Consider the following 57,671-nt stretch of genomic DNA (forward strand, 5'->3'; position numbering starts at 1 on the left):
CGGGCTTTTTGCGTTTGCGGGAGACTACGTCGGTGAGGAAAGAAAGGTATTTCTTTCGGTGAGGACGTTGTCGCTGAAGACTCCGTCGTAAAAGAAAAAATTCAATTAATTCTGTTTTTTACTCAATGTAGCCAATCATTGTTTACTGAGAACACCTTTAACCGTCATATCCTGCAACGACAGGATATCTCAGTAAAGCCAATAGCGAACCATATGTTTCGACGCAGTCCTCGCCGACATGGTCGTCACAGAAAATTGCTCCTGCATTTTCTGCATACCGACCATCCATGGTCATAACCGACAACGTCCTCAGCGACGCAGTCCTCACCCTTTATCCAGTTATGACACCCGCAACCGCTCATTGCTTATCTGCAGACTCGGCAGTTTAATGCCGTGCAGTTCAAACTGTTCTTTAACTCTCAGGGTTATATCGGTTTGCAGGTTTTTTTCGTAACGAGTGTCGAGTACATAGAGTTTCAGGGTTAACTGATAAGCAATAAAGTTTTCCATGATCACTTGCGAGATATTAACGACGATGGGTTTGTTTAAATAAATGAACTTACTCAACGCGGCATTTTCGCGAATGATCTTTTCTGCTTTAACCAAGTCTTGATGAGGATCGACAAAGAACTCGATCTGAATCTGCATATCCAGTTCGCCATAATTACCGGATGCTGTAATGTCGCTGAGAAATACATTATTGGGGATGGTGACTACGTCATCATTAAGTGTCTGTAGTTTTACCGAACGTAATCCGATATTGATAACATCGCCGTACTCGCCGCCAAATCTAACCCTGTCACCAACCTGGAATGGTCTGTCGAACATAATTGTGATACCGGCAACAATCGAAGCGGCCAGGTCTTTCATTGCAAAGCCAATGGCAACAGCAAGTGTACCGCCCATGATTGCCAGTAGTTCTTTACTAATATCAAAACTGAGTAATATTGCTGTTGCGAATGTTGCGAAGTAGATAATGAACTGAACAAACAATAGAATTTTTTGAAACAGTAGTCTTCGTTCAGCAAAAACGTCAGTAAGTTCGGTTACGATTTTTTTTATAACATTCAGAAAAATCCAGACGACGATGATTAAAATAAATGAAAAGAATAAACCTGCCGGCCTTATTACATCCGCAAGGGTGGTAATAACCTGTAGTTCCTGAGACGATTCCTGAGCATACCCTGGTGCAGCCATAAGTAGAGTTAAAAACACGATAAGAGATATCAGGGGGCGCATCATAGCTTCACCGAATCAGTAAGTTTTGACGGGAAAGATAACGGGATACAGAGCGATACCAGAGCCAGCTAATCGAGTAATGGTCGTTAACAAAATCAACCATGCCTTGGGCCTGGCACCTGGCCAAAGCACTTTTTACCGCAAAATTTCGATAGCAGAGGTTTCCTTTAATATCGCTTAAGGATATGTCGTCAAACTGACATATCACCCGTAATAATAACAGCGTCGTTATTTCATAACGCTCCATCATGGTGGTATCCGGGTAATCAGGTAATTTCACCACAACTTTGTCACCATCGAGGGCGAGGGAATCGGCAAGTAAGCGACAGCTAATCGCCGGATTACCATCAGCATAACCCCAGATAATTCTGTACACACCAGATTTAATACGCTGTTCCGGTGTTTCGTCGTCTTTATCGAGAAGTTGACGAGGAATAACAAGTCGGGAAAAATCCGGGGCGAGCTGGTGACGGGCGCAGCGATGCTCTAGCAGCGCCTCGATTTGCGATTGCGTCCAGGCACCGAGCTTTATCGAGGTGGTATTATGCTCTGGGGCCAGGCCCAGTGCTTTCACCAGTGGCCAGGAGCTACTGTTAAATGTCATTACGCACAGGCACTTGCCGGATAACTCATTTACCCAGGAACATAGTCGCCGTAACTGTTTTTGACCATTAGCCTGTGGTGATAGCAGCAAATGACAATTATCAATCAAAATGAGCTGTATATTTCTTTCAATGATGGCATTTCCAATGTGCGACATCATTGAATGGTTAATTTTAATGTTAAGTTGCTGAGCCAAATCAAAGAGAAGGTTTTTGAAGCTGGGTTTGCAATCAAGTCGCAAGTGATTGGTTGTCAGCTCGGATAATGAATCGAGCAGAAACGTTTTGCCGATACCTCGCTCGCCAACAATGGAAACATGACTTAAATCACTACGTTCCAGCATCTGCTTAATGCGTTGAATGTGATCGGCATGGACACTGTCAACGCCTTGTTGATCACCGGCTATAATCTGTTCCTTCAATTGCTGGTCAATCTCCGGTAACCGGTTATATTCCTCAATGACTTCTTTGTTGTCGGCGATGAATTTTTTTCGGTATATCTCAGTGGTAAAACGTCGTCCAGTTTCTGCCTTTGAAATCAATTGCAGAAACATATGTACAATGCCCATGTATATGGAATAGAGGACACAGACATTGGCACTGATAAAGCCTTTAATCCCGGATTGTTGTTTATGGATTCGCTGAATCCACTCAGGAGCATCTCGTTCCTGAGCAACAAATTGAAACGCATCTTCGCGCCACTTTCTGATCAGGTAATAATATACGGGGATAAAAAGCACGAAAAAAAGTCGCGAGAGCCAGGCAAATATAGTGACTTCGCCGATATACAGGCTCAATAGCGAGTCTATCATCATGAATAGACCAAACCACCAGATCAATAGTTTAATCGAACGCGATTGAGCTGGACTAATTCCTTTAAGCAGACCCTGCTGGCCACGTTCGATCATTTTCTCTAACAGCCTGAAAGTAAAAATCGTAATACACACCCAGAATGCCACGGTAGAAATCGTGGCTTTGGTAATCGGGATTTGCAGGATATCCAGAGAAGCGAGAAGAATATTGATAAAAATCAGCCACTCCAGTGGAGTACGGGTTTTATCGATATACCAGATGAAGCGCGCGTATTTACTGCGTCCACTGGTGACTGGCTTGGCACTGAGAATTCTGCGGCGCCATGCAGGAAACCCTTCCTTTGCCCAGGAGCGCCAAAGATAAAAAACAAGGATAAGCAACAACAGCTTTATCATTGTGATAATAAGATCCAGGGGCGCCAGTTCAAATCGCCTTGGTATTTCAACAAATCTGTCGTATGTTGCTTTAGCAATAATAAGTAACTCGAGTTGGATATAACTGAGTTCTAATCTTGCTTCTTTGATGCCATCAAGCCTAGTGCCGGTATGTAAGGCAACGAATTCAGGAGGTGCTTCGTTAAATACTTTTTCACGCAGGTAAAACAGGTTTTTCACTTCAATAGCCTGTTTAAATAAATGCTGAAAATACTCATCATTGTTAATCTGGGCAAACAGGCTCAGATCGGTTTTATCCGAGAGTAAATCACGTTTAAAGCGAGCCACTTTGGATTCGATTACAGGCCTTAAGCGAAAATAAAACTCTTTGTAATCATTAGGGCTTCTGGTAAGGCTGTCGACTCTTATTTTAAGTTCAGCAAACTCCTGTTCAAATTTTTCTAACTCACCCTTAGGATTGCTTTCAACGTCTGCAACACTATCAAGTTCAGGAAGGATGCTATCGGGTTTTTCAACTTGCTCTTCGTTCTCCTCGACCGGCGTTTCTTCAGGGGGCTCTTGTTGCTGTTGTAATAGTTTTGAGAACCTAGTTAATGGTTCAGAATTGGCACTGCTACATGGGGAGGCAACGACGGATAAAAATAACGCCAGGCTACAGGCTATGAATATCTTTTTTCTGTTTATTTGGCCTTGCACGTCAAACACCTTAACCAGTTGACATTATTTGAGTTAAATAGTCTGTTATAGCAATGGGTTGAGAAACTATTAGTATGGTTCAGGCTGGAGTTTTTGCGAGTAGGAATAGCATTTAGCAGACGAAAAAAAACCGGCAAAAGCCGGTTTTGAAAAGGGAAAATTCGCTGCTAATTGCCAGAGTAATAGCTCAGGCACTGCTCGACTTCATCACTGGAACCAAGGATCACTTCAACCCGTTGATGAATGTCTTCAGGTTCGATGTCCATAATCCGTCCCTGACTGGTTACGCTCAGGCCACCGGCCTGTTCAATCAGGAAGCTCATAGGATTTGCTTCATACATTAATCGTAATTTGGCGGGTTTAGCCGGATCTTTATTATCAACCGGGTAACTGAAAAAACCACCTCGGGTCAGAATTCGGTGTACATCGCCAACCATAGCGCCGTTCCAACGCATATTAAAATTACGGCCACGTGGCCCTTCCTTGCCGCGCAACAAATCATCAATGTAGGCAGCCATCGGCGCCTGCCAAAAGCGGTGGTTTGACATGTTAATGGCAAACTCACTGGTTTCTTTGGGAACCTGGATATTACGCTCAGTTAGCATGTAACTGCCATGAGTTTTATCCAACGTGTAAAAATGCGTGCCTTGTCCTGTGGTCATTGCCAGGGTGGTACTTGGACCGTATAACACATAGCCGGCACAAACCTGCTTATGGCCAGGTTGTTTAAATAAATCCGGATCACTGGCATCCATCCCTTCCGGGGCTTCCATGATCGAAAATATCGTGCCAATCAATGAATTGATTTCGATGTTGGAACTACCATCGAGAGGATCAAACGAAACGATATATTTACCGTTAATGTTACCAGCGACAGAAGTATCTTCTTCTTCAGAGGAAATGGCTTTAACAAAACCGGACTCTAACAGGATGTCTTTGAGTAACTGGTTGGCGACTACGTCCAGTTGTTTCTGAACTTCCCCCTGAATGTTCTCATCCAGTGTGGAGCCCATGACTTCACTCAAATGACCCTGACCGACACGAAAAGAAATTTCCTTGGTGGCCGCTAATATCGTTTTGATTAGTGAAATTAAGTCTAGAGGGACGTTGTCTTGGCGAAGTGCCGGAGCGAGACGTTGCATAACTTTTGCCTGATTGTTTTTAGTTTTGAGTTTCTAAGAATATTAATTGTACAAAAGTTCGCTGCTAATCACTATGCGAAATTACCGCAATCCCAAAGAAGGCATGAAATTATTAAGTTCACTGTGAGTCAGTAATTAGGTTATATTGGTGGCCAGATAATAACGATAAAGGGCCATCATGCGCATTTATAAAATCCTTATATTTCTGTTGGTTGCATTAACTCCGCAGGTCAACGCTGTGACATTGGCAGAATTTGCCAAAGACAAACAACGTGTTGACGGTTTCATCCCTTTCTATCTTGATGAAAACTCCGGCAAGGTTTATTTACAAATTGACCAATTTGAGCAACCGTTTTTGTTTCAAACCAGCCTGCCACATGGTGTTGGTTCTAATGATATTGGTCTTGATCGTGGCCAGTTGGGCGAGACACGACTGGTACAGTTTGAAAAACACGGTAATAAAGTTTTTCTCAGGCAATTAAATACCGATTATCGTGCTGATAGCAGCAATGCGATGGAGCGCCAGGCGGTATCTGAAGCGTTTGCAACCTCAATCCTGCAGGGATTCTCAATCGCCAGTTCCGATAACCAAACCGTCGTCATCGACTACACCGATTTTTTACTCTCCGATGTTCACAACCTCGGCGACACGCTTAAACAACGTAAACAAGGCAGCTTTAGTGTCGATAAAAGCCGCAGTGCGGTTTTTAAAAAACGTAGCAAAGCCTTTGTTGATAATACTGAGCTTGAGGCCATTGTAACCTTTACCGGTCAGGGTACCGGCGACTACTTGCAATCCGTTAGTCCAAATGCCGATGTGGTGTCGGTAAACCTGCACCACTCGTTGATTCGACTGCCCGATAATGATTATCAAACACGAACGTTCCATCCATTTTCAGGAATGTGGTCAGTCGAATATTCCGATTACGCCAGCGCTATTGAGAACAATATTGTTAAACGCCTGATCCCACGTCACCGCCTGGTGAAGAAAAATCCCCAGGCTGAGCGCAGTGAACCGGTGGAGCCTATTGTCTATTATCTCGATCCAGGCGTGCCTGAACCGGTTAAAAGCGCCTTGATAGAAGGCGCGATGTGGTGGGACCAGGCGTTTGAAGAACTTGGTTTTATCAATGCGTTCCAGGTAAAAATCTTACCTGAGGATGCGGATCCCATGGACGTTCGCTACAACGTTATTCAATGGGTGCATCGTGCCACCCGTGGCTGGTCTTATGGGGCATCGGTGATCGACCCTCGTACCGGTGAAATTTTAAAAGGCCATGTTACTCTCGGCTCGCTTCGGGTTCGTCAGGATTATCTGATAGCGCTTGGCCTTACTTCACCATTCAATGGTGAGCAAGATAGCGATACCTCAGCGATGAAGGAAATGGCATTGGCACGAATTCGCCAGCTGTCTGCCCATGAAGTGGGGCACACGCTAGGCATCGCGCATAATTTTTCTGCCAGTGTTAACAATCGTGCCTCAGTGATGGACTATCCGCATCCCTATGTGACCATCGATGACAATGGCAATATCGATTTGTCCCAAGCGTATGGTGTGGGTCTTGGTGAATGGGATAAACATGTCATTGCTTATGCCTATGGTATTTACGCGAACGAGTCGGAGTCGCTGGCAAACGTTATCCAAAGCGCAAAAGACAAGGGACTGAAATATATGTCCGATCCGGATGCAAGGCCTCGCTCTGGTGCAGATGCTCATGGGCATTTATGGGATAACGGTAGTGATCCGGTGAAAGAGCTGGCTCGTGTCACTAAGGTTCGGCGAAAAGCCTTGGAAAGCTTTGGTATTAACAGTATTCCTGCCGGGACGCCATTCTCAGAACTGGAAAATACCTTAGTGCCAATTTATAACTTCCATCGCTATCAGGTGGAAGCGGCGGTGAAGCTTATCGCCGGTCTTGATTATCAGTATGCGGTTAAAGGTGAAGATAGATCGCCGGTAAAATTAATTGCTGCCAATAAGCAACAACAGGCGATCAATGCCCTGTTGCTGACTTTAGAACCTAAGTTCCTGACCTTGCCGGAATCGGTTCTGACGTTAATCCCGCCGAAGGCCTATGGCTATTATCGCACCCGCGAAAGTTTTCCTGCCAAAGCGGGGCTGGCCTTTGATCCGGTATCTGCTGCGCAGGCGAGTGCTAATCATACCATCAGCTTATTATTAGATTCGCAACGCCTGGCGCGGTTACAACAGCATCACGCACGCGATAACACGATTCCGTCGGTAGCTCAGTTACTGAGTCAGGTAACGACGAAAACGATCAAAGCCGGTGCGGCATCAGGAATGCAATTCCTGATACAACAGCGAGTTAGCCAGCAAACCCTGGATAATATGTTAAGCCTGTATCATCAGGCTGAGTTGGTCGCAGAAGTACGGGCCGATTTGCACCAGCATCTGGTGGCGTTGCAGGAATGGCTGACGATTAATGCCAACCGAGCCGCCAACGACCGACTTGCTGGCCAGTATCACTTGCTTGCTGGTCAGATCGCGTATAGTCTGCAGCAAGGAAAGGTGATCACCCCGGAAGCGAAGGTGAAATTACCGCCGGGATCACCGATCGGAAGTTACTAACTCTAATTAGATGTCGCGTTAATGAGCAAACATATTCATATTTTAGGCGTGTGCGGTACCTTTATGGGAGGTATCGCCGCCATCGCTAAAGAGCTGGGGTTTAGGGTATCGGGCTCTGATGCCAATGTGTACCCGCCAATGAGCACCCAGTTACAGGAACTGGGAATTGAACTGAAATCCGGGTATCTGCCTGAGCATTTATCGGATGAGCCAGATTTGGTCATTGTTGGCAATGCCATGTCCCGGGGTAACCCCATGGTTGAATATGTTCTCGAGCGTAATATTCCCTACACCTCAGGTCCACAATGGTTGTTGGATAATGTGCTGAATCAGCGCTGGGTATTGGCGGTATCCGGAACCCATGGCAAAACCACAACCAGTAGTATGTTGGCCTGGATACTGGAATACGCCAAACTGACCCCAGGCTTTCTGATTGGCGGTGTGCCGCAAAATTTTCAGACTTCGGCACGATTAGGCAATGCACCGTTTTTTGTCATTGAGGCGGATGAATATGACACCGCATTTTTTGATAAGCGCTCCAAGTTTGTCCACTATCGGCCGCACACCTTATTGATCAATAATCTGGAATTCGACCATGCGGATATCTTTGATTCGATCAAGGATATTCAGCGCCAGTTCCATCACTTAATTCGCATGGTACCCGGCAACGGCCTGATTCTGGCACCGGATAATGAAACCTATATTACCGAGACGCTTAATCAGGGGCTTTGGACCAGGACCGAATTCAGTCGTAGCCCTCAAGGTTGGCAGGCCAATAAAATTAATGTTGATGGCAGTGCCTTCGAAGTCATTTTTGATGGTGAAAAACAAGGCGAAGTGCACTGGTCATTAATGGGCGATTTCAATATTGATAATGCCTTGATGGCGATTGGCGCGGCGCGTCATGCGGGGGTTCCGGTAGCCGTATCCTGTGAAGCACTGGCAAGTTTTGTCAATACCAAACGGCGCCAGGAATTACTGGGTACGCCAAATGACATCCACGTATATGATGACTTCGCTCATCATCCGACGGCAATCAGCAATACCTTAACTGCGCTGCGCAGTCATATTGGTAATAAACGCCTTATTGCCGTACTTGAACCGCGATCTAATACCATGAAAGCCGGTATTCACAAAGATACGCTGGCACAGGCATTCACTGAAGCAGACCGGGTGTTTATTTTTAAAGACTCATCGTTTGCATGGTCTGTTGATGATGTTTGTGAACAGATAACAAAACCTGCCAGTGCCCATTCTGATATTGACGAATTACTGCGAGCGGTTAGTGATTACGCTGAAAGTGGCGATCATATCGTGGTGATGAGCAATGGCGGCTTTTCCGGCTTTCATACTAAGCTTTTAAAAACCCTGGAACAATTAACCTAAAAGGAATCTCGCTTGGCTGAATTTAAAGGCAAGATCACGTTAGCTATAACCGGTGCGTCCGGCAGTGCTTATGCCATGCGGTTATTAGAGTGCTTATTGTATGCCGAATATCAGGTATACGTTCTGGTGTCTTCCGCTGCCCGGGTAGTATTTGATACCGAAATCGGTGTTAAGCTGCCAGCAAATCCGGAAAAAGCCAGTGACTACCTGGTAAACCACTTTGCCTGCGCTGACGGGCAAATTCAGGTATTTGGAAAAGACCAGTGGTTTTCCCCGGTCGCCTCCGGCTCCGCTGCTCCCAAACAAATGATTGTATGTCCCTGCAGCACAGGCACGCTTGCGGCAATTAGCCAGGGGATGAGTGATAACCTAATCGAGCGTGCAGCTGATGTGGTTATCAAAGAGCGGGGGCAGTTAATCCTGGTGCCGCGGGAAACGCCATTTTCGACCATTCATCTTGCTAACATGCATACCTTGTCGCAAATGGGGGTAACCATTATGCCGGCGGCTCCCGGTTTTTACCATAACCCGAAATCCATCGAAGATTTGATCGATTTTATGGTTGGCAGAATGCTTGATCATTTAGGGATTGAGCAAACCATCATGCCGCGTTGGGGCTACAATTCTTAGCCTCGTTTGCTGTTTTCATTGAAATTGTCACTGGTTCAACCATTTTACCTGCCGTTTGTGTTAGTCTGGCGTAAATTTCATCAATGATGTCTGCCTAGTACTTGCCGTATGGGAGCGTTTTTTCATAAATTTACGATGATGCTGAGCTGTATCACCATATTCTATGGTGGACTCGGCTCCGTCGTCTCTGCAGAATCGTCGGTCACCCCCCTTATTATCAAGGCTGAGCAACAACATCACATTACCGCTACCTCCCTGACCGTACAAAATGGCTTATCGTCAAATTCCGTTCAGGACCTTGAGTTTGATCGGTTTCATCGCCTCTGGGTTGCAACCCAGGATGGCGTCAACCTGGTCGATGCCAATAACGTTGTGGTCTTTACTGCCGGGCAGGCCGAAAAAACACTCAAAAGTGGTTATATCAATGAATTGGCAGCGGATTACCATGACGGATTGTGGGTGGTGACTAATAAAAGTCTCGAGCGCATTAATATCGTCGATATGACGGTGACCGATATCACGCCACAGTTAGGCGAATGGACGTCGTTAAAAAACCTGCTTCGCTGGGACCGGGAGCATATGGCGTTCTTGCTAGATGGCAAAATTTTCCTGTTACATACGCAAACGTTGCATATCCGCCAATACCCAAAACGTATCGGTGCGGTGAAAAATATCATTCGCAGTGGCGATCGGATACTTGCATATCTGGATCACGGTTTTTCCTGGATTGACCCGAAAACCTTTGTTCAAACCCCTCACTTTGCCGCGCCTCCTGAGTCAGAAACGGTAATTAACTTTACTGTCGATAGCCAGCAATCCCTGTGGTTGGTGACCTTGTCCTCGCGGGTATATCAGTGTAATAACAAAGGTTGCCAGGTGATCAGCTTTATCGATGACAACCAGCGATCGGTGACGATTGGCAAAGTGATAAGTAACGAAACTGAACTCTATGCATTGAGCACCAATGGCTTGTTTGTTATCGATCAAAGCCGGGCCACCGTAAGGTTAATCAAATCCGATAACCGTAGTGACTTATTTCAGAAACGTCCCTTTCATCACCAGTTGTTGTTTAGTGAAAATAATGACCTCCTGGTGGGGACCATGGGCGGGGTGTTCTACCTGTCGGCAAACTATAACAGCATATCGAGTTACCCGGATCTTGACGCCCTGTTTGAACAAGAAATGCTTGGGGTCGCCAAGGTAAAAAGCGGTGGCCAGGAAGTATTGGTAATTGCAGGCGCTGAGCAGCTTCTCTATTTTTCTGAACACAATGGCCAGTTGCAGCTGCTAAAACGCCTTGCCTATCCAGAAAATTTCGAACCGGTATATTTTATCAGCACAAAAAATGGTGTTTTCCTCAATTCATACCGTTCAGGCACATTACAGGTTACCTACAACGGCTGGCAAAAACTAACCGATAGCATTCCCGGGTTAGCAGGAAACCCGCAGATGTTAATGGATATCCGGGACCTGGCAAATGGTCATCGATTGTTATTGTTCCCAGAGGAGCTGTTGTTACTCAAGCCAATCGATGACCAATACAAGCTCGTCTGGCAAGAAGCGTTGCCAACCGATCTGGCTTTTAATGTGTTGGTACACCAACAGCAACTGTTTATCGCGACCTTCGATGATGGCTTGCTGATAACCCCTTTTTCTGCAACCAAGCCACCGCAAACCTGGCAAACGATGGCTGAAGATATCATGTTATCGGGCCTGAAGGAGGTTGACGGCCGCCTCATGCTGTTAACCATCGGCAATGGCCTGTGGCAGCTGCAACGAACTCAAGGACAGTGGCAGCATGAACCGATTTCTGGCAATGCCCGGTTATTAAACCGAGTCGCAATGTGCCTGGCCCCATACGTTGATGAGCAATGGCTGCTATCAACCCAACGAGGGGTAAGCATTTTAGGTTCGCAGTTTAACTTTCAACAAAACCTGACCATATTCGATGGCCTGAGTCATCGTGAAAGTATCCATTTTGGTTGTACTCAGATAAATAAGCACACCGTCAACCTCGGCTTTCGCGGAGTCACGATTTTTCACCAGCCTATAGCGAGTAAGCAATCACCACAACTGCAATGGGTGGCCACCTATCAGGACGGAAATTCGTTTGCTATGGACGCCAGTGAAAATGAGTTTGTGCTACCCAGGCAACTCAGTTTTCATACCGCCATTAGTTTTTTACCGGTCCCAGCGCGTGCGACGATCGAATACCGGTTGGCTGAGAATGAGGGCAGCTGGATAGCTCAGGATGACACCACAGTCCGTTTGTCGTCGCTATCACCAGGCAACTATCAACTCCAGGTCAGAGCCAGGTTGTTTGATGGTACCCTAACCGATACCTTAACCTATCCGTTTATTATCAGCCCTCCTGTCTGGCAACAACCAATGGCGTTATTTGTGTATGCATTACTGTTAATTGTTCTCGTGTTATGGATTTTCAGGCAAATTGTCAGTTCTAAACTGGAGCGTTTAGCATTATTGGAACAGCAACGCACCTTACAGGAAAATTACACTAAGGAACTACAATCAGAGATAACACAACGGACCCGGGAACTGGAACAAAAACAGCAGGATAGCATTCAGGAACAGCAGGAAAAAGCCCGCTTTATTACCGGCGCCAGCCACGATCTTCGTAACCTGGTCAGTCTGTTGAAGTTAAAAGTTACAGGCGCTAAACCATCGGCAGACTCTGTGCAGCCGGCTGAGACTAAATTGGCCGATATTGTTGAAAATCTTGATCACCTGACTGATGATATCGTCCAGCTGTCAAAGCTCGATGTTGGAGTTATCAAGCCGGTGTTTAAAACCTGTGATGTGAATCAGCTGATCGACGCATCACTAGAACTGTTCGTTGCGGCCAGCGCCAGAAAAAACATCGAACTGGAAAAAGCAAATGCAGATATTGAGCATGTGCTAACGGATATTCATTTGTTGTCGAGAATGTTGAATAACCTAATCGATAATGCCATAAAAAATACTCCCACAGGTGGTAAAGTAAGCATTGCAGTGACACGTTGCGATGGTAACTGCATGATTAGTATTCGTGATACCGGGCCAGGGCTGCCAGAACCGGTTCGCCAACAATGGCCCCGGGCATTTTTACGCGGCACCGATGCCTATACTGGCAGCGGGTTAGGATTGTCGATCGTCGCCAAAATCGCCGAACTGCTCAATATTAGCGTCAGCTATCACCAGGCAAGAGGGCAGGGCGCTACATTTACCATGACTGTTCCTCGTGCTGTTGATTTGCGCCGTGAAAGCCTGTCATTGAAATCGCATCATGTGACTGTTGCCATCATCGAAGATGACCCGCAACAACTGCAATGGCTTAGTGAGACCCTTGCCGCTAAGGGCTATCATCCAGAGCCATTTAGTTCGGCACAAGCATTTTTCGACGGTGGCAGGCAAGACTACCAGGTAATCATTTCCGATGTCGATCTCGGTGACGGTAAAGATGGCATTGATTATCTGGCCGATTATCAGCGTCAATTAGTAAGTAAGGGGTCGATAATTTATATTTCCGGCGATCTAAAGTCACGGAATCGAACCCTGGATTTGGACAAGGTTTATTTTCTGGCCAAACCGATAAAATTAAAAAAACTGGAAAGACTGTTGCTCAGAGGTATCGAAAAATGACCAGTGCACATATTGTAATTGCCGATGACCATCCGTTGTTTATTTTCGCCATGCAGGAAAAAATAAAACGAATCTGGCCAGAGGTAATTTTTGCAAGTGCCAGTAATTATCAACAACTGTTTCGTATTCTTGAACAACAGGAAGCGTCTCTGGATCTTCTAATCCTCGATCTGGCTATGCCGGGTTGTGAAGGCATGCAGGGGGTAGATTACATTACCGAGCACTATGCATCGCTGCCGGTCATTGTGGTTAGCGGCCACGATGATTTTGCCAGCAGGCAACATTGCCTGGCGCAGGGAGTTGTGGATTTTATCTCAAAAACCGAAGCGGATTCGGTGCTACTCAAGCTGATATCCCAGTCCGTTTTTGCAGATATGAAAAATATTAACAGCATCAATCAGGACGCCCCTGAAACCGACCTGTTTCCCTCTTTAACAGCCAGTCAGCAAAAGGTTCTGGTGTTGATGGCAGATGGCCTGAGTAATAAAGCGATCGCCAGGAAACTGGATGTATCGGAGAAAACGGTCCGGGTCCATGCATCAGCAATCTTTAAGCAACTGGGTGTCGAAAATCGCACTCAGGCGGCCATTAAGTATAAGCAGTTCGGAACATTACACGCCGATTCCTAAAGCCTCCGTTATACCAATGACACTAAGTTTGTACACAACTCAAAGTTAGGTCAGAGGTTCAGTTACAACATAGATTTCATTGATATAGTCATTCTATATTAATGAAATGGTTTTATTATCCATTCACTCTCTAGCGTTCTCTATTTCCGACACTGATTCCTTCAAGCTTTACCTGTCTTGCTTCTCACCACTTATTGCGTCTGGTTGTGGCAACGCGACAACGGCAATCTTTACAAGTCGTATTATTTTGTTTACGCCGCAGATTTACAGGTTTTTATCTACGTCATATGACCTATAAAATTCGTTCGTTTTCTAGGTCATGTGCCCTATTTTCTGTGCATCTTTAAAGCACTAGACTGAGTTTACTCAACTAAGAAAGCGACCTTGATTTAATCAGGTTAGCGTTCGTAAGAGTGAGTTAAATTGTTATCAGTTTATCTCGAAGAGTTTCTGTCGAATCGTTGTTTTTTACTCAATTCTAACGTCGCAAATCTCAATACGAACACTGGAATAAGCAATGTCGCTGTATTTGGTAGAAGGACATCGTTCCTGCGTAGCTGATTTAGCTCGGGAAAGATATTTGTATACAACAATAACGATATAGGGGGACGTAATGGTCCAGAAAAATATTAAGCTGTGCACACTAGCACTGATTATTGGGACATTGTCTACTGGCTGTACTTTAGTCGGTGAAGGTAAATTCACTGGTGGTGGAACAATGAACTCTGCCGGTGGTGCAGAAAAAGCGGTATTAACCTTTAAAGCAGAAAAATGTGACGAAGAAGTTTCCGGTCAAATGAACTTTCACGACAGATCAGCGATCGACTTTGAAGACGTCGGAGGCGTGAAATTAACAGCCGACATCACTAACGTGGGTTTCTGTGAATTAACCATGGATCCTGACGGACTTGGTGGCCCAGACGCATGTACTTGTGAAAACCAATACGAAGCGCATTTCACGTATTCTTCAACTAACCCTGCAGCTCCAGGTGAAGGTACAGGTAAAGCTTGCTTCTTTGATACAGGCGAAGGTAAAGGTAACTTTCATGGCGTTGTTACGTTATTAGCAATGGACTCTGGTCCTTATCAAACGTACTTAAATGCAGGCACAGTGAGCGGTAATGTTCAAGAGCACTCTTGCCCAAGCACTAAAAACGACGCAGAAGAATAAGGAGAAGTCAAATGTTGAAGAAATCATTTATCTCACTAATGATCACGGGCGCATTTGCTGCTCAAGCTAACGCTCAAGATGTCCGTTTAGTATTTGAATATAGCCAAGGCAACAAAGCCAAGTTAATGCAAGCGGTTAAAGCGGCTGGCGGTGACATCAAGGTTGAATTAGACCAAGACAACGCATTTTCTGCGATGGTTAGCTACGACGCTTTTAATGAAATCAAAAATAGCAATGCGGTAAAATCCATTGAAGTCGATGCGCAACGTAAGGTCATTCCAGTTTCAGAATATTATTCTAATGTTGACGGCTTTGACGATATTGCACCTTATGGCATTCCTATGGTTCAAGCCAACCAAATTCCAAATATGGGCGGTAAAAAAGTCTGTATCATGGATACAGGTTACTACCAAGCTCACCCTGATTTACCAAGTATGGATGTTGATGGAACTTCTGAGGGTGCAGGCCCTTGGTATCAAGACGGCCATGGCCACGGCACACACGTAGCCGGTACTATCGCCGCGGTTGATGGTAACGGTGGTATCACGGGTGTATTAGGTTCAGATGAAGCATCACTTCACATTGTTCGCGTATTTAACGACGCTGGTGGTTGGGTGTATGCATCAGATATCGCAGGTGCTGCTTATGACTGTGCCGACGCGGGTGCTGATGTTATCAACATGAGTTTAGGTAGTGCTTTTGAAACGAAAGTAGAACAGCGCGCATTCGATCGTATCGAGCGTATGGGTATTTTATCTGTGGCAGCTGCCGGTAACGATCAAGCGGCAACTCACAATTACCCTGCATCATACGATTCAGTAATGTCTGTTGCGGCGGTTGACCTTAACGAAGAATGGGCAGATTTTTCACAACGCACGGCAAAAGTTGAAATTGCAGCACCGGGTGTTGATGTAGTATCTACTTATCCTAAAGTCGGCGTTTATGATGAAAATGGCAATGTCATCGGTGAAGAAGCTGGTCCTGGTTACGTTTATATGTCAGGTACGTCAATGGCATCGCCTCACGTAGCGGGTGTTGCGGCACTGGTATGGAGTCATTTCCCACAATGTAACAACTACGAGATTCGTAATGCACTTACTGCATCTGCGAAAGACTTAGGTGATGAAGGCCGTGACTACAAAACTGGTCATGGACTGGTGCAGGCAAAAGCTGCTTACGATTACCTGACGACTAACGGTTGTGACGGTAGAGGCGTTAAGTAAGTCGTAACATGGGAGCTGGCCTGTGTCGGTTAGCTCTTATTTTACATTTGGGGTAACTCCCAGTGTTTCCCAATATAGTTGTTTTTAAAGTATAACCCGGCAAGGATTGCCTGGGGCACGTCAAGGCATGTCATTCTTTGTGATGGCATGCCTTATTTTTTTGTCGGTCGTACGACCCTGAGATCAATATGTTGGTCGCAAATCCGCCGATAAAGCTATCGCCAGGAAACTGGACACATTGGAGCAAACGGTCCGGGTGCATGCATCAGCATTCTTTAAGCACCAGGGTGTCGAAAATCGCTCTCAGGCGGCCATTAAGTATAAGCAGTTCGCGACATTACACGCTGATTAATAAAGTCTCCGCCATTATCCACTCACTCTTTACATATTTACTTCCTGACACATATTTCTTCCGCTAGTGGCGTCATGGCATCGAAACAGCTGAAGTTCTGGCAAGACGTAAGTTTTTATTTACGTATCAAATTTACAGGTTTGTAACTACGTCAAATGATCTATTTTTTTCGTGCGATACCTAGGTCATTTACCCTATTTTATGCACACCGTTAAAGCACTAGACTGAGTTTGCTCACTAAGAAGGTGACCTTGATTTAATCGGGTAAGCGTTTGTAAGTGAAAGATAAATTGTTATCAGTTTATCTCGAAGAGTTTCTGTCGAATCGTTGTTTGTACTCAAATTTCCAACCTCGCAAACCTCAATACGAACACTGCAAAAATTAATGTCACTGTCATTGGTAGAGGAACTTCTTTCCTGGTTTGCTAGTTAAGCTCGGGAAAGACATTTGTTAACAATAATAACGATACAGGGGGACGTAATGGTCCAGAAAAATCTAAAGCTAGTTGCATTAGCTGTTTTAATGGGAACGGTTTCCACAGGGTGTAGCCTTGTCGGTGAACATAAAATGACCGGGGGTGGCACAATCGATTCTGCCGGCGGTGACAAAAAAGCAGTATTCACTTTCAACGCTGAACGATGCGATGGTGAAAATGCAAAAGGCAATGTAATTTACAGAGATGAATCAGCCATTGATTTTGAAGATATGGGCGGTGTAGCTCTAAAAGCAAAACTCGATGATTTTGGCTACTGTACAATTCCAGGCTTAGAAGAGCAGGCTGAAAACGGTATTGCATGTCATTGTGAAGACCAATATGAAGCTCAGTTCACGTACACGTCGAATAATCCTGAAGCACCTGGCGAAGGGGTTGGCTTTGCTTGTTTCTTCGATACCGGTGAAGGTAATGGCAGATTCAACGGTGTTGTTACTGCAATGAACCTGGTTGATGGTCCTTACGCTGGCTATATCAACCACGGTACCATGAATGGCAATATCCAGTCTCATAGCTGTCCTGCAAAAACCGAAGATTCAGAATAAGGAGAATACAGATGCATAAGAAAAGTATAATCGCTGTATTAGTCGCGACTGCGTTTTCAGCAAATGCTGAGTTGCTAGATAACGTCGATGCCAATAAAGATCGCAATGTTCGAGTTGTCTTTGAATATAACAAAGGCAATAAAGATGCGTTAATTGCAGCTGTTCAGGCTGCCGGTGGTCAAATCAAACTTGAATTAGATAATGATGATTCGTTTGCTGCGCTTATTAACGCCGATATGTTCGAACAGGTGAAAAATAACAAGGCGATGAAATCGGCTGAGTTTGACGCAAAGCGTTATGTAATACCGACCATGGATACGACGGCAGCTAACTTTGAAGACTATGTCCCATACGGCCTGCCTATGGTTCAAGCAGACCAACTTAGCTATATGGGTGGTATTAAGGTATGTGTGGTTGACACTGGTTATGATTTACAACATCCCGAGCTACCGAGCATAGATGTAGATGGTGACAGTGAAGGTGCAGGCCCTTGGTACGAAGACGGGAATGGTCACGGTACACACGTTGCAGGCACCATTGCCGCGCTTGATCACAATGGTGGTCTGACTGGTGTTCTAGGTTCAGGTTCAACTGAGCCAGAGTTGCACATCGCGCGCGTATTTAATGATGCGGGCAACTTTGTATATGCATCGGATCTGGCTGGAGCAGTAAACGATTGTGCCGATGCGGGCTCAAAAGTTATCAACATGAGTCTTGGTGGAGCGTTTTCAACCAAAGTTGAAGAGCGTGCATTCCGTCGCCTTGAGCGCGCAGGTATTGTTGCTGTAGCTGCCGCCGGTAATGATGGTAATGCTACTCATAGCTTCCCGGCATCGTACGACTCTGTAGTATCGGTAGCGGCAATTGATGAAAACACAATGCACGCGGACTTCTCACAACGTACTTCACAAGTTGAAGTCGCGGCACCAGGTGTTGGCGTCGTTTCAACTTACCCTGGAGGTTATTACGCTACCGCCGATGGTACGTCAATGGCGTCACCGCACGTTGCAGGTGTTGCAGCATTAGTATGGAGCCACTTCCCACAGTGTAATAACTTTGAGATACGTAATGCCCTTAGCGCGTCAGCCAAGGACTTGGGTGATGAAGGTTATGACTACAAATATGGTCATGGTCTGGTGCAGGCAAAAGCGGCTCACGATTACCTGATGACTAACGGTTGTGACGGTAGAGGCGTTAAGTAAGTCAAAACGGAAGAGCTAACTATTGAGTTAGCTCTCTTTTTCTATGCTGGTTGACCCCTGAATTATCCATCATAGTTGTTTTTAAAGTATAACCCGGCAAGGATTGCCTGGGGCACGTCAAGGCATGTCATTCTTTGTGATGGCATGCCTTATTTTTTTGTCGGTCGTACGACCCTGAGATCAATATGTTGGTCGCAAATCCGCCGCTAAAGCGAACACCTTTCTTTACTCGCGATCCGCTTTATGGTTTATTGCCATAACAAAACTTATTCAACAACATGTTAAGAACATAACAAGGTAGGCAATATGTCATATCGAGGATGGAAACCGTCATTACTTGCGGCGAGTCTTTCTTTACTTTTTGCATCGCAAAGCCATGCTTTCACCACCGAGAAAGCGGCCTCTGAATCCACCGAAAAAGCCACCACTGAGTGGTCGGTGAATGAACCCATGGGCGAATTTAAATCGGTTGCCATTGATGTAACCGAAGGCACCTGGATGAATGTTGATATCAGCCCGGATGGTAAAACCCTGGTGTTTGACCTGCTTGGCGATATTTATACGATGCCAGTAAGTGGCGGTGAAGCAAAAGCATTAATGACCGATATTGCCTGGCAAATGCAGCCACGCTTTTCTCCGGATGGCAAATATATCGCTTTTACCTCAGATCAGGGCGGCGGTGATAACCTCTGGGTGATGGAAGCGGACGGCTCTAATCCCGTTGCGGTAACGAAAGAAACCTTCCGCCTGGTCAATTCTCCTGCCTGGAGTCCGGATGGCAATTACCTGGTAGGACGTAAGCACTTTACCGGCTCTCGTTCATTAGGTGCCGGCGAAGTGTGGATGTACCACAAAACCGGTGGTAGTGGCATGATGCTGACGGAACGACCTAACCAGCAAAAAGATCTGGGTGAGCCAGCATTCTCTCCAGACGGTCGTTATGTCTATTTTTCCCAGGATGCGACTCCGGGAAAGACCTTCCACTATTCAAAAGACAGTGAGAAAGGCATTTATACCATTAAGCGCCTGGATCGCGAGACGGGTGAGATTGAAGTCATTTTATCCGGTCGCGGCGGTGCTATTCGTCCGACGCCATCGCCTGATGGCAAGAAGCTGGCCTATATCAGCCGGGTAGATTTTCAGAGCACGCTGTTTATTTATGATTTAGAAACTGGCGAGAAAACTGCCGTTTATGACAAGCTGGATCGTGATATGCAGGAAACCTGGGCGATTCATGGCGTGTACCCGACCATGGCCTGGACACCAGATAACGATGAGATCATTTTCTGGGCGGGTGGCAAAATCAATAAGCTGGACCTTGCCAGTAAAAAAACCAGTGTCATCGATTTCCATGTAAAAACTGAAAAGCAGATGCAGGAAACCGTCCGCTTCGAACAAGACATTGATGTTGAGAATATCGATGTGAAAATGCTGCGCGATGTAGAAATTTCACCAGATGGTAGCAAGGTTGTGTTCGAAGCCCTTGGCCATGTGTATGTTCGTTCGCTGCCAGATGGCAAGCCGAAACGATTAACTAAACAAACCAGTCATTTTGAATTAAACCCAAGTTTTTCCCGCGATGGTAAACAAATTGTATTTGCCACCTGGAACGATCAAAAGCAGGGTAACATCCGTGTGGTCTCGGCACGCAGTGGTCGTGGTAAAGACCTGCTCGATGAGCCGGGTAAATACATTGAGCCAGTATTTTCTCCAGATGGTAAGACGGTGGTCTATCGTAAGGCCAAAGGCGGCTATATCACCCCGCCAGCGCATAGCTTAGAGCCTGGGGTTTATCGTGTTTCGACTAAAGGTGGTGAACCGAAGATGGTCACCGACAATGGTATTCAGCCGCAGTTTGCCGACCGAAATGATCGTATTTACCTGCAACGCCACGGTGAAATGCCGGAATTGGCGCGCATTGATTTGGACGGCAACAATGAAAAAACCTTGTATGCCGGTAAATACGCAACCGAGTTTCGGGTATCACCGGATGGCCAGTACCTGGCGTTTGCCGAGCGCTTTAAAGTATTCGTGACTCCGCTGGTTGAGCGTGGCGATGTGATTAACATCGGTCCATCGGCAACCAATATCCCGGTTCACAAACTTTCTGCTCGTGCTGGTGAGAATATTAGCTTTAATAGCGACAGCAATGAAATCTACTGGAGCCTGGGGCCAAACTTATATCAGGCCTCGTTAGCGGGTATGTTTGATATTAAAGCCGAAGGCGCGGATAAAGAAGATTCGGTTGAAGCAAGAATCACCGCCATTGGTTTTGAGAAAAAAGCCGATGCTCCTGAAGGGATGATTGCCTTTGTTGGGGGCACTGTGGTCACCATGGAAGGCGATGAAGTGATCAGTAATGGTGTGGTCCTGGTTGAAGGCAATCATATCAAAGCAGTTGGTTCTAAAGAGCAGGTTAGCATCCCTGAATCCGCAGAGGTCATCGATACCACAGGCAAAACCGTTATGCCGGGATTAATTGATGCGCACGCGCACGGCCCGCAAGGCAGTAATGAGATCATTCCTCAGCAAAACTGGAAAAACTATGCCACCCTGGCATTGGGTGTGACTACGATTCACGATCCGTCAAACGATACCACCGAAATTTTTGCTGCCAGTGAGTTGCAGAAAACCGGACAAATTGTGGCACCGCGGATTTTTTCAACCGGTAGTATTCTTTACGGTGCCTCTGCGCCTGGTTACACGTCTCATGTCGACAGTCTTGACGATGCCCGGTTCCAGGTTGAACGCCTGAAATCCGTTGGCGCATTTAGTGTGAAGTCCTATAACCAACCACGTCGTAATCAGCGTCAGCAGATTATTCAGGCGGGTCGTGAATTGGGCGTCATGGTGGTACCGGAAGGTGGTTCATTATTACAGCATAACCTGACCATGGTAGCCGACGGCCACACATCACTGGAACATTCCATTTCGACCGCGAAAATCTATGATGATATTCGCCAGTTCTGGAAAGCCTCCGATACGGCCTATGTACCGACGCTAGTGGTCGCCTATGGTGGTATCTCTGGTGAGCACTACTGGTATGATAAAACCGAAGTCTGGAAGCATCCACTATTGAGCAAATATGTGCCTATGGATGTATTGGCACCGCGCTCAATGCGTCGCACCACTGCGCCGGAGCATCACTATAATCACATTAGCGTAGCGCAGGTGGCAAAGGAAATGCAGGATATGGGCGTGCTGGTAGGTATTGGCGCTCACGGTCAGCGTGAAGGCCTGGGTGCTCACTGGGAAATGTGGATGATGGCGCAGGGGGGTATGAGCCCGTTGCAGGCAATCCGCACCGCAACCATAGACCCGGCGAAGCATCTAGGACTGGATAAACAGTTAGGCTCGTTAACCGCAGGCAAACTTGCCGACATCATTGTCGTCGATGGCGATGTCAGTAAAGATATTCGCCAATCGGATAAGGTTGAACAGGTGATGATTAATGGTCGTTTATACGATGCCAATAGCATGAATGAGATTGGCAATCATAAAAATGAACGCCAGCCATTTTTCTTTGAGCAATAATTTCAGAGAATATCTGAGCCATTAAATTAAAGCCACGCACTAGCGTGGCTTTTTTAACTGACTGAAAATATTCGATAGTTTTGTGGTGATGATAAGGCGGTTTTTTATCGCTCAGATCAGGCTCGAAGGTATTTCATTAATTCCATTTGCCAGCAGATAACATTGCTTATTTAAAGGCGAAGAATTTTGCTTTAGAATCTCAGTAACGAGTGATAAACTGATTTTCTTCTTTGTGATTTATGCGCACGAAGAACACAGCGAACGTAGCTCGTACACACTCCTTAACGGCGAGTTATTATCATAAGTTTATAGAGTACAGGATTTTTCTCATGGCCAGTCGTGGTGTAAATAAAGTAATTATTGTGGGTAATTTGGGGCAAGACCCTGAAGTTCGTTTTTTTCCAAGTGGTGGCGCGGTTTGTAATGTAACTATCGCAACCTCTGAAAGCTGGAAAGATAAACAAACCGGTGAACAGAAAGAGATCACCGAGTGGCATCGCGTCGTTTTTAATAACCGACTGGCGGAAATTGCCGGCGAATACCTGAAGAAGGGTTCGAAAGTCTACGTTGAAGGTCGCTTGCAGACTCGTAAGTGGCAGAACCAGCAGGGCCAGGATCAATACACGACGGAAATTCGTGCGAACGAAATGCAGATGCTTGATGCTCGTGGCGCAGGCCAGGGTGCAGGTCAAGGCGGTGGGTTTAGCCAGAGCCAGGGCGGATTCAACCAGCAGCCAGCGCAACAACCGGCCATGCAACAAGGCGGTTATCAACAGAATCAAGGCGGTTATAGCCAGCAACAATCCGGTCAGCAAGGTGGCTACCAGCAAAACCAGGGTAGTTTCCAGCAGAACAATCAGCAACAGGCTCCGAAGGTAAACCCACAAGAGCCGGTTATGGATTTTGATGACGACATTCCGTTTTAGGAACCATTACTGTTAAACGAAACTAACCAGGAGCGTTTAACAATCAGTTGACTAAAAAGCCCAGCACATTGCTGGGCTTTTTACATTGTGATGATAGAGTGCTGTTCGATGTTAAATAATGGAGATTATTGTCTCTTTCGCCAATCGGGATTTAGGTAATGTCGCATTGTAGTCCTCCGTCGGGTGGTGATAGCCCATAGCGAGTGCGACTTCACAGACGAAACCATCAAGCTCCTTGGCAAACACCTGACCAATTAAATCACTATCAACGCCTTCCATCGTGGTTGAGTCGATTTTTAAGCGGGCCAGGGTATGTAAACAATTTCCCAGGGCGATATAAGTCTGTGCCTTTGTCCAGGCTGATGTGTCACCATTTTCGTCCATATTCAATTCAACAAAAGCAAATGCTGCAAATGCCGCATCCCGATCTTCTCTCTTAGTACGGCCATCAGCAATACCTTTGTCAATCACCCGGGCATAATCATCGCGAGAATATGCCGGGTTGTGGGCAAATAAAATGATATGCGACGCCGCCATAACATGCACTTGATTGAACTGGAACATATTAGCAAAGGTGGTATCGAGTCGCTGCCTGGCTGCATCACTTTCGATAACAATGAATTTCCAAGGTTGTGAGTTAATCGATGATGCGCTAAGCCGCAAGGCTTCATAGATAACCTCTAAATCCTGCGCAGAGATACGCTTACTACTGTCATAGCGTTTGGCGGTGTAGCGTCGTTCGAGATCTTGAATAATGGCATGGGTCATAGCTATCCCCTTATCGGCAATTGGCTGAGTGTTGACAATATAGTTGCATTTGTCTGGTTGTGCGCACTATCCACCGGTAATCCTGGTAACGCCAATAACAAGCACAACACGGAGAAATTTTTCAAATAAAATTTGAAAATGAGAATGGTTCGCATTAATATTACGCCCATTCTTATTGATTGCGGGAATCCTGGTGTTTAAACCTCGAACAATGGTATTCCCCCAACAGATATTGACCTAACCAGGTACAACAACAAACAAAGGCTAATAAAGTGAAATTTAAACTGACAAGTATCGCAGCTGCCCTGATTGTGAGCAATTCTGCTATCGCGAATGATCACCACGATATCGAGAAAATCGTTGTTGAAGGGCGATATCTGTCCATTAATGAATCCAACTCGGTTAAAACACCGACGCCGATTATTGACGTCCCGCAAAGTATCTCGATCATAACGGCGGAGCAGATCACTGAACGTGGTATCACCAGCATTGGTGATATTATCGACTACACACCTGGGGTGAATACGTCACAGGGCGAAGGGCATCGAGATTCTGTAGTATTCCGTGGGGTGCGCTCAACTGCCGATTTTTACATGGACGGCAATCGCGATGATGTCCAATACTACCGTGGTTTGTACAATATCGAACAGGTCGAAATCTTACGAGGCCCGAATGCATTACTGTTTGGACGTGGCGGTACTGGCGGTATCTTAAATCGTGTTTCCAAGAAAGCACAGCTTGATGACCGGTTCGTTGGTTATAAAGCGCAGCTGAATAGCTTTGGTGGATACAACGCAGAAATCGATACTAACTTTGCTACCAGCCGGGATTCTGCGGTTCGTATCAATGCCATGTATGAGCAATTGGAAAACCACCGCGATTTCTTTGATGGCGAGCGCATCGGCTTTAATCCAACCGCTCGAATTGAACTAACGGACGACTCCATTGTTGATCTGTCTTATGAGTATATTGATCATCAGCGCTTCGTCGATCGCGGTATTGTAACGGGTAATAACGGTCGTCCGGTTGAAGCATTAAAAGATGTGGTATTTGGTGATCGAGAAAATAATTACCAGACCCTGGAAGCGCATGTATTCAGAGCCGCGCTTCAGCATAACTTCAGCGACAACTTAAAAGGTAACTTTAGTGCCTTTTATGGTGATTACGATAAGGTATATTCAAACTTTTATGCCAGTAATTACGATGAAAACAGCAATATCGTTGAACTGGATGGTTACATTGATAGCACGGTTCGTGACAACCTGATTTTGTCGGCAAACCTGGTTGGTGAATACCAGACAGGCGGTATTGGTCATACGATTATCTTCGGTGCTGAACACATCAATACCAATTCTGATCAAAATCGCTTCAACTCGGTATTTGATTCAACACTGGATGATAATGAATGGTTCAATGTTGAGCGACCGCTTAACTTAGCTGGATTATCTGGTGTTAATGCTAACGGTGTTGCGGTAACGGTTGATTTCAGTGATTTGAATGATGATACCCGCGTCGATCTGGATGTATCGTCTGTTTATATTCAGGACGAAATTGAAATCAGCAAACACTTAGATGTGGTCATCGGTGCCCGATTTGATAGTTTTGATATTGAAGTGTTCAATGCCGATCCTGCAATCCTTGAAACCCGTTCTCGTACTGACGAAGAAGTATCGCCTCGTGCTGGTATTATTTACAAGCCACAGGAAAACATTTCGATTTATGCCAGTTACAGTGAGTCGTTCCTGCCACGAAGTGGTGAACAATATACCGATATTAATGGTAATGACGACAAGCTAGACCCTGATACCTATAAAAATCAGGAAATTGGCATTAAATGGGACTTTGCCCAGGGACTAAGTTTCACCGCAGCCGTCTTTGAAAATGAGCAGAATTCACCTCAGGTTTCGGATAATGACTCGTCAACGCTTGATGTAATTAAGTCAGAGATTTCCGGATTTGAATTACAACTTGCCGGTCATTTGACCGAGGACTGGTCTCTTTCTGCGAATTACAGCAACCTGGATGGCGAAAATGGTAGTGATGGCACAACCCCTCGAGAGTTACCTGAAAATACCTTTTCAATCTGGAGTTCTTATCAGCTAACAGCGGCATTTGGCGTTGGTTTGGGGGCGATTTACCAGGATGAAAGCTTTATTGATAACGGCAACAGCAGGGTTTTGCCAAGTTACACTCGTGTTGATGCATCAGCGTATTATGATGTCAGCGATATGATGCGCATCCAGCTAAATATTGAAAACCTGACCGATGAGCTGTATTTCCCGAATGCTCACGCTAATCATCAGGTATCGGTTGGCGCTCCGCTGAATGCGATGTTGACTGTAGTTGGTAAGTTTTAACTAGGTTAAACACGGAAAATTAATCCTTATTTTATCTAAAAAAGCCGATGCCAAGCATCGGCTTTTTTATTTGCGTCTATGTCCCTTGCACCTGTACCAGGTGTGACTAGCAAGCCCGGATTTGCGTCATTCCCAGATGAACGTCTAGACTAACTCATACCAATTCCATTAAGTTTTTGCACAACTCAGAGTTAGGGCAGAGGTTTATTTGCGACATAGATTTCAGTGGTATAGTCATTCTATATAAATGAAATTGGTATCATCACAATGTTTGGAAATTTATCATGAACAACAATAATGACGCAGTCATGTTGCCGTTATGGAAACGGTTTTTGATCACCCTCGTGGTAATGTTAGTCGTGAGTTTTATTATCGGCTTGCTGGTTCGCAATGCCCTGGGCTTTAACTTACCCGACTATGTTTCGGGCGTTATTGGTGGTCTTTCGTCAATCGTCACCTGGGAAGTATTAAAACGCGTCCGGCCTAAAACCTGATGCTGATTGCGGGTATTTTCGCTCTTTTTTATCTGCTTGGCGTAGCTTCAGCGTTCCATGCAGTGATTTATGTGCGAACCTCCCAGGGCGCGATTGCTTGGGCATTGTCTTTGCTGTCATTTCCGTTTATTGCTGTGCCTGCCTATTGGGTTTTTGGCCGGCGAAAATTTGAAGGATACGTGCTGGCGCGAAAACGGGTACTGGAAGATGATGACCAGGTACCAGCTAACCTGGAGAACAGCATTAAGCCCTACCTGTTGCCTGCTGAGCAACGCCGTTCTAAAGTCCATGCAGCGGAATTAATGGCTCAGGTGCCGTTGGTGATAGGCAATAAATGCGAGTTGTTGATAGACGGCAACCCCACATTTGACTCAATTTTTGCAGGTATTCAGGATGCCAGGCATTATGTGCTGGTGCAATTTTACGTGGTTCGTGACGATGAGCTTGGTACCCAGCTGCAAGACATCTTAATCGACACTGCCCGCCGCGGGGTTAAGGTATTCTTTCTTTATGATGAACTGGGATCGGTTGCTTTGAGCAACGCTTACGTGGAGCAACTGCGCGATGCCGGTGTTATCGTGCATCCATTTAATACCCGCAAAGGCCTGCATAACTGGTTTCAGGTCAACTTTCGCAATCACCGTAAGGTAGTGGTTGTCGACGGGCAAACGGCATGGATCGGTGGCCATAATGTTGGTGATGAATATCTGGGAAAAGATGAGCGTTTCGGGCACTGGCGCGATACCCATGTGAAAATTTCGGGACCCGCGGCGCTGGCCGCCCAGGTTTCATTCATGGAAGATTTTCGTTGGGCGACAGATTCTTTCCCTGATGTTAGTTGGGAGGTAAAGCAACGTTACGATGAAGAACAACCGGTGTTAATCGTCCCCACTGGCCCGGCCGATGATCTCGATACCGCGCTGTTGATGTTTACCCATATTATCAACAGCGCAGAGAACAGGATATGGATATCGACGCCCTATTTTGTTCCGGATGCTACGGTGATACTCGCCCTGCAACTGGCGCGATTACGAAATGTGGATATTCGTATCATCATTCCTCAGGTGCCGGATAGTTTACTGACCTATTTTGCTGCCTATAGTTTTTTCGAAGAACTCGCTTCCAGCGGGGTACAGTTCTATCGTTATCAGTCTGGCTTTATCCATGAAAAGGTGCTCTTGGTAGATGACTCCCTGGCAGCCATTGGTACCGCTAACTTTGATAACCGTTCGTTTCGGTTGAATTTTGAAATTACCGCATTAATCGGCGGGCAAGATTTTGCTGACGATGTCGAGGCGATGTTTGAACAGGATTTTAGTCATTGTACCTTGATGCAGGGCGATGAATATGAGAGCAAATCCATCTGGTTTAAGTTTGCCGTGAACGCCAGTCGGCTAATGTCTCCGGTATTGTAAGCGGTTTATTCTGTGGTGGAAAAGAACACGCCAGAGCCTTGAACGATGACTCTGGCGTGAGAGGGAGAAACTTTAGAGTAAGGGTTACTCGTTAATAATAATAATCGTCGTGATTATGAATTTGCGGATCATCAACGATTTCTTCCAGACCTACTTCAAAACTTCGGTTATCATTTAAGTCAGTCAGGTAAATGGTTTGGGTAGCACCATCAACCCAGGTCACTGTACCACTTCCTTTTTGACTACCGCAGATCATTCCTATACGAATCTTGTCAAAATCCATACTTCCTCCTGTATAAGTGAAAGCCATAGATCAGCCATTGGTATAATTACCAATACCCCATATGACAAGTGCCATAGGTAAAAGTTCCGCGGTTATTAAAGTTTATTCAGGGTTGGTATTCAACGCCCAGGGTACAGGCGGTCGTTGCGCCTGTTACACTAGGTAAACTGGAAGGTAAACCCAGGTCATACTGGCGGGCAAGCCAGGCAAACACCAGGGCTTCGAGACTTTCATTATCCACCCCGATAGCGATTGAATTGATGACATCAAAGTCCGCAAGGCGTTGCGTCAGTTGTTGCATCAGTCGCGAGTTATTGGCGCCGCCACCGCAGACAATTACCCTTGCGTGCGGCGTCAGTTTTTCAATGGCATCGGCGATGGTATCCACCGTTAATGCTAACAGCGTTGCCTGCACCCGTTCGGGAGTTAAATCGCCATGGATAGTCGTATATTGCTGCAGTCGCTGCTGTAACCAGTCGAGGTGAAAGTATTCTCGACCGGTGCTTTTTGGAAATGCCAGGGTAAAATAAGGGTCAGTTTTAAGCAAAGATAATAAATTCGCTTCGACAGCCCCGGACGCCGCCCAACGACCATCAAGGTCGATGCCTTGTTCACATCTCGGGTGGTGCAGTCGATACCAATCATCCAGTAGGGCATTACCCGGGCCGGTATCAAATCCGCAGACCGCTGTATGCTTATTCGCGGGTAGGAAAGAGATATTACTGATACCACCAATATTTACCACACAAACATCGACATCGTCATTGGCGAAAATGGCCAGGTGGTAAGCCGGCACCAAAGGCGCCCCTTGACCGCCAAGCGCCATATCTTTCTCCCGAAACTGACCAACCACCCGAATTCCGGTGATGCACGCCAGCGTCTGGCAACAGCCAATTTGCCGGGTAAAGGGATAGTCACCTTGCGGACGATGACGTATTGTCTGACCGTGGTTGCCTATCGCCTGAATTTGCTCAGCAGAAAGGTTTTGTTGCTCGAGAAAAGCGTTAATGGAATCTGCAAAATAGCTGGCCAGTTGTTTATCCAGCGCTCCGAAGCGATCGATTTCATTGTCGCCGGGTACGTAAAGGCTGGTAATGGTTTCGCGAATAGCTTGCGGGTAGGGGCGAAAATAACTGGCTATCAGTTGGCCAGCATCGTCATTAAAGTCGACCAGTGCCAGGTCGACGCCATCAGCACTGGTTCCAGACATCAAGCCAATATATAGGCTTGATTTATTCTGCGACTTGATCTTGGCTGACATCCGTAGCGGCCAACAAAGTACGTTTAGAGCCTAGCAGCTCAGTCAGCAACTGACTGGCTGAAGCGGTAAATTCTTCCTTGTATTTTTTATCAATCGGCAACGCATCAGGCAGTTTTACTGTACGTGGATTACGATGAACACCATTTAATAAAAACTCATAATGCAGATGAGGCGCCTGAGATAATCCAGTAGAACCGACATAACCGATGACCTGGCCTTGTTTTACCCGCTGGCCTTTTTTGACCGCACGTTTGGAGAAATGCAGATATTTCGTCACGATATTATTGGCATGCTGGATAAACACATAGTTACCATTGTATTTATTGTAGGTCGATGCGATAACCCGGCCATTACCCGCCGCTTTTACCGGGGTGCCTGTCGGAGCACGATAGTCAACACCGTTGTGAGCTTTATAGCGTTTTAAAATGGGATGATAGCGTTTCGGCTTGAAGTTTGAACTGATGTAGTTAAAGCTCACCGGCGCGCGCAGGAAGGATTTGCGCATGCTTTTACCACTTGGAGTGTAATATTCCCCATCTTTGAAACGGACGGCCTGGAATAGTTCCCCCTGATTCTCAAATTCAGCGGCTAAAATTGCGCCGTGACCGACAAATTCGCCATCGATGTATTCATTTTCATACATTACACTGAAATTGTCGCCAGCCCGGATGTCCAGGGCAAAATCAATATCCCAGCCAAAGATATTGGCGAGGTTCATGATCTGGGCGTTGGTCATGCCAGCACCGAGTGCTGCATTCCAGAAATTAGATTTAATCGTTGCCTGCGCATAAGAAATGCGACGTTCAATTTGTTTTTCATCAACAGAAACGGCATACCCTGAATCAACCTGATTAAGTAATAAGGTTTTAATTGGTGACATGGTATAGGACAGGCTGACCAGGTTGCTGTCTCCATCACTGGCAATTTGTATTTCATCGCCGACTTTCAGGCGTTTAAGAACGTCCGCACCTTCGGTGGTGGCGATTTGATGGGTGGTTTTTGCACTGAAGCCCAGCGTTGACAGAATTTTTCCAAGAGAGTCACCACTTTTCACCGTGACCGTTTGCCAGTTCACTGCTCCATCACTGACAACTACATCAGTGTTCTCAATGGGTTGTTCTGGGAAAGATAATTCCAGTGGGTAAACCTTGCCCACTTCTGCAGATGGTAAACCCGCGACTTTATGCTCTTCGCTGGCATTCGATGGCAAAACCAGCAGAAATAGCATAAAAATGCTGCAACAAATGATTAACATTTGATGCTTACGAGGAAGTTGTGAATAAAGATAGATGATATTATTCAATGTATTAACGCTATTTCTTGGAATTTTCATGGGTGTATCAAAATAAACTATAACAAAAAATGCAAAAAGCTCATAATTTTTACACTTAAATTGCCTGAAAATATACAGTAGAATTGTAACCAATAGTGATTAATTAGATTTCAAATGAGACATTTTCATGACCGATATTGAAAAGGCGTTTGCTGAACTTAAGCGTGGCGCCGAAGAAATTTTGCTGGAAGACGAGTTACTGGAAAAATTGAAAACCGGTAAGCCGTTAAAAATTAAAGCCGGCTTTGACCCGACAGCGCCAGATTTGCACTTAGGTCATACGGTACTCATCAATAAGTTGCGTCAATTTCAACAGCTTGGTCACGAGGTGATTTTTCTGATTGGTGACTTCACAGGTATGATTGGCGACCCAACGGGTAAAAATGTTACCCGCAAACCATTAACGCACGAAGACGTGCTGGCGAATGCGCAAACCTATAAAGAGCAGGTATTCAAAATCCTTGATCCGGAAAAAACACGAATCGAGTTTAACTCCACCTGGATGGAGAAACTTGGTGCGGCAGGTATGTTGAAGCTGGCAGCACGACAAACCGTAGCCCGGATGATGGAGCGTGATGACTTTAAAAAGCGTTTCAAAGAAGGCCAGTCAATCGCCATTCATGAATTTATGTATCCACTTGTACAGGGCTGGGATTCCGTGGCATTAGAAGCCGATGTTGAACTTGGCGGTACCGATCAGAAGTTTAATCTGCTGATGGGACGTGAATTGCAAAAAGCCGAGGGCCAGCGTCCACAAACCGTGTTAATGATGCCATTGCTGGAAGGTCTGGACGGCGTTCAGAAAATGTCAAAATCTCTGGGTAACTATATTGGCATTACCGATTCGCCAACGGAAATGTTTGGCAAGGTTATGTCGATTTCCGATGAGCTGATGTGGCGTTATTATGATCTGCTGTCGTTTAAAGATCTTGGTGTGATCGCAGAGTATAAAGAGCAAGTCGCTCAGGGTGCTAATCCTCGTGACATTAAAATTGAATTAGCGAAAGAGTTGATTGCACGTTTCCATGACCAGCAAGCGGCAGAAGCTGCGCATCAGGAATTTATCAATCGCTTCCAGAAAGGAGCGATGCCTGATGATATTCCGGAACTTGAACTGACCACGGAAAACGGCGAGATTGCCATTAGTAATCTGTTAAAAGAAGCGGGCCTGGTTGCTTCTACATCGGAAGCAATGCGTATGGTAAAACAGGGCGCTGTAAAGATTGATGGTGAGAAAGTTAGCGACAATAAGCTGCTATGTCAAAGTGGCACTGCAGCCGTTTATCAGGTGGGTAAGCGCAAGTTTGCTAAAGTGACCTTGAAATAACTGGGCAACTTAACTAACCGATAAAGTTTCCTACTGATCGAGCCAGCATTGATTTTTGATTAATGCTGGCTTTTTTGTGCCTGGTTACAGTAAAGTTATAGTTAACGATAATAACTAAGAATCGCATTGAGATACCGTAACATTATCCGCTACTTACCCTTAATTATGCTGCTGTTGATGAGTTTGAAAGGTTGCGCCAGCCAGCCTCGTGCTCACATTAACCCTGACTACGCCTTTACTGATATAAGCTTCTATTCTCTGTTTCCCCGACATCATCAAATCAATGACATTCAGCGTTTGGGAGATTTTCAGCGAAATCGTATTGAACTGGCAATAGAGCAAACCATGGATGATCTGCGCTTTTCCTATGCCAGTGAAGAGCAGGCGGATGTGATCGTCAGTTATTTCCTGGTCCAGTCCAGCCTTAAAGAGCTTAATGAATACCATCGTCAGGTTAAAGCCTGTCTGGTGTGTACACAAAATGAGTTGCGGACCCTAAACCGGAAAATTGGCCCTGATATGCTGATTATTGATTTGCTATCGACCAATAACATGCGCAGTATTTATCGTCAGGTCAGTTCGTTAAAAATAAAGCCTAAAAATACCTCGGATGAAAACCAGCAACTAATCGTCGAAGCTGTGCAGCGAGGCCTGGCCGATTTAGCGATCCTGGCTAAGCCCTTGTAACCAGCGCGATATTCTAAAGGATTTCTTCTGCTACTCTGAATAACAACGTATAATTGCGTCAATTTAAATAAATGAGACCGTAAATGACCATTCCAAACGATGAAATTGGTTCTGTATTGCTGGACATGCAGGATGCTGGTATGGATTTAACTCAACCGGTTGTTGTTGAGTTTTTTCAGTTGTTCGAAAGCAAGACTAATGCCCAGGCCCTGGCAGACTTCCTACAAACTCAACAGGAAGTGATATCGGTAACGTTACACCCGGATCAAACCCCCGAGGTCTGGGACGTAGATTGCACCGTGGAAATGGTGCCCAGCTATGAAAACATAAAGGCAAAAGAAGCGTATTTTGAAAAGTTGGCACGACAGTATGATGGCTATAACGACGGTTGGGGTGTTCATTTTGAAGAGAGTTAGTCACCCGCAACTGGCTCCTACTTCTCATTCCTGACTGTCTTCATCTTCCTGACCGCGCTGATTATGGACATCTTCGTCGTCGTCAATTGCAAACGCTGGCAATGATAAATGCCAATAAATGGCTGCCAGCCTGAGTAGTAGCCCACCAAGCATGGCGACAAATAGCGAAACATTTTCACTCAAGCCCAGTCCATCGAAAATAACAAACAGACTTGCAGATAATAAGGCGACGACAGAATACACTTCACGACGCAATAATAACGGAATTTGATTGCAGATAATGTCGCGAATGATGCCACCCGCAACGCCGGTAATCGTCCCCATGATAACCGCCATCAGTCCGGTCATCTGGTAGTCCAATGCCTTCTGCGCACTCAATACGGAAAACATCGCCAGGCCAAAGGCATCCACCACCATCAGAATTCGCATCGGAACATGGTTGGGGTGGCGCACAAACAACATGGTAACGACGGCCGTCGCGACAATGTAGTAGATGTAGTCATTGTGAGAGAGCCAGAAGATTTCAACGCCCATGATTAAATCACGGATGGTGCCTCCGCCAACAGCCGTAATGGCTGCCAGGACAATCACGCCAAAGGGGTCGAGTCGATAACGACCAGCCGTCAGTGCTCCAGAGAGTGCGAACACCATTATCGCAATTGAGTTGGCATACTCGATAAAAGTCGATATCTGGTGTTCTTCCATATGGACCTTTTACTCTACGGGAGACGATTTGACTTGCTGTTCAGTTAAAGGTAGCTCATTTGCCTGCCATTGCTGAAAATCGCCCTGTAAATGGCTGACACGATGAAACCCCTGCTGCTTGAGGGCATCGATTGCGATTTGCGCGCGCCGTCCGCTACGACAATAAACGACAATGTTTTTCGATTCATAGGGGGTTAACAGGGTGAGATTTTCGTTTATCTGGTCATGGGGAATATTGACCGCACCACTGATATGGCTCTCTGCAAACTCTTCTGTGCTGCGCACATCGAGTAACAGAAAATCTTCTTTGCTCTCCAGCATCGCCAACACCTGGCTCTGGGTCGCCTCAGCCGGCAATTGTGTAGGACTCAAAGGTAGCTTTTCAGCACAGGCGAATAAAAAGATAACACACAGAAAAGGGATAAGACGCGTCTTCATGGGTTAGCTCCCTTATTTAAGAATAGGCATCAATCTGTAGTGTAACGCCAGGAGGAGAAGATTACCACTTATCCTCCTGCGCCCTTTAACCGGGGATTATCAGAGGGTCATGCCTTTCAGTGCATTCAGCATATTGATCACTAATTGTGACGAATTTTTAGATGCTGTCTCAAGGTAGGCTTCAAAAGAGGTCGGTGATTCCTTACCTGCGATATCCGAAAGTGAACGAATAATGACAAATGGCACAGTAAACTGGTGACAGGTTTGAGCGATTGCGGCGCCCTCCATTTCCACCGCCGCCATGGCTGGAAAATTTTTCCTTGCCTTAGCAATGTCTTCTTCTTTGGTCATAAAGGTATCGCCAGTGGTGATCAGGCCTGTCATGGTCTGAATGTTTTCCAACTGTTCAATGCCAGTTTGCGCTGCCTTGACCAGTGTTGGATGAGGAACGAATGCTGGCGGCATTGCCGGTAATTGACCAATCTCATAACCAAAAGCGGTAACATCCGCATCGTGATAGCGAACTTCCGCACTAATCACGATATCACCGACCTGCAGCGACTGTTCAAAACCACCGGCGCTACCGGTATTAACAATATAATCCGGCTTAAATTTGTCGATTAACAACGCCGTCGCCAAAGCTGCGGCAACCTTACCAATGCCAGATTGCACCAGTACCACCTCGTTACCATCAATAGTACCACTGTAGAAGGTATACCCGGCATACTGGGATTCAGAAACATTGTCCAGTTGTGATTTTAAAATAGCGACTTCAGGCTCCATCGCCCCGATGATTCCGGCTTTCATGCAATTACCTTGTGAATAAAAAATACTGAGCGGATTATAAAGGATTGGCGGGGAAAATGAGAGTGACAGCCAATAAAAAATGAGCGCGATAGACAATAAAAAAGGCCTGGAAGCTGAGCTTCAGGCCTTAGTGTATGGTCAATTTAGATGCACAGAGTTAGGCTGGATACGCGGATTTTAAGCCATTATAGACTTGTTGTTGAAAGTCGCTGGCGCTGCTATCGAGGCTGTTGACCAAATCGGCCAGCACTTCATTGTCTTCCTTACCATCCCAGACCTTAATATAACTGCCTTCCTTATAGCCATGATCCTGACGGAAGAAGTTGAGCGTGTTTTTGCCAACATATTGGCGGAATAACTCATCCAGATCCATGTTCATCAAGGTTAGACAGGCGGCGAAACTCGGGCCATCAAAGCGCTGTTCACTAACGGCTGCTGACGCTAAAACCTCTAAAACTTGCTTAAAGTCATCGCCCTGCAGTGGATGTTGAATTTCAACAGCAAGGGTTTCGGCGATTTTGTTAGTGTCGGCTTCCTGCATCAACCGTAAACTCAAGCCAAAGTGAAAAATGTCAACGAGCTCAAGTTGTACCTGAGCCACGTCACATTCCTGATGTTTCCACCACTTCCAACCATGGTGATCAAGCATTTCGGCACACTCAACCCAGATTGCCCGGTACCATTGATAACCATTGTCGCGCCAGGTTTCACTTACCCGCGAATTCATCGCATCCTGCATTGTCAGCATTTGTTGTATTTGCGTTACCGCAACGGATAAATCAGCCATATTTGAAATTGTCCATGTCCGTTTTAAATTTTCGCTATAGTGTGCCTGAAATAGGTGGTAATTGCTATGTATCCCGCCGTAGTTTGCGGAAGGTCGAAAGCTCCCAGGGGCGCATGGCCAGCAATACGCCGATATTCTGTCGATCAGACGGTGGAATATGTCGGTCTTGTTGGTTCAGCTCGGCACATTCCTGCTTCAGATATTGCAGTTTTTTCTTGATCAGGTTGATGCTTGAAGCGCTATAACTGCCTCGAATATAGAATCTAAACGCGTGGTCATCCTGAAAATCCGACATTAAAAACTTAGTCATTACATCGTTGGCAATAAAACGTTCTAACGGACCGCGATTAATCCACTGAAAGTCCTGGGTGATCAGTAATTTGTAGTGATTGTTGGGCAGTAATTGGATCATCTTTAGTTTATCCAGGCGGACCAGCAACCGAACGGCTTCTAACGGCTCAATTTGGTACTGGTCAATGATTTCCTGGTAACTCCAGCCGTCGCGTACACACGCGGCAACCAGCAATAACTTAGGATCATCTACCAGTTCCTGTTCTTGTTCGAGAGTAAGCTGGGAGATTTTTTGCTCTTGTTGTTCAAGCAACATAAAAAAGTCAGAAAGGCTTAGCGCTAACAGTTCACAAAGTTGCTCGAGCCTGTCTATGCTCAATTTTTGTTGAGAAAAAAAACGCTTTACGTTCGCTTCGCTCATGGAGAAATGAGTGGCGACATCGGCATAGGTTAACTGTTGTTGTTTTAACAGTTTTTTAAGTAACTGCATCATGCCTGGAATCTGCGACATGGGTAAGTGCCTCCTGTGAAAATCCCAATCTCAGTAAAAAGTATACTTTTTTAATACCTTAAGTTGACTTTAACACGACATTAACAATTGGGGTATACATAATTGATTTCTTCTCCCATAGTTAAGCCACCTCGCAAATGAGGTAACAACAAAGAGGAAAACATTATGAAAACATTAACGATTGTATCTTTTACTCTGCTGACTTTTATCTCAGGCTCTGCAGCAGCCGCAGGTGGTGCGTCTGAGCACTCGGCGAGAGCAGGCAAACACAGCTCACTGGCCGTATCTAATGCTGGAGTTGCCAGCGGTAAAGCGGTAAGTGGTGTGGTAGCGGTACCACTGACGGCATTGGGCGCTGTGGGTAATGCCAGTGGCAAGGCGGGTGATGCGTTGATGACTAACGCACTGACCACAGAACCATTACCGATAAGTGATGTGACGGTCACTTCTGCGCCAGTTACCAATGTTAACCCGGATCCGGCACCCAATGTGGTAATCAATATCGAAAACCAACAGGCTAGCGAAAATCAGGAGTAATACCATGTTTAAACTCACTAGGATCAAATCATTGGCCCTTGGCCTGATCGTCAGTTTGTCTATCGGTAATTGTTGGGCTGGCAGTGCCAGCCCCACTGATAATCAGCATGATGTCGAAGTATTGAAATCGTTTGCTAAAAATGTTGAGCAGTATGCGGCTAAGCAAGGAGCTCGTGCGTTTATCATTGGCCGGATTGGCAGGCCTGAATCGCAATTACCGGATGGCGTTACGTTTACCCATGCCGCGATTGCGATTTATTCGGAAATTCAGCTTGATAATGGCGACAAAGCGCAGGGCTATGCGGTTCACAACCTGTATCAAAAAGAAGGAGATAAGAGTCGCAGCGAACTGGTGACTGACTATCCCATTGACTTCTTTTGGGGAGTTCATCAGCTTAAAGCCGGAATCATTATCCCCAAACCTGAATTACAACAGCGTTTGATAGCCACAATCGCAAGAGGAGATAATGTGAAGGTGCATAATCCTCAATATTCGGTAATGGCGAATCCTTTTAACGACCAATATCAAAATTGTACTGAGCACACCCTGGATGTGATTAATGCCAGTATTTACCAGACCACCGATAAAGCGAAGTTAAAGGCAAATGCAAAGGCTTATTTTCAGCCACAGCGGATAAAGACCAGCCCGATTGCATTGATGTTTGGTTCAGCATTTATGAAAGATCTGACGATGAAAGATCACAGCGGCAAAATTTATACCGCGACATTTACCTCGATCGCTCGTTATCTGAATAATAATAATTTGATCAGTGAAGCGGTATTGCTGAATGAAAATGGAATCGCCAACCCGTTATTATAATCGACCTGATCAAGGATTATGGATGCTTTTTCCGGGCACCTGGGCGCATAGCTGAGTCCCGGAAAAAGGATCTTTTACAAAGGATGTGGCAATCAGCTTTTATTCGCGTCGCCAAGGTATCGGTTTAAAACCGTCGCGGCAGTCATATCTCCCGTTACATTGACCACCGAACGTCCCATATCCAGAAGCCGGTCAACACCAAGTATTAATGCCATGCCCTCGACCGGGAGTCCCTGACTGGCCAATGTGCCAGCGAGAATGGGCAGAGAGGCTGACGGGATACCCGGTGCGCCGATGGATGCAACCAAACTTAATAATACGATGGTTATCATTTGACTGGAGCTTAAATCGATGCCAAAAGCCTGCGCAATAAATAACACTACGGTCGCCTGGTACATGGCGGTCGCATCCATGTTTATCGTAGTTCCCAGGGGAATAATCAATCGGCTGACCTGAGGTTTTACACCGTGCAGGGTCTCAGTAACCCGTAACGTAACCGGCATGGTTGCACTGGATGACGACGTCGCTAATGCCAGTGCCATCACTTCACGACAATTACGGAGGAAATCTAAGGGACGCTTTTTGGCAAGCAAGGCGACGATCAACAGATACATTAAGATGATACATAACAGGCCTGCCAGTACATTGATGAAAAACATTGAAACCGCGCTGATGGCACCGAGTCCTTTGGTAATGATGACATTGGCGATTAAGCCAAATACGACAACAGGTGTGTATTTCATCAGCCACAACACGATAGTCATGCACAGGGATTGTACGCTTTCCATTAAATCGAGCAGGGGTTTGGCACCTTTTTTATCCATATGTAACAGACCAAAACCGAAGATAATGGCAGTCACCACAACCTGTAACATCTGATTTTGACTCAAATGACTAAAAATATTGGTAGGAAATATGCCGGTGATGATACCAATGACGCCATTCTCAGTTAGATCCAGTTGTTTCATCTCTGGCGAGGCGAGGCTGCCCAGGTACTGTGGATTCATCGCTAAACCGGGCTGGATCCAACCGGCCAGTAAAAACGCCAGGGCAATCGCCAGGGTGCTGGTAAAAAGAATATAAATAATGCCGAATCCAAGCGTCTTTATGGCTTTGATATCGTTCGAACTGGCGATGCCAAGAATCACCGAACTGAGTACCAGAGGCAGCACGATAAATTTAAGCAACATCATAAAAATGGTGCCGGGCAGTGCCAGCCACTGGCCAATTGCGTGGGCCGTTTCAATGTCGGTCAACGCCAGGTTTTCACTGAGCAGGATGCCAACGGCAAATCCAAGAAATAAGGCGATTAAGACTTTAAACCAAAGTTGCTGGCGTAATCTTGAAGGTGATGTCTGGGCTGTTGCTGGTGTCATAAGGGTACGGTATTGTTCTTGTTTTTTATAACTTAACCGTGTTTTACGTCACAGAAAAGTTTCCGCTGACATTTATTTTTTATTGCGTTGCAGATATTTATCCAATTGATTGGCAAACTGTTGTTTATCAGAGGCGGATAACGCTGCCGGGCCAGATGTCTGCACGCCACTAGCGCGCATGGTATCGTAGAAGTCCCGGATATTCAGGCGGGCACCGATATTTTCTTTGCTAAAAGCTTCACCGCGAGGCGATAAGGCTAGCGCGCCTTTATCTATGACTTCTTTTGCCAGGGGAATGTCTTGAGTAATCACCAAATCCCCCGTCTGCACTCTGCGGACAATTTCATTATCTGCCACATCAAATCCACTACTTACCTGAATAAACTGGATATACCTTGACGGCGGCACTCGCATCGGGTGATTCGCGAGTAATTTCGTGGGCGTATGGGTTCTATCGGCCGCTTTAAACAGTATTTCTTTTATCGCTACTGGACAGGCATCAGCATCTACCCAAATTGTCACTTGTGTATCAGAGTTCATCGCAGGGCCCTTTGTTATTTGTCCGTTTTTAATACCGACTCAAACATGGATTTGTTTGGAATTTGATCGCTGGTAAATTCCGTTTTTTGGTTTGCCCGGTGTCCTTTACTGACATAAACAACCCAATATTGAACATGCGGTGCGTTTTTATCCCGAAAAAAACCAACACCGATCTCATCTTGTTCCCGATAAAACGTTAGTTCGCCCAGTAGGTGCTGGCGATGAGCCGTTGACTGTTTAAATGCGCGCCAGACTTCCTCGGCAGAATGGTAACCACCGGCGATGGCTTCAACCTGATTGCTCATCATGCCACCATAATAGTCAGGCAATTGGTAGCCACCATTTCGTAAATGCGAGTTCGGGCTACCATTTAAATTTTGCATTACCAGTCCATGTTCGGCCATGACTTTGGCTTTTTCCAGAGCGAGTTGGGTGAGCAGAGCATTACAGCGAAGTTCGGAACGCTGTTGTTGTGGATCGGCTTTTATCAGGGTGACTAATGTCTGTGCTTCTTCGACATTACCACAATGCTGTTCTGAGGTTGCTGACTGGTCAGCAGCAAATGCCAGGCTACAGCAGGCAATGGTTGAGATGACAGCAAAAATAATGGTCTTTGTCATGAGCGATACAATTGGAATCCGGTAATGAATCACTATTGCAACATATGCGATGGCGAATGGAAAGGAGGGGACTGATATTAAAGCAAAACAGTTAAGCCAGAACAGCAGGCATTTTTACTGCCTGCCGAATACATTGTCATCCGGATTACCGGACTAATAACTCGATAAGTTCAGGCCAAAGTAGTTAACCAGGGCGGCTAATAACACCCATACCAAGATGCCGACCAAGCCATTTTTAAATCGCATGTCACTGGTATGCTCCGGCAGTGTCTTATGCTTTTTGCGGCCGGTGAAAATGGCTGCGATGACATTGTCTCCCCGGATAACGTGCAATACGCCGGCAAGGGCGTGAACCGCAATCAAAATCAGTAGCACATCAAACAGGGTTTTATGCCAGGACACCATAAACGCTGCGACATCGTCACTGACTAAAGCATACAAAGGACCTTCACTAAAAACATCATCAGAGCTGAACAGGCCAGTAGTAAGCTGCAAGCCTAGTGTCAGCAACAATGCCATCACCATATAAGCGCCCACAGGGTTATGACCAACATGGGGACGAGCAATGTCATTATTACGCCAGGCTTTGACTACCGTAACCGGGGATTTGATAAAGTGACTAAACCGTGAAGTCTGACTACCAGCAAACCCCCAGAATATCCGAGTTAGCCAAAGGGCAAGCAGGGTAAATCCGGCAATAAAATGCCACTCAAACATACCTTCTTCACCCGTATACCAGAGCAAAGCCAGCAAAATAAGCTGGCTTAGATGGTACACCCGGGTAAAGCTATCCCAGATTTTTACCGTGTTGGCGGACATAACTTAATCTTCGCAATCCATTTTATAGGCCTTGTGACCTTGTTTGCTGGCTTTGCCGATTTTTCCTAATGCCGCCTTGCGCTCGTCATCGTTGCTGGCTTTAGCAAGCTCTTCAACAGCCCCTTGTAAAAACAGCATGCCTTTTTGATATTTTTTAACATCCGCCTGTTGTTCGGTATTAAGGTCCTGGTTATCGGAAATCTGTAGCGGTACTAAATCGTCAGCTTTATCAATATTTGCCAGTAGCTCGGTAACAACCTGCTCCATTGCATCAGAGTCACCGGCTTTCATTGCTTTTTTATAGGCTTTCATATTGTCTTTCATATCACCCATGACTTCGGCAAGGTCGGTTTTGCCACACATTGGATGAACATCATTGGCCATGGTTTGCGAAGAAAAGGCAATGGTACACAACAGGCTGGAGATTAATAACTTTTTCATATTTAGTTCTCATTTATCATAGAAATACGGGTTGCAGAGCAATTTTATACAGGGCATTGTAGTTATGTTCAATCTTATTCACCGGTTATATCCGTCGCTTTAACCCTAAACAAGCGTATTTACAAATTTATAAAGTCGGTTGATGGTATGACAAAGTTAGGTGATAGCATTGGTATAAGATATACTGTTGAAAAGTTTTCCTTTGCAGACCGCTAGTTGTGACACTTTTTTGCCAGTTGCTGCCGGCGCGCTGTTCTCAACCTGGATAGGACATTCGGATAACGTGAAATCCAAAGATCCCCATTTTAGCCGCGAGGCACAAAAGTACGACAAGCCTATCGCCAGTCGTGAGTTTCTGCTGTCGTTAATCGAAGAAAAAGGCTATCCCCTGACGTTTGCGCAGATTTGCAAAATTCTGGCTTATAAGGATGAGAATCAAAAGATAGCCCTAAAGCGTCGCCTGCGGGCGATGGAAAATGCCGGTCAGCTGGTTTTTACCAAGTTTAAGCAGTATGCCAAAGCCAGCGAGGCGACCATTATTACCGGTGAGATCATAGGTCATCGTGATGGCTTTGGATTTTTAAAGCCTGATAAAGGCGATAAAGACCTGTTTATACCGTTTCATGAAATGCGCAATGTGATTCATGGCGATATTGTCGAAGCGCGAGTGGTTGAAAGTGCCGATGGCAAAGGCAAACAGGAAGTGAAAATCCTCGATGTAATCGTACCGCGTAAAGACGGTATTATTGGTCGGCTTTTTGTTGAAAATCATACGCTGGTGGTGGTGCCGGAGGATGCCCGTATAACCCATGAAATCATCATTCCCCAGGACAAGCGCGATGCTGCCCGCCATGGACAAATGGTCATCGTGGAATTATTACAACGACCATCGAAACGTTCGTCCGCGATTGGCACAATCACCGAAGTACTGGGCGATCATATGGCACCGGGGATGGAAATTCAGGTAGCGATTCATCAGCACGATTTACCCCATACCTGGAGCGATGAGTTGCTGGAAGAGATTGCAACGCTAAGTGAAGAAGTGCCAGAGTCTGCGAAGCAGGGAAGGGTCGATTTACGGCAGTTGCCGTTAGTTACCATTGATGGTGAAGATGCCCGGGATTTTGATGACGCGGTATATTGTCAGCCGAAAAAATCCGGTGGCTGGCGCTTGTGGGTTGCCATTGCTGATGTCAGTTATTATGTGCGTCCTGGAACAGCACTCGATGGCGAGGCGATTAAGCGCGGCAATTCTGTGTATTTTCCCGAACAGGTCATCCCGATGTTGCCAGAGGTGCTGTCTAATGGCTTGTGTTCATTAAATCCTGATGTTGATCGCCTGTGTATGGTTGCGGAAATGACCGTAAGTGCGCAAGGGAAGTTGTCCGGAGCGAAATTTTATCCGGCGTTGATGCGTTCGCACGCTCGATTCACCTACACCAAAGTCGCCGCTATCCTTGATGGCGACAAGGAACTGCGTGAGCAGTATCAGCAACGAATTCAAGATTTAGAAAACCTGCACCAACTTTATCATGCCCTGGTGCATGCCCGTCGAAACCGCGGTGCGATTGAATTTGAAACGGAAGAAGTGCGTTTTATCTTTAATGCCAATCGAAAGATTGAATCGGTGGAACCGCTGGTCCGCAACGACGCCCACAAAATCATCGAAGAGTGCATGATCCTGGCAAATGTTGCCACCGCCAAATTTATCGAGAAACATCAAAAACCGGGTTTATTTCGGGTTCATGACAAGCCGAATGAAGAGAAATACGGCAATTTGCTGACCTACCTGAATGAGCTCGGCATGAACCTGGAAAAAAAGAAGGACCCGGAACCTGCGGATTTTGGCGATATCATTGACAAAATCAGCGAACGTCCGGATCAGGAACTGATCCAGACCATGCTATTACGTTCGATGAAGCAGGCGATTTATCAGGCGGAAAATATCGGCCATTTTGGCCTGGCATTGCCATCTTATGCGCACTTTACGTCGCCGATCCGCCGTTACCCCGACCTGGTTGTTCACCGGGTGATAAAATCAATCCTTGAGCAACAACAGGCGGATAAAGTTAATGCAGGTTTTTATGAATATGACCTGGGTGAGGTGACTGAACTCGGCGAACATTGTTCGATGACGGAGCGCCGGGCCGATGAAGCGACCCGGGAAGTCGCCGATTGGTTGAAATGTGAATTCATGCAGGATCACGTTGGTGATAGTTTTATGGGGGTGATCGCCACAGTAACGAATTTTGGTATGTTTGTGCGCTTGCAGGATTTTCATATCGAAGGGTTGGTGCATATCAGTTCGCTCGGCCAGGATTTCTTCCGTCATGATGAGGTGCGGATGTGCCTGATTGGTGAAAACAGCCGGGTGAAATACCATGTTGGTGATATCCTTGAAGTTCAGGTCGCTGCGGTGAACCTGGATGAGAAGAAAATTGATTTAACCATTAAAGACCCGGTTGTTGCCGGTAAAGGCGGTAAAGCTAAAGGATTGCGGCGTCGGACGAAATCGACTGCGTCTGTGCCCACCGAGGCTAAAACAGCAGTATGTGTTAAATCGAAAAAGTCAGCTGCAGAGGCCAGCACAAAAGGGAAAAAAGGCAAAAAGGCCAGCGCCAAAAAGCGTAAGGGCCGGCCCGGGAAAAATGCCCGTAAACGCAGCAGAACATAAATCAAGGGGTCAGAGTCGTTGATTTTATCGGGCAGCCAATTGGGGTCAGGTCTTGAATTTTGCAAAACTTGCACAATTCAAGACCTGACCCCAATTACTCAATTTACAGACCTGCCCCCAATGACTGAACCCCATTCAGTGAAAAGGTAAAACAGTAAAAGTCATGGCAAAACACGACGAACTTGTCCTCGGTATTCACGCCGTAAACGCATTAATCAAACGAGCGCCAGAACGGTTTATCGAAATCTGGTTTCTGAAAGGGCGGGAAGATGAGCGCCTGTTACCAATCATCAACTTAGCGCGCAAGTACGGGGTATCTGTGCAGTTTGTGCATCGCAAAGCGCTGGATGAGAAAAGTCATGGTGAACAACACCAGGGGGTTATTGCCAGGGTAAAACCCGGAAAAACCTACTCCGAGAATGACCTTGATGGGATCATAGAAAGCGCGAAACAAGCCGGAAAGAATCCTTTTTTATTAATCTTAGATGGCGTTACTGACCCGCATAATTTGGGCGCCTGTTTGCGCAATGCCGATGCAGCTGGTGTCGATGCTATTGTCGTCCCCAAAGATAATGCCGCACGTATCACGTCGACGGTACGCAAAGTCGCGGTTGGTGCGGCGGAAACCATTCCTTTGGTCCAGGTAACGAACCTTGCTCGTAGTATGAAAGCGATGCAGGAACTCGGTGTATGGCTGGTAGGCACCGCTGGCGAAGCGCAGCAATCCATTTATGATTGTAAGCTGACCGGTCCCATTGCCTTAGTGATGGGGGCGGAAGGTAAGGGGATGCGTCGCCTTACTCGAGAAACCTGTGATGAGCTGGTTAAACTGCCAATGGCTGGCGCTGTCTCTAGTTTAAATGTCAGCGTTGCCTGTGGCATCTGCCTGTTCGAAATCGTCCGACAAAACCTCGTACAATAGCCTGTTTTATTTTCAAGGGGTCAGAGTTGTTGAAACGTTTCAACAACTCTGACCCCCTTGATATTTATGGCACTAATTTAAATGCCTGGTCCCATTCCCTATTGTTCTATCTGTATGCTTTTATTGTGATTTTTTCTATTCCGGATACACTAAAGTTAACGACCTTTTAGCTAGGACATCTGAGGGATTGCGAATGGCAAATATTATTATTTGTGCCGATGGGACCTGGAATCGACCTGAGGAAGATTTACAGAAAGATTTTCCTACCAATGTGTTGAAACTAGCGCGAGCCATCGCTCCGGGCGACGGAGATAACAAGCAGCATGTATTTTATGACTGGGGCCTGGGTTCTTATCACAATTCAATGGGGGCCGGCGCTACGGGTGCCGGCATTCATAAAAATATTCTCGATGGCTATCGCTATATTGTGCAAAATTATGCCGAGGGCGATCATATTTATTTATTCGGATTTAGCCGCGGTGCATACACGGTTCGAGCCTTGAGTGGGCTGATCAATAACTGCGGAATTTTAAAACGCCAGTTTGCTAATAAAATTGCCGAAGCCTGGCAAATTTATAAAAGCCCGGTCGCAAAAAATGCGCCCAAAGGCGAGCAGGCTAATTCATTTATTGCAAGCTTCTGTCACCCATCCAATCATGTGCATTTTGTTGGTGTCTGGGATACGGTCGGAGCATTAGGTATTCCGTTCAGCTTTATGGGGCTGTTAGAAAGTCATGATGAATTTTATGATACTAAAATGGGGTCTAATATCAGCTTTGCCCGTCATGCCCTGGCTATTGATGAAAAACGCGAAGATTTTGAACCAACCGTGTGGGCGTCAAGACCGGGCGTTGATCTTAAACAGGTCTGGTTTGCCGGAGTCCATTCCGATGTCGGTGGATCCTATGCACCGGAAAAAGATAGCGGTAAAGTAGCGGCAGATACGCCATTAGCCTGGATGCTCAAAGAGGCAGAGGCGACAGGCCTTAAACTCGAAACTCATATTTTTGATGAATTAACCGATGGTACACTGGCACCGATTCACCGCTCCCGCAAACATGTGTACCGGGTAAAGCGACCGTTAGACAGGCCACTAGTCATCGAAGAAAAGCCAACGTTGATTCATCCCAGTGTAAAGGTCCGGTATCAAAGTGATAGTGGTTATCGACCGCCACAACTGCAAAAGCTTGTTGATGATCTGGGCTGGGACAACCTGGCCGTTGGCGAATAAAAAATTGTACCAGGCAAACCTGCGAAGATATTGGTTTAAATTATGTCGGTGTTTTCCAGGTAAGGTAACCGGTGTCCGTTTAGACAGTTTTACGCAAGCTTCAAGGTATTGTTCAAAATTGTAACCCTGGAAGTTGATTGCTTGTTTAGCCAACTCCCGCGTGCTAACCTCCGCTTAACTGTTCATTCTCAGGGACGACCCTGGGAATTATTTAACTAGCGGGGACGACCCCATTTTAAGGTGTCGTTATGAACTGGTTAATTCTTATTTTGGCAGGATTACTTGAGGTATGTTGGGCTGTAGGCTTGAAGTATACCGAAGGTTTCACTAAACCTGCTCCTTCAATTGCTACTGTGGTCGCTATGGCCGCAAGTTTCTACCTGCTGAGCGTTGCCATGCGCACATTACCCCTGAGTATCGCTTATACCGTCTGGGTAGGTATAGGCATGATTGGCGCGGTTATTTTTGGCGTCATTTTCTTAAAAGAGCCATTACCCATGGTTAAAGTTTTCAGCCTGCTACTGATTATTATCGGTATTTTGGGCCTGAAACTGTCATCGACTACATAACTATGATTGAACCTTGTCTGACTGCTATCGTTAACCAGGCAGGTAACGGCTCAAAAAATGTGGACGTTGAGTCCACTCATTCCTATCCGCTAACTTGAGCAAGTATATGTGATTTAGAAATAAGTCCCAGCCGCAAGGTTGGGACGACAGGCAGGACAGACTAATGCAAATGGCTTCACCAACGAAAGCTTTCTGTGTGTGAGCGAGCAAATTAACAATGATAGCGAATAGCGCCCAAGTTGCATTCAGCTCTGAGTTAAGATTCCCTGTCGTGGCAGGGAAAGACTTAATTTTTGAGAGCAGTTTCTTCCACCTCCCTCTTCCTGCCGCGAAGCTTACCTCACCCGAAGTGACGTTTTTTGTCACGTACCCTGAGCATTTTATGTCCTTTCCAGTTTCTGCTTGCTAAAGCTGTCTATTTTCCCTACAATACGCGACCTTAATTCAGCCTTATTATTTTGTTCCTTGCCTTTATACTGGTGATGGCTGAGCCAGCAAGAGGCTACAACCGTAAGGAGCTCGTAATGCGTCATTACGAAATCGTATTTATGGTTCACCCTGATCAGAGTGAACAAGTTACTGGTATGATCCAACGTTATACCGACCTGATCAAAGGCGCTGAAGGCCAGATCCACCGTCTTGAAGACTGGGGTCGTCGTCAGTTAGCTTACCCAATCAACAAGCTGCACAAGGCTCACTACGTTCTTATGAACGTTGAAGCGCCTCAGTCAGTAATTGATGAACTAGAAACTTCTTTCCGTTATAACGACGTTGTTATTCGTAACATGATCATGCGCACTAAAGGCGCGGTAACTGAAGCCTCTCCAATGGCTAAAGAAGACCGTCGCGATGAGCGCCGCGAAGCTAAAAAAGAAGTGACTACTGAAGCTGCTCCAGCTACTGAAGCAAAAGCCGAAGAAGCTGTAAGCGAAGAATAGTACTTAAGTGACTGATAATTGTCTTGAGTTGACCGGCTCAGTGGTAAAGCCGCCAAAGCTATCAACCAGCCCCGCAGGGATTCATCATTGTCAGTTTGTTATCGACCATAAGTCGACACAAATTGAAGATGGTTTAAACCGCAACGCGTTCGTAAGAATGCAAGTGGTGGCAACGGGACAATGGTCACAAAGCTTAACTCGTGATTTGACTGCAGGCTGTAACGTAAAAGTTCGTGGTTTTATAAATCGCCACGAACGTCGAAATGGCAATCCCATTTTGGTGTTACATGCCCAACAGATTGAAATGATTAATTAGGAGAAATTAAATGTCTCGTTTCTTTAGACGTCGTAAGTTCTGTCGCTTCAGCGCAGAAGGCGTAAGCGAAATCGATTACAAAGATATCGCTACGTTGAAAAACTATATCACTGAAAGTGGTAAAATCGTTCCTAGCCGTATCACTGGTACATCTGCTAAGTATCAACGTCAACTTGGTCGTGCGATCAAGCGTGCTCGTTACTTATCTTTGTTACCATATACTGATCTTCACAAGTAACCTGAAGGGGCTGTTAAAATGGAAGTAATTCTTCTAGATAAAATCGCCAAATTAGGCGGCCTGGGTGATCAGGTAACTGTTAAGTCTGGTTATGCACGTAACTTCTTATTACCAAAAGGTAAGGCTGTTATTGCATCAAAAGCTAACGTTGAACACTTCGAAGCACGTCGTGCTGAACTTGAAAAGCAATTAGCTGACGTTTTGGCTGCTGCCGAAGCTCGTGCTGCTAAGCTAAATGAACTTGCTGAAGTGACTATCGCTTCTAAAGCTGGTGACGAAGGTAAACTTTTCGGTTCTATCGGTACTCGTGATATCGCTGACGCGATCACTGAAGCTGGTGTTGAAGTTTCTAAAGCAGAAGTTCGTTTACCTCTGGGTACTATCCGTGAAACTGGTGAGTTCGAAATCGCAATTCACTTACACGCGGACGTTGATACGTCTATCAAAGTCGTAATCATTCCAGAAGCTTAATCGCATACTGATGATTTGTTGAAAAAACCGGGTTTTCCCGGTTTTTTTATACACGGAAGTATTTATCCTCACAAGCCATGGATGGTGCTAGTGAGGGTTTATATATGGAAGTATTTCGTCGAGATATTGTCATCCATGATATCCCGACATTCCGTAAGTCCTTTTACATCGTCGAGATATTACCGTCCATGATATCCCGACATTCCGTAAATCCCCTTATATTGTCTCGATATAGCCATCCCTGATATCTCGACATACCATAAATCCCTTTATATATCCTCGCGAGCCATGGGTGGTTACCTACAAGGATGTTGGTATGTCGATTGTGTCTGGAACCGACAATCGACTCAAGTGAGGGTTCGTGTTGCAATTTAAGGCAACATACCGGCATCCATTCGCGAAATATCTCTTGTCGCATATACTCTATAGCAATTTTAACGGCCATTGCCCGAAGCAATCCGCCTGTCAGCAGCACGGCTACACACCGGAGGAGTATATGAAACCCGCAATTTGTTTGAACCTGTTCTATCTGGTTTTTATCGCCATCCTCTCAGCCAGCAGCGTTGCCCAGGTTCATGATCCCAGAGCACTGCAAGCGGACCCGAAAACGGCCAAAAAGCCCATCGCACCGATATTAGATGGACTGGGAACTCGCGAGTTTAAGGTCACCACTAATAACCCGAAATCGCAGTTATTCTTTAACCAGGGTGTTCGCCTTAACGCCGCGTTTAATCATTCAGAAGCGCTGCGAAGTTTTAAGGAGGCGGTTCGCCTCGACCCGGAAAATGCCATGGCATACTGGGGCTGGGCGCTGGTGCTCGGACCTAACTTAAATTTGCCAATGCAGGATGAGGTAGTTGGCCAGGCATATCAGGCAGTGCAGTCTGCACTGGCGTTAAAAGATAAGGTCAGTGAACGTGAGCGTGATTATATTGAGGCACTTGCGGTTCGCTATCGCGCCGAGGCTGTTAGCGATCGCAGCGCGTTGGATCAGGCATATGTCGATAAAATGCGGGATTTGGTTGCCAAATATCCCGATGACCTCGATGCCAAAGTCTATTACGCGGCAGCGATTATGAATACCAATCCCTGGGACTACTGGTATCAGGACGGAAGCCCCAAACCCCATACCGAAATTGTGATGCAAACCCTTGCTGAGGTTATTCAACAAGACCCACAGCATCCGGCTGCGCATCACTATTTAATTCATACGGTGGAAGCTTTTCGTCCTGAACTGGGCGTGAACAGTGCAGATGCATTACGCAACCTGATGCCTGGGGCCGGACACCTGGTACATATGCCATCACATATATATATGCGCGTCGGTCGCTATGCCGACTCGTATAAGGCGAATCAGGCAGCGATTAAAGTTGACAAGAAGTACATTACCCAGTGTCAGGTACAAGGTATGTATCCACTTACTTACTACCCCCATAACTGGCATTTTCTTACCTGGTCTGCAATGTTTTTGGGGCGCTATGAAGATGCCATGCATGCAGCGCGTCAGGTTGTTGAGCAGATCCCTGCCGGAGAAATGGGCAACACCTGGGCGCTGAATGAGTCGTTCCGCAGTCAACCTATGTTTGTGCTGGCGCGATTCGGAAGATGGGACGATATTCTTAACGAGCAGGCACCCGCAGAGAACGAGATTTTTATGACGGGCGTCTGGCACTATATTCGGGGGCTGGCCTTTGCCAATTTAAATGACATTGACAAGGCTCAAGCAGAGCAGCAGAAGTTGCAAACCCTGCAGCAAAAAATCGTCGCTGATACTGAATACTACATTGGCTTTGGTGCCGCTGGTGGTTTGTTAGAAATTGCTAATGAAACGCTGCAGGGGGAGATCCTGGTGGCGAAAAAGAATTACGCCGAGGGGATAGGGCACTTGCAAAGGGCGGTGCGCCTACAGGACGGGTTGGCTTACAATGAACCGCCAGACTGGTATTTTCCGGTGCGCCATTATTTAGCTGATGCCCTGCTTGTCTCAGGAGCACCAGCCGAAGCGGAAGTCATTTACTGGCAGGATCTGCAAATGAATCCCAATAACGGTTATGCATTATATGGTTTATTGAACAGCTTAAACGCGCAGGGCAAAAAAGACACCGCAGCGGTAATCGAAAAACGCTTCAAGAAAGCCTGGCAAGATGCGGATATGCAGCTTACCAGCTCAAAGTTCTGAGCAATAAATCCGGTCAACACCATCATCGCAGTGCCTGGCGTTCAGGGATTGCGGTGATGGTTAAACCCGGCCACAGATAGAAGTAACGAGTATCGGTTGCAGATAGTTAATCCAGGCTAATTTTTTTTGTATCTTCGTCCGCTGCTGTAGTCTTTGGAAAACAAAGTTTTAGTAAGCCGTCCTTAAAGCTGGCACTAATATCTTTCTCGCTAACACCTTTACCGACCGAAAAACTGCGCTCAATGCTGCCTGTGCGGCGCTCTTTGCGAATGACCTTATCCTCTTCTGACGATGTGCTTTCCTCGATTTTGGCACTTAGGGTAATGACGCCATTTTGCAGCGACAAATCTATGTCTTCTTTTTTGACGCCAGGAAGTTCGGCCAGCACTTCAATATGATCCTTTTTCTCGGTGACGTCGATCTTCGGTTGAAAGAAACTTTGCTGGAAATCTTTAGAAAGATGAAAAAAATCATTGAAAGGGTGGTCGTTATGGAACCAGTCTCTGGGAAGTAAGCTCATTTTAGCCTCCTGATTTCATCAATATACCCCTTTAAAAATGTGTGATTTTTACCGTTTTCACAACATTAATGCCGTCGAGTTTGACCTGTATCAAATAATCCTGGGGTTTTGCTAATTTTCAGGGGCTGAAGGTGGCAATTGCCAATCATCGGGGCTAATTAAACCTCTCTCAAGCATGCCACCAAGGCCTTGTAATCCACCCGTGTGTAACAGCACAATGCGACTTCCCGGAGCGAATTGATGCTGCTGCATCATTTCCCAGAACGCCAGTAACATTTTTCCTGAATAAACCGGTTCAATAGGTAGCGAAAGCTGCTGTTGTAAGTCGCACATTTTTTGTAGGTGTGAGGGCTGAAACTTGCCATAACCTCCGCAATGGTATTGATTAAGAATCTGCCAGTTACGGTATCGTTGCGGATTATCCAGTAAATGTTCAACTTGGGCGTGCAGGTAATCCTGTTGTTTTAACACGCTGATACCCAGAATCTGGTGCCGGTTATCAGAACCCTGAATCAGTCCGGCAAGCGTTCCTCCGCTACCTACCGGACAGAGCAGATAGTCAAAACTAAGCTGCTTGTCTAATTCATCAATGAGTTGACCGACGCCGCGCAGGGCCAATTTATTGCTACCGCCTTCGGGTATGATTCGCGCCAGTGGAAACTGCCGTTGTAGATCTGAGAGAAACACCGGATCTTCTCTTAACCGATAGGTATTGCGGTTAACAAATCTCAATTGCATGCCCCAATGCTCTGCCCAGCGCAATGTATAGTTGCTTGCATAGCGGCTTTCACCGCGAATAATACCCGTGGTTTTTATTCCGAACTGTTTACCGGCAAATGCGAGTGCGTGAATATGATTGGAATAGGCGCCGCCAAAGCTCACCACCTGGTTTTGGCCCAGGGCGATACAATTTTCAATATTGGCGGTTAACTTTCGCCATTTATTACCCGATATAATCGGATGAATAAGATCGTCTCTTTTTACCCAGACCTTAATTCGCTGTTGCTGCAACAGCGGATGTTCGATGGATTGGATTGGAGACGGCAAATTTAATTTAATCGACACCGGGTTACTATGATGCAAATAATTCTGAGGCTTATTGTAACCCAAGTTTGCCGGCCGGTGAGCACATTGTGTTGGTAACCACCCATTGGCGGAGAACTGGGCAGTGGGGTTTACCCTGTGCTTGCCGGATCCGTAGGACGGATTCCTGCTATGATGATAAAATCTCGCCAGCAAAGGCAACTTTTAGTTAACTTAATAGTCATACAAAAAGTCGCTATTACAGCCCTAACTTAATGAAATAAATCAGCTTGTTGGCGGCACAGAAAAAAAATGCAAAATTTTACTTATTTTTTCAAAAATAGACGATACATACTGTTTTTACTGAGTTATGATTAGGCCAATTAATTATACCGGGTCTTATCAGCAACTGAGCATCCATTGCCGTAGGAAAATGCCTTTTCGGCAGCATGTGTGGCTCATATATCGATAAGAATTGGGTTAAAGTAACTGTGTTTTTCAAGAACCCCCATTCTTGGTTGTACACACCCGTAACTCGTCCAGGTTTTGGGTTAAAAAAATACCTTGTGGTATCAAGAGGAAAAATACGACCATGTTTAAATATTTACGTGGCATGTTCTCTAATGATCTATCTATCGATTTGGGAACCGCTAATACACTTATTTACGTAAAAGATCAGGGCATCGTCCTTGATGAACCATCGGTTGTCGCAATCCGTCAGGAGCGCGCTGGTGGCCAGAAAAGCGTTGCTGCCGTTGGTACCGCTGCTAAGCAAATGCTGGGTCGTACCCCGGGTAACATTGAAGCAATTCGTCCGATGAAAGATGGTGTTATTGCCAACTTCTTTGTTACTGAAAAAATGTTGCAACACTTTATTAAGCAGGTTCACTCCAATAACCTGTTGCGTCCTAGTCCGCGAGTCCTGGTTTGTGTTCCTTGTGGTTCAACCCAGGTAGAGCGTCGTGCGATTAAAGAGTCGGCGCTGGGTGCTGGTGCCCGTGATGTCTATTTAATTGATGAGCCAATGGCCGCAGCCATCGGTGCCGATATGCCGGTATCCGCTGCAACCGGTTCTATGGTTGTTGATATTGGTGGTGGTACAACGGAAGTCGGTATCATTTCTCTTAATGGCCTGGTTTACTCTTCTTCCGTTCGCATTGGCGGTGACAAATTCGACGAAGCGATTATCAATTACGTCCGTCGTAATTTTGGTAGTCTGATTGGTGAGGCAACCGCAGAACGCATTAAGCACGAAATTGGTTCGGCTTATCCAGGCGAAGAGCTGGTGGAAATTGAAGTCCGTGGCCGTAACCTGGCCGAAGGTGTTCCGCGTAGCTTTACCCTGAACAGCAATGAAATTCTGGAAGCTCTACAAGAACCACTTACCGGCATCGTCAGTGCCATTATGGTGGCGTTAGAGCAGTCACCACCAGAACTGGCTTCCGATATCTCTGAGCGAGGCATGGTATTAACTGGCGGTGGTGCGTTGTTGAAAGATCTGGATCGTCTGTTAGCAGAAGAAACCGGTATTCCGGTTATCGTCGCTGAAGACCCCTTGACCTGTGTCGCTCGTGGTGGCGGTAAAGCGCTGGAGATGATTGATATGCATGGTGGTGATATATTCTCTGATGAATAATCACATTTCTCTGAAAATTATTGAGAAATAACCATGAATCCAATTTTTGTCGAAGGATTTTCCAGCCACCGACGCATGTTTTTAGCTCTGGTTCTATCCGGAGCTTTTATGTATAGCGACCATAAACTGGAAAGCTTTGAAGTTGCCAGGGCGGTGATGCAGTCAATGGTCAGCCCATTGCAATACCTGGCCAACGCTCCGAAACAGTTTCTTGATTATACCGCCGAGAACCTGGTCAGCCGCAAGCAGTTGATGACCGAAAACCAGCGTTTTCAGGTCAACGAGTTAAAGCTCAAAGAAAAGCTATTGCAAATGGAAATTCTCCAACAAGAGAATGACCGCCTACGCAAACTTCTCGCGTCACCGGTACGTCAGGATTACAAAAAAATGGTCGCTGAGATACTTGCGGTCGACTCAGATCCATATTCTCATCAGGTGGTGATCAACCGCGGACTGGAAGACGGCCTGTATGAAGGCCAGCCAGTGGTAGACGACCATGGGGTAGCGGGGCAAATCCTGCACGTCGGTGTCAATAATTCCCGGGTTCTGCTGTTGACCGATATCTCCCATGCCATCCCGTTGCGTATCCATCGCAATGGTATTCGCGTGATCGGTAAAGGCACCGGTAGTGTTAACCGGATGGAAGTGATTCATGTTCCTTTATCGACGGATATTCAGGAAGGTGATTTATTGGTGACATCAGGCCTTGGTGGTAAGTTTCCGGAAGGCTATCCGGTGGCGAAGGTTACTCAGGTCAGTGCCAATAACTTTCGTGAATTTGCCGAAGTTGCGATTAAGCCTTTGGTAAAAATTGACCGTTTACGTTACCTGTTGCTGCTCTGGCCCGATCCCGACAATCAACCAGACGCAAATGATGCGAGTGATAGCGATTCTGGGGAACAACAAAAAGGTCAGGGATGAAGGCAAAAAATAATACCAAGGTGATTTATATCACCATTCTTATTTCACTCATTTTTTCGATCATTCCTTTGCCTATTGCTCTGGATGCCTATCGTCCGAACTGGGCACTGTTGGTGCTGTGTTACTGGTCCATGGCATTACCGAATCGCCTTGGTGTTCTTACCGCCTGGCTGGTAGGTTTATTGCTAGACGTGTTACTTGGCTCGGTTCTCGGAATCAACGCCTTTGCGCTGGCGATGGTGATCTATGTGATGGTTAATAACTACCAGACCATCAGGAACTTTTCTCTTTGGCAGCAATCGCTTATTATCGGACTTTTTACCGCTCTGTATCATTTGCTGGTTTTCTGGATCCAAAGGTTTGTGTTTGGCGTCGACTTCTCGATGACTTACTTAATCCCGGTTGTTACCAGTGCCAGTCTCTGGTGGGTAATATTTTTATTACTGCGTAAAATCAGGCGCCAGTTTAAGGTACGTTAACATGCTATACCTTGCCTCAAAATCGCCAAGGCGACAGGAACTTTTAAAGCAACTCGGGGTTGAGTTTGCCCTGGTGAGCGGAGAGACCGACGAGACACCGCTGGCCGATGAGACGCCTGCGGAATATGTTGCTCGACTTGCCCGTGAAAAATCTGCCGCAGGACAACAACATTGTTCGGCAACGGACCTGGTACTCGGTGCGGATACAATCGTGGTTGTCGACAGTCAAATTCTCGAAAAGCCGCAGGATTTTGCTGACTTTCAGCGCATGTTTAACCAACTGTCCGGTCGGTCGCACCAGGTATTGACCGCGGTAGCTGTGCGTCGAGGTAAACGACTCGAACAGGCCCTGGTCCGTTCAACGGTATTTTTTCGGCCAATTACGGAAGCCGAAATGACGGCGTACTGGTCAACGTCCGAGCCTTGTGATAAAGCCGGTGGCTATGCGATCCAGGGCATCGCCGGTAAGTTTGTAACCCATATCGAGGGCAGCTATTCTGCGATTGTTGGCCTACCCTTATACGAGACTGAACAACTGTTAAAACGCATTAAAGAATAAAGGAACAAATCAGCAATGAGTGGCGAGCTTCTGATCAATGTGACCCCAAGTGAGACTCGTGTTGCGCTTATTGAAAATGGTACGCTACAGGAAGTACATATAGAGCGTAATGGTAAGCGGGGCATCGTAGGTAATATCTACCTCGGCAAGATTATCCGGGTGCTACCGGGGATGCAGGCCGCGTTTGTTGATATTAACCTGGAAAAAGCCGCATTCTTGCATGCCAGCGATATTCGTACCCGGTTGATCACGGCAGATAAAAACGACAGTGAGGATGTGGAGAAGGATATCCGTACCTTAGTGCATGAAGGTCAGCATTTGATGGTGCAGGTGGTCAAAGACCCGCTTGGCACCAAAGGGGCGCGGTTAACCACAGATATCACCATTGCTTCCCGTTACCTAGTGATGATGCCAAACGCCAATCATGCTGGCGTTTCCCAACGTATTGAAGATGGCGGTGAACGCAATCGTCTTAAATCCATTGTTACCCCTTATTGTGATGAGCAAAGCGGCTTTATCGTTCGTACCGCGGCTGAAGGCGCCGGCGATGAAGAAGTGCGCCATGATGCCGAGTTTTTGAGGCGGGTCTGGAATAAAGTGGCCGAGCGGAAAAAGCGCAAACAAACGAAAATGCCACTCTATCAGGATCTCGACTTAGCAGTTCGCGTCATTCGTGACTTTGTCGGCGGGGGGCTCGAACGAATCCGGGTGGATTCAAAACTCAGTTTTGAAGAAATTAAAGAGTTTACTCAGG

At 46.1% G+C, this 57,671-nt stretch carries 52 protein-coding genes (1 of these 52 running past the window's edge); 33 read left to right on the forward strand and 19 right to left on the reverse strand.

All coding sequences use genetic code 11. The features are described 5' to 3' along the window. Positions 1-339 precede the first annotated feature (339 nt). The 3 genes from E8M12_RS00005 to E8M12_RS00015 all read right to left on the reverse strand — a co-directional run bounded on the left by E8M12_RS00005 (position 340) and on the right by E8M12_RS00015 (position 4,887). Positions 340-1,242 (reverse strand): mechanosensitive ion channel family protein, encoded by a 903-nt coding sequence (locus E8M12_RS00005; RefSeq protein WP_136734015.1) that lies wholly within the window; start codon positions 1,240-1,242, stop codon positions 340-342. A 4-nt stretch (positions 1,243-1,246) separates the two neighbouring features. Next, on the reverse strand, positions 1,247-3,745 hold the full coding sequence (locus E8M12_RS00010; protein WP_136734016.1) for an AAA family ATPase: 2,499 nt from the start codon (positions 3,743-3,745) through the stop codon (positions 1,247-1,249). A gap of 167 nt (positions 3,746-3,912) precedes the next feature. After that, positions 3,913-4,887 (reverse strand): class 1 fructose-bisphosphatase, encoded by a 975-nt coding sequence (locus tag E8M12_RS00015; protein WP_136734017.1) that lies wholly within the window; start codon positions 4,885-4,887, stop codon positions 3,913-3,915. 178 nt (positions 4,888-5,065) lie between these two features. Here E8M12_RS00015 and E8M12_RS00020 point away from each other — a divergent pair, with 178 nt between their 5' ends. The 11 genes from E8M12_RS00020 (at position 5,066) to ssb (ending at position 23,208) form a co-directional block, all read left to right on the forward strand. Continuing rightward, complete coding sequence (locus E8M12_RS00020; RefSeq protein ID WP_136734018.1) at positions 5,066-7,477, forward strand: zinc-dependent metalloprotease; 2,412 nt, start codon at positions 5,066-5,068, stop codon at positions 7,475-7,477. 21 nt (positions 7,478-7,498) lie between these two features. Further along, on the forward strand, positions 7,499-8,863 hold the full coding sequence (gene mpl, locus E8M12_RS00025) for a UDP-N-acetylmuramate:L-alanyl-gamma-D-glutamyl-meso-diaminopimelate ligase (RefSeq protein WP_136734019.1): 1,365 nt from the start codon (positions 7,499-7,501) through the stop codon (positions 8,861-8,863). Between the two features lie 75 nt (positions 8,864-8,938). Continuing rightward, complete coding sequence (locus E8M12_RS00030; RefSeq protein WP_246033967.1) at positions 8,939-9,493, forward strand: flavin prenyltransferase UbiX; 555 nt, start codon at positions 8,939-8,941, stop codon at positions 9,491-9,493. 108 nt (positions 9,494-9,601) lie between these two features. Further along, a complete protein-coding gene (locus E8M12_RS00035) occupies positions 9,602-13,132 on the forward strand; it encodes an ATP-binding protein (protein ID WP_136734021.1) in 3,531 nt (1,176 codons plus the stop codon). Continuing rightward, positions 13,129-13,761, forward strand: a complete 633-nt coding sequence (locus E8M12_RS00040) for a response regulator transcription factor (RefSeq protein WP_136734022.1) — start codon at positions 13,129-13,131, stop codon at positions 13,759-13,761. The genes E8M12_RS00035 and E8M12_RS00040 overlap by 4 nt, the downstream gene beginning before the upstream one ends. A 613-nt stretch (positions 13,762-14,374) precedes the next feature. Further along, positions 14,375-14,932 carry a hypothetical protein gene (locus tag E8M12_RS00045; protein ID WP_136734023.1) on the forward strand — a complete coding sequence of 186 codons (558 nt, stop codon included), beginning with the start codon at positions 14,375-14,377 and terminating at the stop codon, positions 14,930-14,932. A gap of 11 nt (positions 14,933-14,943) precedes the next feature. Beyond that, the gene (locus tag E8M12_RS00050; RefSeq protein ID WP_136734024.1) at positions 14,944-16,155 is read left to right on the forward strand and encodes a S8 family peptidase; all 1,212 of its coding nucleotides are present in this window, start codon (positions 14,944-14,946) and stop codon (positions 16,153-16,155) included. Positions 16,156-16,988: 833 nt separating this feature from the next. Then, positions 16,989-17,546 carry a hypothetical protein gene (locus E8M12_RS00060; RefSeq protein WP_136734025.1) on the forward strand — a complete coding sequence of 186 codons (558 nt, stop codon included), beginning with the start codon at positions 16,989-16,991 and terminating at the stop codon, positions 17,544-17,546. Positions 17,547-17,557: 11 nt separating this feature from the next. Then, positions 17,558-18,748 carry a S8 family peptidase gene (locus tag E8M12_RS00065; RefSeq protein WP_136734026.1) on the forward strand — a complete coding sequence of 397 codons (1,191 nt, stop codon included), beginning with the start codon at positions 17,558-17,560 and terminating at the stop codon, positions 18,746-18,748. A 306-nt stretch (positions 18,749-19,054) separates the two neighbouring features. Beyond that, entirely contained in the window at positions 19,055-22,282 is a 3,228-nt protein-coding gene (locus E8M12_RS00070) for an amidohydrolase family protein (RefSeq protein ID WP_136734027.1), read from the forward strand. Between the two features lie 329 nt (positions 22,283-22,611). Beyond that, positions 22,612-23,208 carry a single-stranded DNA-binding protein gene (ssb, locus tag E8M12_RS00075; RefSeq protein ID WP_136734028.1) on the forward strand — a complete coding sequence of 199 codons (597 nt, stop codon included), beginning with the start codon at positions 22,612-22,614 and terminating at the stop codon, positions 23,206-23,208. Positions 23,209-23,319: 111 nt separating this feature from the next. Here ssb and E8M12_RS00080 read toward each other — a convergent pair whose 3' ends face one another. Then, the gene (locus tag E8M12_RS00080) at positions 23,320-23,976 is read right to left on the reverse strand and encodes a nitroreductase family protein (protein WP_136734029.1); all 657 of its coding nucleotides are present in this window, start codon (positions 23,974-23,976) and stop codon (positions 23,320-23,322) included. 272 nt (positions 23,977-24,248) lie between these two features. On the opposite strand from E8M12_RS00080, the gene E8M12_RS00085 reads away from it, so the two are divergent. The 3 genes from E8M12_RS00085 (at position 24,249) to cls (ending at position 28,242) form a co-directional block, all read left to right on the forward strand. After that, entirely contained in the window at positions 24,249-26,333 is a 2,085-nt protein-coding gene (locus tag E8M12_RS00085; RefSeq protein ID WP_136734030.1) for a TonB-dependent receptor, read from the forward strand. Between the two features lie 284 nt (positions 26,334-26,617). Continuing rightward, a complete protein-coding gene (locus E8M12_RS00090; protein WP_136734031.1) occupies positions 26,618-26,827 on the forward strand; it encodes a hypothetical protein in 210 nt (69 codons plus the stop codon). Beyond that, the gene (gene cls / locus E8M12_RS00095; protein ID WP_136734032.1) at positions 26,827-28,242 is read left to right on the forward strand and encodes a cardiolipin synthase; all 1,416 of its coding nucleotides are present in this window, start codon (positions 26,827-26,829) and stop codon (positions 28,240-28,242) included. The genes E8M12_RS00090 and cls overlap by 1 nt, the downstream gene beginning before the upstream one ends. A gap of 91 nt (positions 28,243-28,333) precedes the next feature. Here the strand turns inward: cls and E8M12_RS00100 are convergent, their stop codons facing one another. The 3 genes from E8M12_RS00100 to E8M12_RS00110 form a co-directional block, all read right to left on the reverse strand. After that, positions 28,334-28,525, reverse strand: a complete 192-nt coding sequence (locus E8M12_RS00100) for a hypothetical protein (protein WP_136734033.1) — start codon at positions 28,523-28,525, stop codon at positions 28,334-28,336. Positions 28,526-28,631: 106 nt separating this feature from the next. Continuing rightward, the gene (locus E8M12_RS00105; RefSeq protein WP_136734034.1) at positions 28,632-29,786 is read right to left on the reverse strand and encodes an anhydro-N-acetylmuramic acid kinase; all 1,155 of its coding nucleotides are present in this window, start codon (positions 29,784-29,786) and stop codon (positions 28,632-28,634) included. Continuing rightward, the gene (locus tag E8M12_RS00110) at positions 29,758-31,119 is read right to left on the reverse strand and encodes a peptidoglycan DD-metalloendopeptidase family protein (RefSeq protein ID WP_136734035.1); all 1,362 of its coding nucleotides are present in this window, start codon (positions 31,117-31,119) and stop codon (positions 29,758-29,760) included. The genes E8M12_RS00105 and E8M12_RS00110 overlap by 29 nt, the downstream gene beginning before the upstream one ends. A gap of 127 nt (positions 31,120-31,246) precedes the next feature. Here E8M12_RS00110 and tyrS point away from each other — a divergent pair, with 127 nt between their 5' ends. The 3 genes from tyrS (at position 31,247) to E8M12_RS00125 (ending at position 33,549) form a co-directional block, all read left to right on the forward strand. After that, a complete protein-coding gene (gene tyrS / locus E8M12_RS00115; RefSeq protein WP_136734036.1) occupies positions 31,247-32,446 on the forward strand; it encodes a tyrosine--tRNA ligase in 1,200 nt (399 codons plus the stop codon). 126 nt (positions 32,447-32,572) lie between these two features. Continuing rightward, on the forward strand, positions 32,573-33,133 hold the full coding sequence (locus E8M12_RS00120) for a DUF4136 domain-containing protein (protein WP_136734037.1): 561 nt from the start codon (positions 32,573-32,575) through the stop codon (positions 33,131-33,133). A gap of 83 nt (positions 33,134-33,216) precedes the next feature. Further along, entirely contained in the window at positions 33,217-33,549 is a 333-nt protein-coding gene (locus E8M12_RS00125) for a ribonuclease E inhibitor RraB (protein WP_136734038.1), read from the forward strand. 24 nt (positions 33,550-33,573) lie between these two features. Here E8M12_RS00125 and E8M12_RS00130 read toward each other — a convergent pair whose 3' ends face one another. The 5 genes from E8M12_RS00130 to E8M12_RS00150 all read right to left on the reverse strand — a co-directional run bounded on the left by E8M12_RS00130 (position 33,574) and on the right by E8M12_RS00150 (position 37,088). Continuing rightward, positions 33,574-34,254 (reverse strand): trimeric intracellular cation channel family protein, encoded by a 681-nt coding sequence (locus E8M12_RS00130; protein ID WP_136734039.1) that lies wholly within the window; start codon positions 34,252-34,254, stop codon positions 33,574-33,576. Positions 34,255-34,263: 9 nt separating this feature from the next. Next, the gene (locus tag E8M12_RS00135) at positions 34,264-34,692 is read right to left on the reverse strand and encodes a rhodanese-like domain-containing protein (RefSeq protein WP_136734040.1); all 429 of its coding nucleotides are present in this window, start codon (positions 34,690-34,692) and stop codon (positions 34,264-34,266) included. 99 nt (positions 34,693-34,791) lie between these two features. Next, on the reverse strand, positions 34,792-35,499 hold the full coding sequence (gene mtnN, locus E8M12_RS00140; protein WP_136734041.1) for a 5'-methylthioadenosine/S-adenosylhomocysteine nucleosidase: 708 nt from the start codon (positions 35,497-35,499) through the stop codon (positions 34,792-34,794). A gap of 157 nt (positions 35,500-35,656) precedes the next feature. Continuing rightward, positions 35,657-36,286: a dUTP diphosphatase gene (locus E8M12_RS00145; RefSeq protein WP_136734042.1), complete on the reverse strand. Its 630-nt coding sequence runs from the start codon at positions 36,284-36,286 to the stop codon at positions 35,657-35,659. A gap of 64 nt (positions 36,287-36,350) precedes the next feature. Further along, entirely contained in the window at positions 36,351-37,088 is a 738-nt protein-coding gene (locus tag E8M12_RS00150; RefSeq protein WP_136734043.1) for a helix-turn-helix domain-containing protein, read from the reverse strand. 165 nt (positions 37,089-37,253) lie between these two features. Here E8M12_RS00150 and E8M12_RS00155 point away from each other — a divergent pair, with 165 nt between their 5' ends. Together E8M12_RS00155 and E8M12_RS00160 are read left to right on the forward strand one after the other, a co-directional pair. Next, complete coding sequence (locus tag E8M12_RS00155; RefSeq protein WP_136734044.1) at positions 37,254-37,625, forward strand: hypothetical protein; 372 nt, start codon at positions 37,254-37,256, stop codon at positions 37,623-37,625. Positions 37,626-37,629: 4 nt separating this feature from the next. Further along, positions 37,630-38,445, forward strand: a complete 816-nt coding sequence (locus tag E8M12_RS00160) for a DUF2145 domain-containing protein (RefSeq protein ID WP_136734045.1) — start codon at positions 37,630-37,632, stop codon at positions 38,443-38,445. Between the two features lie 92 nt (positions 38,446-38,537). Here the strand turns inward: E8M12_RS00160 and E8M12_RS00165 are convergent, their stop codons facing one another. The 5 genes from E8M12_RS00165 to E8M12_RS00185 form a co-directional block, all read right to left on the reverse strand. Further along, positions 38,538-39,821 carry a dicarboxylate/amino acid:cation symporter gene (locus tag E8M12_RS00165; RefSeq protein ID WP_136734046.1) on the reverse strand — a complete coding sequence of 428 codons (1,284 nt, stop codon included), beginning with the start codon at positions 39,819-39,821 and terminating at the stop codon, positions 38,538-38,540. 72 nt (positions 39,822-39,893) lie between these two features. Next, positions 39,894-40,343 (reverse strand): YaiI/YqxD family protein, encoded by a 450-nt coding sequence (locus E8M12_RS00170; protein ID WP_211244956.1) that lies wholly within the window; start codon positions 40,341-40,343, stop codon positions 39,894-39,896. 32 nt (positions 40,344-40,375) lie between these two features. After that, positions 40,376-40,981, reverse strand: coding sequence for a CAP domain-containing protein (locus E8M12_RS00175; protein WP_136734048.1), 606 nt, complete (start codon positions 40,979-40,981; stop codon positions 40,376-40,378). Positions 40,982-41,134: 153 nt separating this feature from the next. Beyond that, complete coding sequence (locus E8M12_RS00180; RefSeq protein ID WP_136734049.1) at positions 41,135-41,800, reverse strand: cytochrome b/b6 domain-containing protein; 666 nt, start codon at positions 41,798-41,800, stop codon at positions 41,135-41,137. Between the two features lie 3 nt (positions 41,801-41,803). Further along, a complete protein-coding gene (locus E8M12_RS00185; protein ID WP_136734050.1) occupies positions 41,804-42,241 on the reverse strand; it encodes a cytochrome b562 in 438 nt (145 codons plus the stop codon). Between the two features lie 283 nt (positions 42,242-42,524). Here E8M12_RS00185 and rnr point away from each other — a divergent pair, with 283 nt between their 5' ends. The 9 genes from rnr to E8M12_RS00230 all read left to right on the forward strand — a co-directional run bounded on the left by rnr (position 42,525) and on the right by E8M12_RS00230 (position 51,779). Beyond that, positions 42,525-44,915, forward strand: a complete 2,391-nt coding sequence (rnr, locus tag E8M12_RS00190; RefSeq protein ID WP_136734111.1) for a ribonuclease R — start codon at positions 42,525-42,527, stop codon at positions 44,913-44,915. A 163-nt stretch (positions 44,916-45,078) separates the two neighbouring features. Next, positions 45,079-45,837, forward strand: coding sequence for a 23S rRNA (guanosine(2251)-2'-O)-methyltransferase RlmB (gene rlmB, locus E8M12_RS00195; RefSeq protein WP_136734051.1), 759 nt, complete (start codon positions 45,079-45,081; stop codon positions 45,835-45,837). A gap of 193 nt (positions 45,838-46,030) precedes the next feature. Then, a complete protein-coding gene (locus E8M12_RS00200; protein ID WP_136734052.1) occupies positions 46,031-47,068 on the forward strand; it encodes a T6SS phospholipase effector Tle1-like catalytic domain-containing protein in 1,038 nt (345 codons plus the stop codon). Between the two features lie 248 nt (positions 47,069-47,316). Beyond that, positions 47,317-47,637: a DMT family transporter gene (locus E8M12_RS00205; RefSeq protein WP_136734053.1), complete on the forward strand. Its 321-nt coding sequence runs from the start codon at positions 47,317-47,319 to the stop codon at positions 47,635-47,637. 524 nt (positions 47,638-48,161) lie between these two features. Then, complete coding sequence (gene rpsF, locus E8M12_RS00210) at positions 48,162-48,575, forward strand: 30S ribosomal protein S6 (RefSeq protein ID WP_136734054.1); 414 nt, start codon at positions 48,162-48,164, stop codon at positions 48,573-48,575. Between the two features lie 7 nt (positions 48,576-48,582). Continuing rightward, the gene (priB, locus tag E8M12_RS00215) at positions 48,583-48,891 is read left to right on the forward strand and encodes a primosomal replication protein N (protein ID WP_136734055.1); all 309 of its coding nucleotides are present in this window, start codon (positions 48,583-48,585) and stop codon (positions 48,889-48,891) included. A gap of 10 nt (positions 48,892-48,901) precedes the next feature. After that, entirely contained in the window at positions 48,902-49,129 is a 228-nt protein-coding gene (rpsR, locus tag E8M12_RS00220; RefSeq protein WP_136734056.1) for a 30S ribosomal protein S18, read from the forward strand. Between the two features lie 18 nt (positions 49,130-49,147). Continuing rightward, positions 49,148-49,600 (forward strand): 50S ribosomal protein L9, encoded by a 453-nt coding sequence (gene rplI, locus E8M12_RS00225; protein WP_136734057.1) that lies wholly within the window; start codon positions 49,148-49,150, stop codon positions 49,598-49,600. A 496-nt stretch (positions 49,601-50,096) separates the two neighbouring features. After that, a complete protein-coding gene (locus E8M12_RS00230; protein ID WP_136734058.1) occupies positions 50,097-51,779 on the forward strand; it encodes a tetratricopeptide repeat protein in 1,683 nt (560 codons plus the stop codon). A gap of 106 nt (positions 51,780-51,885) precedes the next feature. Here E8M12_RS00230 and E8M12_RS00235 read toward each other — a convergent pair whose 3' ends face one another. Next, positions 51,886-52,299: an Hsp20/alpha crystallin family protein gene (locus E8M12_RS00235; RefSeq protein WP_136734059.1), complete on the reverse strand. Its 414-nt coding sequence runs from the start codon at positions 52,297-52,299 to the stop codon at positions 51,886-51,888. Positions 52,300-52,410: 111 nt separating this feature from the next. Further along, positions 52,411-53,364, reverse strand: a complete 954-nt coding sequence (locus E8M12_RS00240; RefSeq protein WP_136734060.1) for a 1-aminocyclopropane-1-carboxylate deaminase/D-cysteine desulfhydrase — start codon at positions 53,362-53,364, stop codon at positions 52,411-52,413. A gap of 550 nt (positions 53,365-53,914) precedes the next feature. Here E8M12_RS00240 and E8M12_RS00245 point away from each other — a divergent pair. The 5 genes in view from E8M12_RS00245 to rng are tightly spaced (at most 33 nt apart) and all read left to right on the forward strand, a layout consistent with a single transcriptional unit that may run on beyond the window. After that, complete coding sequence (locus tag E8M12_RS00245) at positions 53,915-54,958, forward strand: rod shape-determining protein (protein ID WP_136734061.1); 1,044 nt, start codon at positions 53,915-53,917, stop codon at positions 54,956-54,958. 33 nt (positions 54,959-54,991) lie between these two features. Then, positions 54,992-55,879: a rod shape-determining protein MreC gene (gene mreC / locus E8M12_RS00250; protein ID WP_136734062.1), complete on the forward strand. Its 888-nt coding sequence runs from the start codon at positions 54,992-54,994 to the stop codon at positions 55,877-55,879. Next, the gene (gene mreD, locus E8M12_RS00255; RefSeq protein WP_136734063.1) at positions 55,876-56,358 is read left to right on the forward strand and encodes a rod shape-determining protein MreD; all 483 of its coding nucleotides are present in this window, start codon (positions 55,876-55,878) and stop codon (positions 56,356-56,358) included. Before mreC ends, mreD begins: the two co-directional genes overlap by 4 nt. Before the next feature lies 1 nt (position 56,359). Then, on the forward strand, positions 56,360-56,917 hold the full coding sequence (locus E8M12_RS00260) for a Maf family protein (protein WP_136734064.1): 558 nt from the start codon (positions 56,360-56,362) through the stop codon (positions 56,915-56,917). Between the two features lie 15 nt (positions 56,918-56,932). After that, positions 56,933-57,671: the 5' portion of a ribonuclease G gene (rng, locus tag E8M12_RS00265; RefSeq protein WP_136734065.1), read on the forward strand. Its footprint extends 728 nt past the window's final position; 739 of the gene's 1,467 nt are visible here — the first part of the coding sequence; the start codon lies at positions 56,933-56,935; the stop codon falls past the right edge of the window.

The organism is Thalassotalea mangrovi (assembly GCF_005116735.1).
Taxonomy (GTDB): Bacteria; Pseudomonadota; Gammaproteobacteria; order Enterobacterales; family Alteromonadaceae; genus Thalassotalea_A; species Thalassotalea_A mangrovi.

Bases quoted from the DNA above. Each gene is read 5' to 3' on its own strand.
- E8M12_RS00005 (WP_136734015.1), bottom strand. From the start codon at position 1,242: ATGATGCGCCCCCTGATATCTCTTATCGTGTTTTTAACTCTACTTATG.
- E8M12_RS00015 (WP_136734017.1), bottom strand. From the start codon at position 4,887: ATGCAACGTCTCGCTCCGGCACTTCGCCAAGACAACGTCCCTCTAGAC.
- E8M12_RS00020 (WP_136734018.1), top strand. From the start codon at position 5,066: ATGCGCATTTATAAAATCCTTATATTTCTGTTGGTTGCATTAACTCCG.
- mpl (WP_136734019.1), top strand. From the start codon at position 7,499: ATGAGCAAACATATTCATATTTTAGGCGTGTGCGGTACCTTTATGGGA.
- E8M12_RS00030 (WP_246033967.1), top strand. From the start codon at position 8,939: ATGCGGTTATTAGAGTGCTTATTGTATGCCGAATATCAGGTATACGTT.
- E8M12_RS00035 (WP_136734021.1), top strand. From the start codon at position 9,602: ATGGGAGCGTTTTTTCATAAATTTACGATGATGCTGAGCTGTATCACC.
- E8M12_RS00040 (WP_136734022.1), top strand. From the start codon at position 13,129: ATGACCAGTGCACATATTGTAATTGCCGATGACCATCCGTTGTTTATT.
- E8M12_RS00045 (WP_136734023.1), top strand. From the start codon at position 14,375: ATGGTCCAGAAAAATATTAAGCTGTGCACACTAGCACTGATTATTGGG.
- E8M12_RS00050 (WP_136734024.1), top strand. From the start codon at position 14,944: ATGTTGAAGAAATCATTTATCTCACTAATGATCACGGGCGCATTTGCT.
- E8M12_RS00060 (WP_136734025.1), top strand. From the start codon at position 16,989: ATGGTCCAGAAAAATCTAAAGCTAGTTGCATTAGCTGTTTTAATGGGA.
- E8M12_RS00065 (WP_136734026.1), top strand. From the start codon at position 17,558: ATGCATAAGAAAAGTATAATCGCTGTATTAGTCGCGACTGCGTTTTCA.
- E8M12_RS00070 (WP_136734027.1), top strand. From the start codon at position 19,055: ATGTCATATCGAGGATGGAAACCGTCATTACTTGCGGCGAGTCTTTCT.
- ssb (WP_136734028.1), top strand. From the start codon at position 22,612: ATGGCCAGTCGTGGTGTAAATAAAGTAATTATTGTGGGTAATTTGGGG.
- E8M12_RS00080 (WP_136734029.1), bottom strand. From the start codon at position 23,976: ATGACCCATGCCATTATTCAAGATCTCGAACGACGCTACACCGCCAAA.
- E8M12_RS00090 (WP_136734031.1), top strand. From the start codon at position 26,618: ATGAACAACAATAATGACGCAGTCATGTTGCCGTTATGGAAACGGTTT.
- cls (WP_136734032.1), top strand. From the start codon at position 26,827: ATGCTGATTGCGGGTATTTTCGCTCTTTTTTATCTGCTTGGCGTAGCT.
- E8M12_RS00100 (WP_136734033.1), bottom strand. From the start codon at position 28,525: ATGGATTTTGACAAGATTCGTATAGGAATGATCTGCGGTAGTCAAAAA.
- E8M12_RS00105 (WP_136734034.1), bottom strand. From the start codon at position 29,786: ATGTCAGCCAAGATCAAGTCGCAGAATAAATCAAGCCTATATATTGGC.
- E8M12_RS00110 (WP_136734035.1), bottom strand. From the start codon at position 31,119: ATGAAAATTCCAAGAAATAGCGTTAATACATTGAATAATATCATCTAT.
- tyrS (WP_136734036.1), top strand. From the start codon at position 31,247: ATGACCGATATTGAAAAGGCGTTTGCTGAACTTAAGCGTGGCGCCGAA.
- E8M12_RS00125 (WP_136734038.1), top strand. From the start codon at position 33,217: ATGACCATTCCAAACGATGAAATTGGTTCTGTATTGCTGGACATGCAG.
- E8M12_RS00130 (WP_136734039.1), bottom strand. From the start codon at position 34,254: ATGGAAGAACACCAGATATCGACTTTTATCGAGTATGCCAACTCAATT.
- E8M12_RS00135 (WP_136734040.1), bottom strand. From the start codon at position 34,692: ATGAAGACGCGTCTTATCCCTTTTCTGTGTGTTATCTTTTTATTCGCC.
- mtnN (WP_136734041.1), bottom strand. From the start codon at position 35,499: ATGAAAGCCGGAATCATCGGGGCGATGGAGCCTGAAGTCGCTATTTTA.
- E8M12_RS00145 (WP_136734042.1), bottom strand. From the start codon at position 36,286: ATGGCTGATTTATCCGTTGCGGTAACGCAAATACAACAAATGCTGACA.
- E8M12_RS00150 (WP_136734043.1), bottom strand. From the start codon at position 37,088: ATGTCGCAGATTCCAGGCATGATGCAGTTACTTAAAAAACTGTTAAAA.
- E8M12_RS00155 (WP_136734044.1), top strand. From the start codon at position 37,254: ATGAAAACATTAACGATTGTATCTTTTACTCTGCTGACTTTTATCTCA.
- E8M12_RS00160 (WP_136734045.1), top strand. From the start codon at position 37,630: ATGTTTAAACTCACTAGGATCAAATCATTGGCCCTTGGCCTGATCGTC.
- E8M12_RS00165 (WP_136734046.1), bottom strand. From the start codon at position 39,821: ATGACACCAGCAACAGCCCAGACATCACCTTCAAGATTACGCCAGCAA.
- E8M12_RS00175 (WP_136734048.1), bottom strand. From the start codon at position 40,981: ATGACAAAGACCATTATTTTTGCTGTCATCTCAACCATTGCCTGCTGT.
- E8M12_RS00180 (WP_136734049.1), bottom strand. From the start codon at position 41,800: ATGTCCGCCAACACGGTAAAAATCTGGGATAGCTTTACCCGGGTGTAC.
- E8M12_RS00185 (WP_136734050.1), bottom strand. From the start codon at position 42,241: ATGAAAAAGTTATTAATCTCCAGCCTGTTGTGTACCATTGCCTTTTCT.
- rlmB (WP_136734051.1), top strand. From the start codon at position 45,079: ATGGCAAAACACGACGAACTTGTCCTCGGTATTCACGCCGTAAACGCA.
- E8M12_RS00200 (WP_136734052.1), top strand. From the start codon at position 46,031: ATGGCAAATATTATTATTTGTGCCGATGGGACCTGGAATCGACCTGAG.
- E8M12_RS00205 (WP_136734053.1), top strand. From the start codon at position 47,317: ATGAACTGGTTAATTCTTATTTTGGCAGGATTACTTGAGGTATGTTGG.
- rpsF (WP_136734054.1), top strand. From the start codon at position 48,162: ATGCGTCATTACGAAATCGTATTTATGGTTCACCCTGATCAGAGTGAA.
- rpsR (WP_136734056.1), top strand. From the start codon at position 48,902: ATGTCTCGTTTCTTTAGACGTCGTAAGTTCTGTCGCTTCAGCGCAGAA.
- rplI (WP_136734057.1), top strand. From the start codon at position 49,148: ATGGAAGTAATTCTTCTAGATAAAATCGCCAAATTAGGCGGCCTGGGT.
- E8M12_RS00230 (WP_136734058.1), top strand. From the start codon at position 50,097: ATGAAACCCGCAATTTGTTTGAACCTGTTCTATCTGGTTTTTATCGCC.
- E8M12_RS00235 (WP_136734059.1), bottom strand. From the start codon at position 52,299: ATGAGCTTACTTCCCAGAGACTGGTTCCATAACGACCACCCTTTCAAT.
- E8M12_RS00245 (WP_136734061.1), top strand. From the start codon at position 53,915: ATGTTTAAATATTTACGTGGCATGTTCTCTAATGATCTATCTATCGAT.
- mreC (WP_136734062.1), top strand. From the start codon at position 54,992: ATGAATCCAATTTTTGTCGAAGGATTTTCCAGCCACCGACGCATGTTT.
- mreD (WP_136734063.1), top strand. From the start codon at position 55,876: ATGAAGGCAAAAAATAATACCAAGGTGATTTATATCACCATTCTTATT.
- E8M12_RS00260 (WP_136734064.1), top strand. From the start codon at position 56,360: ATGCTATACCTTGCCTCAAAATCGCCAAGGCGACAGGAACTTTTAAAG.